We start from the raw sequence: 57,671 nt of genomic DNA, 5'->3' as shown, positions 1-57,671 counted from the left end.
CCGACGACGAGGAGTGGGGCTTCATCCCGCGCGTGGTCGACGCCGACAGCGCCGGTGTCGCCGGCGCGCTGGTCTCCGTCTCCGACGAGTCGGGCGAGGTCATCGCCGAGACCACCACAGACGAGAACGGAACCGGCGAGACCCTCTCGGTCCCCGATGCCGGTGTCTATGTCATCACCGTCGACACCTCCGCCATCGATGTGCACTTCGAAGGCGGTGACGTGTACGCGGTCAGCAGGGAGCTGGGAGCGGCGAACACCCTTCCCATCCAGCGGCTCGTCGTCTCGCTGACCGAGACGGCCAACGCAGGAGTGATCTCGGATGCCGGTGGCGAGAGCAGCGGCGCTGCCGCGAGCGTCAGCGCAGCCCAGATCGCCCAGCAGCTCGCATCCGGTCTGAGCCTCGGACTCATCCTCGCCGTGGCCACCCTCGGGATGGCGCTGATCAGCGGCACCACGCGGCTGATGAACTTCGCCTACGGCGAGTCGCTGACGATCGGGGCACTGGCGGCATTCTTCGCCTCTGCCGTGCTCGGACTGCCGGTGATCGTCGCCGCCCTGTTCGCGATCGCGGCCGGTGTGCTGCTGCACTTCCTGCAGGATCTCCTGCTGTGGCGCCCGGCCAGGCGCAAGGGCGTCGCGATCGTCCCGCTGATGATCGCCAGCATGGGCGTGGCGATGATCCTGCGCTATCTCGGCTACGCCCTGTTCGGAGGCAGCGCGAAGCGCGTCAGCCCCGCGACCATCCCCAGCCTCCGGCTCGGCCCCATCGTGTTCCCGATCAGCGCCTACATCGGCGCCGGCGTCGCGATTGTCGCCGTGTGCCTGGTGATGTGGTGGCTGCGCTCATCGCACGCAGGCAGAGCCATCCGTGCCGTCGCGGCCAACCGGCCGCTGGCGGCGGCGACCGGCGTCGACGTCGATCACACCATCAGGCTGGTGTGGCTCGTCTCCGGCGCCCTGGCGGGGCTGGCGGGCATTCTGCTCGCTCTGCTCAGCGACGTCACCTGGGACATGGGCTTCAAAGCGCTGCTGCTCATCTTCGCCGCGATGATCCTCGGCGGGGTCGGCACGCCTGCCGGCGCCGTCTTCGGGGCGATCGCGGTCGGCGTGCTCACCGAGCTGCTGGTGCTCTGGCTGCCCTCGGACATGAAGTACGTCGGCGCGCTCGGCGTGCTCATCATCGTGCTGCTCGTCAGACCGCAGGGCCTGTTCGGCACCAGGGAAAGGATCGGCTGACATGGACTTCCTCGACGCACTGCTCGGATCCGCGCAGCAGATCCTGTCTCCGGTCACCGCGGCCTTCGCTCTGGCCGCGCTCGGGCTGAACCTGCACTTCGGGTACACCGGGCTGCTGAACTTCGGTCAGGCGGGCTTCGTCGCCGTCGGAGCATACGGTTTCGCGATCTCCGTCGTGCAGTTCGGCCTGCCCTGGCCGCTGGCCACGGTCGTCGCTCTGCTGCTGGCTGTGCTGTTCGCGCTCCTGCTGGGCATTCTCACCCTGCGCCTGCGCGGCGATTACCTGTCGATCGTCACGATCGCCTCGGCAGAGATCGTCCGCTACGCGGTCAACTCCTCGCTGTTCAACGACGTCACCGGCGGTGCGCAGGGCATCACGAACAATGCCTCGCAGGGCAGCGACTACTCCACGGACCTCGACGCTTTCAACCCGCTGCCCTCCGGCCGCATCCACCTGGGGCCATGGACCTTCACCTCCAGCTCGCTGTGGTGGGCGATCGTGACCTGGCTGATCGTCGCTCTGGTGGCGCTGCTGGTGTGGGCGCTGATGCGCAGCCCCTGGGGGCTGACGCTCAAGGGCATCCGTGAGGACGAGGACGCCATGCGCAGTCTCGGCAAGAACGTCACGGCCATCAAGATGCAGTCGCTGATCATCGGAGGCGCCATCGGCGCGCTGGCCGGCATCCTCTACGTGCTGCCCAGTGCCGTCTCCCCGGCGGACTTCGGCACCCGGATGACCTTCAACCTCTACACCATCGTGCTGCTCGGCGGCGCGGCTACCGTGCTGGGGCCCATCGTCGGATCGGTCGTGTTCTGGGTGCTGCTGCAGCTGACCGACCGACTCATCTCCTTCGCGAAGGACGCCGGTGTCCTGTCGGCCTTCGCGGATGCCGCTCAGCTGCGCTTCTGCCTCATCGGCCTGGCGCTCGTGCTGCTGATCTTCTTCCGTCCCCAGGGCATCCTGGGCTCCCGCAAGGAGCTGTCCTTTGAACGCACCTGATCGCACGCCCGCCATCGCGACGCCCCTGGTCGAGGGCGAGGGCATCGTCCGTCGCTTCGCCGGTCTCGCCGCCGTCGACGTGGATCGTCTGTCGATACCGCGGGATCGGATCACCGCGCTGATCGGCCCGAACGGCGCGGGCAAGACGACCCTCTTCAACCTGCTGACCGGGTTCGACCGCCCGGATGAAGGATCCTGGAGCTTCGACGGCACCCCGCTCAGCCGGGTGCCCGCGTACCGGATCGCCAGGCTCGGAATGGTGCGCACCTTTCAGCTCACCAAGGTGCTCGGCAAGCTGACCGTGATGCAGAACATGCTGCTCGGTGCGGCGCAGCCCGGCGAACGGCTGTCGAGGGCGTTGTTCCCCGTCACCTGGCAGCCGGCCCGCCGTGCCGAGGAGGAGCGCGCTCGTGAGCTGCTGGGCCGCTTCGGGCTCGCCGCGAAAGCCGATGACTATGCGGCAGGGCTCTCCGGAGGTCAGCGCAAGCTGCTCGAGATGGCCAGGGCGCTGATGGCGTCTCCGCGGCTGCTGATGCTCGACGAACCGATGGCAGGGGTGAACCCGGCGCTGACCCAGTCGATCCTCGAGCACATCGTCGCGCTGAAGGACGACGGGGTCACCGTGCTGTTCGTCGAGCACGACATGCACGTCGTCAAGCACATCGCCGATCACGTGATCGTCATGGCCGACGGCAGGATCGTGGCCGAGGGCGAGCCGCGAAGGGTGCTGGCAGAGCAGGTCGTCATCGACGCGTACCTCGGCTCCCACCACGACGTCGACCTGCGCGATGTGATCGCCGGACGCATCTCGGAACGCGAGGTCATGTCCACCTCGACCATACGCCTCATCGAGGAGAACACCCCATGAGCACACTCAGCGGCACCGAACCCCGGGTGATCGTCGAGAACGTTGTCGCCGGCTACCTGCCTGGCGTCGATATCCTCCGAGGATGCTCGTTGAGCGCCTCCGACGGAGAGCTCGTCGGCATCATCGGCCCGAACGGCGCGGGAAAGTCCACCCTGCTGAAGTCGATCTTCGGCCTGGTCCCTGTGCGCAGCGGCTCCGTGCGGATCTCCGGAGAGGACGTCACCGGCGCACGCCCCGACAAGCTGGTGCAGGCAGGGCTCGCCTTCGTCCCGCAGAACGACAACGTCTTCACGCCGATGACGGTGAAGGAGAACCTCGCCCTGGGCACTCACCTCGAGCCCAAGCGCTTCGCCGAGAGGTACGACAGGGTGGTCGCGACGCTCCCCGAGCTCGCGCGTCTCGCCCGGCGCAGCGCAGGCGCGCTCTCCGGCGGCGAGCGGCAGCTCGTCGCGATGGGCAGGGCGCTGATGAGCGAGCCGCGGGTGCTGCTTCTGGATGAGCCATCGGCCGGGCTCTCCCCGGTCAAGCAGGATGAGACCTTCCTACGGGTGCATGACATCCGATCCTCCGGGGTGTGCGTGGTCATGGTGGAGCAGAACGCCCGGCGCTGTCTGCAGGTCTGCGATCGCGGTTACGTGCTCGAGCAGGGCAGAGACGCCTATGAGGGCAGCGGCGATGCGCTGCTCACCGACCCCAAGGTGATCGAGCTGTATCTCGGCGATCTCGCCGATCAGGTGGAGGCGGAGGACGCAGCGGCGGCGACCCGAGGAGAGTGATCCGTCTCGGGTATCTTGGTATCGAGATAAAAGATCCCCCGAACGGAGCACCGGTGACCGACGACGCCATCATCTACACCCACACGGACGAGGCCCCTGCCCTTGCGACAGCGTCCCTCCTGCCGATCGTCCAGGCGTATACGGCCCAGGCCGGTATCGACGTCGAGACCCGGGACATCTCGCTCGCCGGCCGCATCCTCGCCGCGTTCCCGCAGAAGCTCACCCCCGAGCAGCAGGTGGGCGACGCCCTCGCCGAGCTCGGCGGGCTCGCGACCCTGCCAGAGGCCAACATCATCAAGCTGCCGAACATCTCGGCATCCATCCCGCAGCTCAAGGGCGCCATCGCCGAGCTGCAGGCGGCCGGTTACGACGTGCCGAACTTCCCCGACGAGCCGTCGACGCTCGAGGAGAAGGACATCCGCGCCCGCTACGACCGCATCAAGGGCTCGGCCGTCAACCCGGTGCTGCGCGAGGGCAACAGCGACCGCCGCGCCCCGCTCGCGGTGAAGAACTACGCCAAGAAGCACCCGCACCGCAACAAGGCGTTCGCCGAGGGGTCGAAGACCCGCGTCGCCACCCTCGGGCACGACGACTTCAAGCACAACGAGCGCTCCTGGGTCGCGGCCCACGACGACGTGCTGAGCTTCCGTCATGTCGCCGCCGACGGCACGGTCACCGTGCTCAAGGAGGGGCTCAAGGTTCTTCCGCGCGAGATCATCGACGCGACGTTCCTCTCGGCATCCGCTCTCGACGCCTTCCTCGCCGAGACGCTCGAGACGGCCAAGAACGACGACGTCCTCTACTCGGTGCACCTCAAGGCCACGATGATGAAGGTCAGCGACCCGATCATCTTCGGACACGTCGTGAAGGCGTTCTTCAAGGACGTCTTCGACCAGTACGGCGCGCAGCTCGCCGAGGCGGGCCTCAGCGCGAACGACGGACTGGGCTCGATCCTCGCGGGGCTGGCGGACGTCGCCGGCGGCGCCGAGATCGCCGCGGCCTTCGACAGGGCCATCGCCTCGGGTCCCCGGCTCTCCTACGTGAACTCCGACAAGGGCATCACGAACCTGCACGTGCCCAGCGACGTGATCGTCGACGCCTCGATGCCTGCACTCGTGCGCAACGGCGGCAAGCTCTGGGGCAAGGACGGCGAGGAGGCCGACACGCTGGCCGTCATCCCCGACTCGTCGTACGCCGGCGTCTACCAGGCCGTGATCGACGACGTCATCGCGAACGGCCCGCTGGATCCGGCCACGATCGGCACCGTGCCGAACGTGGGCCTCATGGCGCAGGCGGCTGAGGAGTACGGCAGCCACGACAAGACCTTCGAGATCGCGGCGGACGGCATCGTGCAGGTCCTCGACAGCGAAGGCACCGTGCTCATCGAGCACGAGGTCGGCAAGGGCGACATCTGGCGCGCGACGCAGACCAAGCACATCCCGGTCATGGACTGGGTCAAGCTCGCCGTGACGCGTGCCCGTGCCACCGGCGTCCCCGCCGTGTTCTGGCTCGACGCGAACCGCTCGCACGACGCGCAGATCATCGCCAAGGTGCATCAGGGCCTCGCAACCCTCGACACCAAGGGCCTCACGATCACTATCCTCGCGCCGGAGGAGGCCACCCGCTACACGCTCGCGCGCATGCGCCACGGCCTCGACACCATCTCGGTCACCGGCAACGTGCTGCGCGACTACCTCACCGACCTGTTCCCGATCCTCGAGGTCGGCACGTCGGCGAAGATGCTCTCGATCGTTCCGCTGCTCGCCGGCGGCGGCCTCTTCGAGACCGGCGCTGGTGGCTCCGCGCCCAAGCACGTGCAGCAGCTCGTCGAGGAGAACTACCTGCGCTGGGACTCGCTGGGCGAGTTCTTCGCTCTCGCGGCCTCGCTCGAGCACTTCGCCGACCGCACGGGCAACGAACGCGCCCGTGTGCTCGCCGAGACGCTCGACGCGGCCACCGGGACCTTCCTCGAGGAGGACCGCTCGCCCGGCCGCGCCCTCGGCACGATCGACAACCGCGGCAGCCACTTCTACCTGAGCCTGTACTGGGCGCAGGAGCTGGCGACGCAGACGAAGGACGCCGAGCTCGCCGCAGCCTTCGCCCCGGTCGCCGCGTCTCTCGCCGAGAACGAGGACAAGATCGTCGCCGAGCTGAACGCCGTGCAGGGCCAGAAGGTGGAGATCGGCGGCTATTACCGCCCCGACGAGGCGCTCGTGGCCGCGGTCATGCGTCCCTCGGCGACGCTGAACGCCATCATCGACGCGCTCTGATCGCAGCGGACGAGGGGCCGGATGCTGAGAGCATCCGGCCCCTCGTCTGTCTGCTCTGGGACTTCTGTCTCTCCTGTCTCTCCTGCCGCTCCGGTCGCGATCTGTGTCGCTCTGGGGCCCGTGAAGCGGCACGAATCGCGACCGGAGCGGTGGGGCTCGGGCGGATGCCGACACGAATCGCGACCGGAACGGTGCGGGCTGGGCTCTCGCGGTTGCGTTGTGCTTCCGGTCGCGCTCTGTGTCGCTCTGGGGCCCGTGAAGCGGCACGAAGTGCGACCGGAGCGGTGCGGGCCGGGCGGATGCCGACACGAAGTGCGACCGAAGCGACGGGCGAGACGGACGAGGCGGGTGAACACGAACGTGCGCCGCCGCGAAACGCGCATCGGCGCGGGCGCGCCTGAGACGACGGCGACCGCCCCGGGATCAGTAGTGGACCGATACCTCGACGCCGTCAGGCGCCCAGTCGTAGACCCACTTCGCCGCCGAGATCGGCATGTTCACGCATCCGTGGCTCATCCGGTTGCCGAAGTTGTTGTGCCAGTACGTGCCGTGGAAGGCCTGGTCCCCGTTGAAGTAGGTGACCCATGGCACGTCCTCGGTGACGTAGTCGGCGCCCACCATGTCCTGGATGGGCACGTGCGCGCGGATCGTGAAGTTGCCGGTCTGCGTCTCGTGCCCCGCAGCTCCCGAGGAGATCTTCCAGGAGTTGACCAGCTGACCGTTCTCGTAGAAGCTCGCCGTCTGCGTGCTGAGGTTCACATCCGCGGTGCGGACCAGGGTCACGGACTCGAAAGGCGTCTCGGTCACGGTGAGGGCGTACATGCCATCGCCGTTCTCGAGCTGGGCGGCGAAATCCGCGGCGATGTCGGAGGTGTCGCCGATCGTGCGCCCGTTGACGCCCTCGGACTCGACGCGCAACACCTTTCCGGCGGAGTTGGTGACGTTCGCGGCGTTGACCGGGGCGCGGTCGACGAGACCGGGAAGCGCATCGACGGTCTCCTGGATCGCCGACTCGTCGGCGACGATGCTCAGTTCGCCGTCGGTGTCGACGACCTCGAACCAGGTCGCGGCGGTGGCGGCGTCGACCGGAACGGTGCGCTCGTCGCCGACGTAGAAACCGATGGTGCCGAGCATGTCGTTCAGCGAGGTCATGACCGTATTGGCGTCTTCGTCGGAGACGGCCGGGATCGCGGGCGTCGGATCGCCGGAGAACTGCAGGGTCCTGCCGCCGCCGGCGATCGTCTCGGAGATCGCCTCAGTCAGTTCGGGCACGCTGATCGCGGTGCCCGCCTCGGAGGGCGTCATCGTGTAGGCGCCGGTGGCCGCGTCGAACGTGACGGCCGCGTCGACCGGGTCCTCGAAGCTCGACGGGACGGCTTCGCGCAGCGCGGCGTCCGCCTCCTCGGGGTCGAGGGCGATCGTGCCAGGCACCGTCGCGTTCCAGGTTGTGACGTTCCACATCGGGTGCGACGAGAAGGCCTCGTCGGCCAGAGCGCGGGCATCGATCGAGGCGCCGAGGTCGGCGCCGGTCAGGACGGCGCCCTCGCCGTCGCCGGTGAGGGTCACCGTGGTGTTCTCGAGGTGGCTGCTGATCGCGTCGGCCGCGGCGCCCGGGGTCATCCATCCGACCGGGATGCCGGCCACGGTCGTGCCGGGAGCGATGAGGATCGTGGATGCCGCACCGGCTCCGAGCGCGATCACGCCAACGCCGATGCCGATCCACAGACCTAGGCGCTTCTTCTTTGGCGCCGGTTCGATCGGGGCCCAGGCCAGCGGCTGATCGCCGTCGGCCGGGGGCAGCGCGAGCGTGTCCTGACCGTCTGCGAACTCCGCAACGGCGGGTGCGTCGCCGGAAGGTGCGGCCTCAGCGGTCTTCTCGGTCGCAGCATCCGCCGCAGAAATCAGGTCAGTCACGAACTTCACCCCCCGGCGATCAGCGTATTCGGTATATCAATCGTACGCGATCGCAGGTAACGGGGAGGCAACGACCTGGTCAGCCGACGATGGCGATGCCGTCGATCTCGACGAGCATCTCCTCGCGGGGGAGCCCGGTGAAGACGGTGGTGCGGGCGGGCAGCACGCCGCTGGTGGTGTGCGCGGTCACGAACTCGCCGTAAGCGTCGTTCATGACCGCGAAGTCCTCGCGCGTGGTGAGGTACACGCGCAGCATCACGACGTCGTCGAAGGTCGCCCCCGAGGCCTCGACGATGGCCTTCACGTTCTCGAGCGTGCGCGTGGTCTGCGCCGCGACGTCGCCGGGGAACAGGTACTCGTTGGTGGCCGGGTCGACGGGGCCCTGACCGGAGACCTGCACGAACGGGCCCTTGCGGACGCCCTGCGAGAAGGTGTGCGCGGGAGCGGGGGCGGCGGTGGTCGACACGCGAGTCTTCTCAGTCACGCATCAAGCCTAGTAGCGTTGTTAGGTGTCTGTACTAATTGCGGATGCCGTGCCCGCCCGTTCATCGAGAGAAGAGGCGTCGTCGTGCTGCTGAGCGACCAGAGGGGCGTTCGCGTCTATCGCGGTGCGACCGTCGTCGACGGCACCGGCGCCGACCGGTTCGTCGCCGACGTCGCCGTCGAGGGCGCGCGGGTCGTGGCGGTCGCCGACGCGGCGGATCCGGCTGCGCTCGAGCTCCCCGAGGGCGCCGTCGAGATCGACGCCGCGGGTCTCGTCGTCGCCCCGGGCTTCATCGACATGCATGCGCACAGCGAACTGGCCGTGCTCACGGGCGCGGCGCATAGCGCCAAGATCCTCCAGGGCGTGACCACCGAGGTGCTCGGCCAGGACGGGCTCGGCTATGCGCCGCTGGACGATGCCGCGGCATCCGTCATCCCCGCTCAGATCGCCGGCTGGAACGGCAGGCCCTCCACCGTGCCGTGGCGCACGATGGACGATCTGCTCGCCGCGATCGACGAGGCGGCGGCCGCGAACGCCGCCGTCCTCGTCCCGCAGGGCAATCTGCGCATGATGGTCGTCGGGCACGAGAACCGCCGGGCGAGCGCCGCCGAGGTCGCCGCGATGGGCGACCTCCTCGCCGCGGCCCTCGACGCGGGCGCGTTCGGGATGTCGAGCGGGCTGACCTACACTCCGGGCATGTACGCCGACGCCGCCGAGCTCGAGGCGCTCTGCCGGGTGGTGGCCGAGCGCGGCGGCTACTGGGCGCCGCACACCCGCAGCTACGGCGGGGCGGCGCTGGCGGCCTACCGCGAGGCCATCGAGATCGGGCGCCGCGCCGGATGCCCCGTGCACCTCACGCACGCGACCATGAACTTCGCCCCCAACCGCGGCCGGGCGGGCGAGCTGCTCGCGCTCATCGACGCGGCGGTCGCCGATGGCGTCGATGTGACGCTCGACACCTATCCGTACCTGCCAGGTGCGACCACCCTCGCGGCGCTCCTGCCCAGCCGGCTCGCCGAGGCAGGCGACCTCCTCGCGACGATCGCGTCCCTCGACGCCGCAGCACGCGAGCAGGTGCGCGTCGAGCTCGAGGACCTCGGCTGCGACGGCTTCCACGGCGAGCGGGCGGACTGGACGGCGATCCAGATCTCCGGCGTCTCGAATCCCGCTCTCGACCCGCTCGTGGGGCGCACGGTCGCCGAGATCGCCGCCGACGAAGGACGCGCCGCCGTCGATGTCGTGCTCGACACCGTGCTCGCCGATGCCGGGGCGACCGGCATCCTCATGCACATCGGCGACGAGGACAACGTGCGCACGATCATGCGCCACCCCCGGCACAGCGGCGGCAGCGACGGCATCCTCATCGGCGCGCGGCCGCATCCGCGCGGTTTCGGCGCCTTCGCCCGCTACCTCGGCCACTACTCGCGGGAGCTCGGCATCCTCTCGCTCGAAGAGGCCGTGCGCCACCTCTCCGCCAACCCCGCCGCGCGCCTCGGTCTCGACCGAGGCGACGCTCCGCGCGGCGTGATCCGCGCCGGCGCCACGGCGGACCTCGTGTTCTTCGACCCGGACGCCGTCGCCGCGGGCGCGAGCTTCGCGTCGCCGCGCGCGCGGCCGGTCGGCATCGTCGAGGTGCTGGTCTCCGGGGTGCCGGTGGTCAGCGGCGGCGAGGTCACCGGGGCGACGCCGGGCCGGGCGCTGCGGATGAGCCCGCCAGCGCACCGGGCGACCATGCCGCGCATCGCCGCCGAGATCGATCCGGCCGCCGAGGCATTCCGCTGGTCGGCGGCGACGCCGGTGATCGGCGACGTCGACATCGACGCGCGGCTGGCGGGGGAGGAGACGGATGCTGCGCTCCCGCCTATCTCCCTGGTGGTGGACGAGTCGCTGGCGGCTGCGGCCGAGGCCGAGGGACGCATCGGCGCCGAGGCCTTCCGGGTGACGGTGGCCGCCACTGGGGTCGAGATCCGCGGCGCGAGCGCGGCGGGGGTCTTTCGCGGGGCGACCGTGCTTCGCCAACTGCGCGAGCCCGGTGCCGTGCCGTCGCGTATCCCGGCCGGGGTCTGGCAGGGCGCGCCGGCGTATGCGTGGCGGGGTGCGATGCTCGATGTGGCGCGGCACTTCCGCCCTGTCGACGATCTGCTCCGTCTGGTCGACCTGCTTGCCGACCATCACCTCGACGTGCTGCATCTGCACCTCACCGACGACCAGGGCTGGCGCTTCGAGGTGCCGGGCTACCCGCGTCTCACCGAGGTGGGTGCCCGCCGCGAGGCGACGCAGAGCGGCCACGGCGCGTCCGCGACGCTCGAGCCCGGTGTGCACGAGGGCCACTACACGCGCGACGAGCTGCGCGCGCTCGTCGCCCACGCGCGCTCGCGGTTCGTCACGGTCGTGCCCGAGGTAGAGCTGCCAGGTCACATCCAGGCGGCGCTCGCCGCGTACCCCGATATCGGCAACACCGATCTCGGCGCGGCGCCGACGGGCCCGTGGGAGCACTTCGGCGTGAACACCCGCACGCTTGCCCCGACCGAGGCCGCGCTCGCCTTCGGGTGCGCGGCGATCGATGCCCTTGTGGAGGTGTTCGACTCGCCGTGGATCGGCATCGGCGGCGACGAGGTGCCGGTGACGGAGTGGGCCGAGAGCCCGGCTGCGGCCGAGCGCATGCGCGAACTGGGGCTCTCGACGCCGCACGACGTGCAGCCCTGGTTCACGAGGCGCTTCGTCGAACGGGTGTGCGCGCACGGACGCACGGCGCTGGCCTGGGACGAGGTGCTCGAAGGCGATGTGCCAGCGGGTGTTGCGATCCTCGCCTGGCGCGGCGGCGTCGCCATGCGCGAGGCGCTGCGCCGTGGCGTTCCCGTGATCGCCTGCCCCGACCTCGAGGCGTATCTGGACTACCCGCAGTCGGAGTCGACGGACGAGCCCGTGCGCGTGGGGCCGCCGCTCACCCTGGAGCGGGCGTCTTCGCTGCGCATCGAACCAGGTGCGCTCGGCGGGCAGGCGAATCTGTGGACCGAGCACCTCGCCACGCGTGACCGGGTCGACTTCGCCCTGTTCCCGCGATTGTCGGCGATCGCCGAGAGGTTGTGGGAAGGTGGGGAGCCGGGGGACACCGGTGACCTGCTTCACCGGATGCCCGTGCACCTGCGCCGCCTGGCGGCGCAGGGCGTGAAGTACCGTCCGCTCGACGGCCCGACGCCGTCGCAGCGGCGCCCGGGCGTGCCGGGCAAGCCCCTCACGATCGCCGAGAGGGAGAAGATCGTGGCGGGTCTCGTCGAGCGGCTCGCGGAACGAACGGATGCCGCCGCCGCGGCATCCGAGGAATTGAAGTAACGTTTTGGTAACCCTGGTTCGCCCCGAGCGATCAAGGGTTGCATAAATTTTGTTCGTAAGGTCTACTAACAAACATGTCCGTATCGGATGAGACGCGTCCCACGATGTCGAGCGACCACGCCGGCGCGAGCGCGCACGCCTTCGGCCCCGGGCGCAACCTGCGCTCCCGCTCCAAGGTGCTGCCGGAGCACGCGCGCGGGCACAACCGCGCCCTGGTGCTGCAGACGCTGTACCACGCCGGCGCCATGAGCCGTGCCGACCTGTCGCGCGAGACCGGCCTCACCCGCGTCACGATCTCCGATCTCGTCGCCGAGTTCATCGCCGACGGCATCGTCGTCGAGATCGGGGTGCGCGAGAGCGTCGGCCCCGGCAAGCCGCCGATCCTCATCGACATCGACCGCGTGGGCCACCAGATCGTCGGCCTCGACCTCTCCGGGACGAGCGCGTTCGTCGGCGCCGTGCTGAGCCTCGACGGCGAAGTGCTCGAGCGCCGCGAGGTGGCGCGCCCCGATGCCGCTGACGGCGAGGCGGCGTACGCGGCGACGCTTGAGCTCGTCCGCACGCTCGTCGCCGCGGCGACCCAGCCGGTGCTCGGCATCGGCATCGGCACCCCCGGCGTCGTGCGTCCCGATGGGGTCGTGCTCAGCTCGCCGAACCTCGGCTGGGCGCAGGTGCCGGTCGAGGCGAAGCTCAGCGCCGACGTCGACCTGCCGGTGCTCGTGCGCAACGACGCGAACGCCGCGGTGCTCGCCGAATACACGTTCGGCGACGCCAGGACCGATTTCATGCTCATCAAGATCGGCCGCGGCGTCGGCGCCGGTCTCATCACGGGGAGCCAGCCGCTGCTGGGCAGCCGTTTCGCCGCCGGTGAGATCGGCCACGTCGTCGTCGGCACCGACGGCGGCCCTCGCTGCGCCTGCGGCAAGGACGGATGCCTCGAGGCCTGGCTCAGCGTCAGCCGCCTGCGCGCGGCCATCGGGGCCGACCCGGCCGCCCGCGATGAGATCCTTCGCGACGCCGGCACCCGCATGGCCGTCGGCATCGCGCCGATCGTCGCCGCTCTCGACCTCGCCGAGGTGGTGCTGTCCGGGCCAGCCGATCTCCTCGACGGCATCCTCATCGACGCCGCTCTCGATACCCTGCGTGCGCGCACGCTCGAGGGCGTGTTCGAGGACGTCCAGATCCGCCGCACCGCGCAGGACGATATCGTGCTGCGGGGGGCTGCGGTCATGGTGCTCTCCAGCCAACTGGGCGTTTCGTGAGCGCGGGCGCCATCCGTGTCGGCCTCGATGTGGGCGGCACGAAGATCGACGCTGTCGCCGTGGACGAGCGCGACGAGATCATCGGCCGCCTGCGCCGCGAGAGCGGCTGGGGCGAAGTCGAGGTCGTCGCGAACATCGTCGCCGCTGTGCGCGATCTCGCCGCGGAGTCCGGCTTCACCCTCGACGAGGTCGTCTCGGTCGGGGTGGGCATCCCCGGGGTCGTCGACGCCGATGCGGGGCGGGTGCTGCACGCCGTCAACCTCGGCGTGGAGTCGCTCGATCTCGCAGGCTTCGCGGGCGCCCTCCTCGGCGTGCCCTTCCGCGTCGAGAACGATGTCAAGGCCGCCGCCCTCGGCGCCGCCGTGATGAGGGGCGCCGCTGGGTCGATGGCCTACCTGAACCTCGGAACCGGCGTCGCCGCCGGCATCGTCGTCGATGGCCGTATCTGGCGCGGTGCGCGCGGCACCGCCGGCGAGGTCGGCCACCTCTCGGTCGACCCGAACGGACGTCGCTGTGGATGCGGGCAGATCGGCTGCATCGAGACGTTCTGCGGCGGGGGAGCGCTGGCGAGGGCCTGGGGACGTCCAGGTGCACTGCCCGTGCGCGACATCCTCGACGCGGCCGAGTCCGGCGACGCGCAGGCTCTCGCGCTGCGCGCCGACCTGTTCCACGGCGCCGCCGCCGCCGTCCGCGTGCTCGTGCTCTCGGCCGACGTGGAGCGCGTCGTCATCGGCGGAGGCCTCACCGCCCTCGGCGACCGGCTCGAAGCCGGCATCCGCGCCGCGCTGCGTCAGGACTCGGACTCCTCGGCGTTCATGCGCTCCCTGCAACTCGACGACAGGGTCGAGATCCTGTCGTCTGGTTCTCCGGCCGCGGCCTTCGGTGCTGCGCTCGTCGGAGCAGCCGACACCTCCAAGGAGACCGTTCCCCATGGCTGAAGTCGTCATCGTCGAGAGCAAGGAAGCCGCCGGCGTGCTCGTCGGTGAGGAGATCGCATCGCTGATCCGCGCACGTGCGGATGCCGTGCTGGGCCTTGCCACCGGGTCGACTCCGCTCCCGGTGTATGCGGCGCTGCGCGCCCAGCTCGCCGACGTCGACGTGTCGCAGGTGCGCGGCTTCGCGCTCGACGAGTACGTGGGGCTCGACCCGGCGCACCCCGAGAGCTACCGCTCGGTCATCACGCGCGAGGTCGTCGAGCCGCTGGGCCTCGACCCCGCGCGCATCCACGTGCCCAACGGCGCCGAGGCGACCATCCAGCACGCGGGAGCGGACTACGACGCGGCGATCGCTGCGGCAGGAGGCGTCGACCTGCAGCTGCTCGGAATCGGCACCGACGGCCACATCGGCTTCAACGAGCCGGGTTCGTCCTTCGCCTCGCGCACCAGGGTGAAGACCCTCACGCAGCAGACCCGCGAGGACAACGCGCGGTTCTTCGACTCCATCGACGACGTGCCGCGGCACTGCATCACCCAGGGGCTCGGCACGATCCTGGAGGCGCGGCACCTCGTGCTGCTCGCCTTCGGCGAGGGCAAGGCGCAGGCCGTGGCGGATGCCGTCGAGGGCCCGCTCTCGGCGATGCTCCCCGGTTCAGCCATCCAGCTGCACCCGCACGCGACGGTCGTCGTCGATGAGGCGGCGGCGTCGCGGCTGAAGCTCGCCGATTACTACCGCTACACCTTCGCGAACAAGCCGGCCTGGCAGGGGCTCTGAGCGGGGCGTGAGCCCCGCCGGCTGCTGGCCGGGCGGACCGTTTGTCGGGTGGATTGCTGTTTGTCGGGTGGATCTGCGCAGACACGCCGGGCGACCGGCATGCGGCTCCGACGGATGGTACGCGGCGTCGCCGTGCCGGGGTCGCCGACCTCGTCGAAGTGGGCGCTCAACGACCGGCGGGAGAGGTGCGCACCCAGGCGATCGGCAGCAGGTGATCCAGACTCAGCGGGGCCAGCGGGAGGTCTGCGACGTCGTCCCGGGTGATCCAGCGAAGCTCCGCGAGCTCGGCCTGCACGGTCACGGCGTCGGGATCGATCGAGGTCGCGAACGCCTCAGCGACGACGCGGTGACCGGGTTCGTTGGCCGCTGCGGACACGAACCTGCCGAGCGGTTCGAGCGCTGACTCCTCGAGCAGCACGCCGAGCTCTTCGTGCAGCTCGCGGATGAGCGTCTGCGCGGCGGTCTCGCCCGCCTCCGGCTTTCCGCCGGGCTGCATGAACCGCACGGTCCCGTGCTTGCGCACCACGAGCACGCGCCCCGCGTCGTCACTGATCACCGCGGCGCTCACGTGGATGTCAGGCATCGGCGAACACCTTGCCGGGGTTGAGGATGCCGAGGGGATCGAACACCCGGGTGATCTGCCGCTGCAGCTCCCACTGGTCCTCGCCCAGCTCCTCGGCGAGCCACCGGCTCTTCAGCACGCCGATGCCGTGCTCGCCCGTCAGGGTGCCGCCGAGCGCGATCGCGGCGCGGAACAGCGCATCGGCCGCCGCCCACACGTGGGCGGGCGTCTCGTCGCCCTCGAAGATGAAATTCGGATGCAGGTTGCCATCGCCCGCGTGCGCGACCGTCGGGATCGCGATGCCGAACTCGCGCTCGATGCGCGCGATCTCGTCGAACATCGCGGGCATCGCGCTGCGCGGCACCGAGACGTCCTCGATCAGCGTGGTGCCGAGTGCGGCCATCGCAGGGTGCATGGATCTGCGGATCGCGAGCAGCCGCTCGCCCTCGGCGGGGTCGTGGGTAACCTGCACCGTGCCGTCGTGCGCGGCGAGCACGGCGGCCACGGCATCCGCTTCCTCGACCGCCGCCGGCCCGTCGGTCTGCACGGTGAGCTGCGCGCTTCCGGCAGGGAAGGCGGGGAGCGCGAGATGGGTCGCGACCGCGGCGAGGCTGGCCGGATCCATGAGTTCCATGATCGCCGACTGGATACCGGCCGCGGTGACGGCGGCGGATGCGGCGGCAGCGGTGCGCACATCGGGGAAGGTCGCGGTGACCGTGCAGGGCGTGCCTTCGGGAAGGCGGCGCAGCTTGAGCGTGGCGCCGACGACGATGCCGAGCGTGCCCTCCGACCCGATGACGAGCGAGGCGAGGTCGAGGCCGGTGACGCCCTTGACACTGCGATGGCCGAGGCGCATCAGACGTCCGTCGGCGAGGACGAGGTCGATGCCGAGTACGGCGTCGCGCACGACGCCGTACTTCGCGCACAGCAGTCCGCCGGCGCCGGTGGCGATGTTGCCGCCGACCGTCGAGATGGCGCGGCTGGCGGGATCCGGCGCCCACCACAGACCGTGCGGTGCCAGCTGCTCGTTCAGATCGGCGTTGATGATGCCTGGCTCGACGACGGCGAGCAGGTCGTCGGCGCGGATCTCGTGCACGGCGGTCATCCGCAGGGTCGAGATCACGATCACGCCCTCGCCGGCGTTCGCGCCGCCCGCGAGGCCGGTGCCGGCGCCGCGCACGACGATCGGGGTGCGCGTGGCGGTGGCGATGCGGCACACGGTCTGGACGTCGGCGGCGCTGCGCGCGTGCACGATCGCGAGCGGAGTACCGGGAGCGGCGTGGCCGGACTGGTCGCGTCGCGCCGCCTCGAGGGCCGTCGGGGCGGTGTCGACGATGTCGCCGAGCGCGGCGCGCAGCTGCTCGAGAGCGTTCACGCGAGTGCGCGCCTCCCGCTGACGACACCAGCGCCGACGGCGACCACGGCGAACGCGAGACCGATGAGGGGCTGCTCCATGAGCCACCACGCGATCGTCACGCCGACGTAGACGAGCAGTTCGACGGCGGCGCGCAGGAACGGATGCAGGCGCAGCACGGGACGCGGCGACAGGAACAGCGCCCAGACGAGGAGCACGACCACCGGTGCGCCGATGCCGATCACGAGGTTCCAGGGCAGCGGCCACGTGGCGAGCCCCCAGAGCGCGAACGTGCCGATCGCGACCACGAGGACGATGGCACGGATGACGTCGATGGCCGCGATGTTCGGGCGCTCGACGCCGGGTACGGAAACGGTCTCCTCGGGCATGCGCCCAGTCTATTCGCCGGGTGAAGGGAGCCGGGCGCGTCGTCAGGGCTCGACAGCGGCGGGCTGCTCTGCGGATGCCGATTGGTCGTCGGATGCCGATTGGTCGTCGGATGCTGCGCTGGCGCCGGTGTCGTCGGCCGCTTCCTCGGGCTTCGCCGGCTCCTCGGCAGCCGCGGTCTCGTCGCTCGACGTCTCGTCGGCCGGGGAATCTTCGCCGGGGGTCACGTCGGCGGGTGTCTCCTCCGCGGCAGGCGCGGTGCTGCCCGTGTCGCAGAGGGGAGCGAGCAGCACTGAGGTGACGGAGACGCCCAGGCCGCTCAGGGTCGTCTCGAAGGGATAGGCGGGTCCGTCGACGGTCACGTAGTGCACCGTGACGTCGGCGTCGAAGGCGATCTGCAGCAGACCAGGAGTCAGTGTCAGCGTGACGTGCCCGTCGTCCGCGACGAGGCCGCTGTCCGCACCGCTCGTGCTGCCGTCGAGCAGCGCCTGGAGCTCGGCTCCCGGGACGCCGAGCATCTCGAGCGCGACGTACGCCACGCCGTCGGCGACGCAGAGCGTCGAGCCGAGGAGCTCGGCAGGAGCGGTGGGGGTGAGGTCGACCGGATCGCCGTCGCCGTCGCCGTCGCCGTCGCCGTCGGTGGCATCAGCGTCGTCTGCATCTGCATCTGCATCTGCATCTGCGTCGGTGGCGTCCGTATCCGCGTCGGTGGCGTCCGTATCCGCGTCGGTGGCGTCCGTATCCGCGTCGGTGGCGTCCGTATCTGCGGTCCCGTCGGAGTCGGTGCTGCCGTCCGTCGCGTCCACATCCGCGTCGGTTGCATCCGCATCCGCGTCGGTCGCGTCCACGTCGTCCGTCGCGTCGGTGCTGTCGGCATCCGCGTCGATCGCGTCGACGTCGGCATCCGCATCTGATCCATCGGTGTCCGAGGCGCCGTCAGGCGGGTCGATCGGCTCGGAGTCCGTTTCTCCGTCTGTCCCGTCCGTCGCGTCGGTATCGGTTGTTGCGTCGGTGTCGGCGGTCCCGTCCGTCGCGTCGGCATCCGTCGTGCCGTCGGAGGTCCCGTCGGTATCCGACGAGGTCCCGTCGGCGTCGGTCGTCCCGTCCGTCTCCGCCGTGTCGTCGTCTCCGGAGCCGTCGTCCTCGGAGCCGTCCGCGTCTGCGGAGCCGTCGGTGTCCTCGGTGGTGTCCGTCGTGCTCGTCGGCGGTGTCGTCACGGGCGCGGCGACGTCGTCCACCTGGGGCTGCGTCGGAGGCGTCGGGATCGTCGGCGGCTCAGGCTCCTCGCTGGCGCGCACGGTGGGGTCGTTCTTCATCGAGTCATCGGGGGCGATGTCGGTGGAGATCGACGAGGATTCGCCGGCTGCGGTGTTCGAGAGCGATGCGGCGGAGTTCGCACCGGCGAGCCCGGGCAGGATCATGGCCGCAGCCACGACTCCGGCCACGACGAGGGCGGCCGAGCCTGCGCCGACGAGGGCGCCGAGTCCGCCCATCGCGCCGGCGCTCCCGGATCCGGAGGAGCCCGCTCCTGCGGCACCCGATCCGCCCGAACCCGTGGCCCCCGAGGCTGCGCCTCCAGCGGCAGCCCCGACGACGACTCCGCCCTCGACGACGCTAGACGGCATGGCGGCCAGGGCGACGATCGGGGCGCCTCCGCCCTGCAGCGTGGCGAGGTATCCGGCGGCGCCGGTGATGCCGAGGACCAGCGGCAGCAGCACGAGCGCGAGACGGTTCGACACGTCCTTGGCCTCGGCGGCGACGATCATGCAGCGCGCGCACTCGTCGAGGTGCAGTTCCAGTCGCTTGTGATCGCGGGTGCTGAGGTTTCCGCGGGAGTAGGCGCCGAGGTGCTCGATGGTCCACTGGCAGTCGGAGCCGGGCTCGGCGCTGCGCAGATGCGCCTGGATCCATGCCTCGCGCAGCCCCTCGCGTGCGCGGAAGGCGAGCTGTGAGACGGCGCCGGACTTCATACCGAGCAGCGGACCCACCTCGGTGGGCTTCATCTGCTCGATCTCGGTGTACCAGAGCACCTCCTGCCAGCGCGAGGGCAGACTGCGGAACGCCTGAGCGGTGAGCGAACGATCGAGTGCCTCATTCGACGCCTGCTCGGTGCTGCCGGGGTCGGCGATGGTCTCCAGCTCGTCGATCGTCGACTCGCGACGCGACCGGCCCCAGGCGGCGGCGGTGTTGCGGATGCTGGTGAACAGGTAGGCGCGGAACGATCCGTTCGGACCGCCGCCCTTGATGATCGCCTGGTAGATGCGGGTGTACGACTCCTGCACGAGGTCGTCGGGGTCGATCGACGAGGTGACGGAGCGGGCGACCGCGAGACCCGATGGGTAGTGGCGTCGCCAGAGTTCACCGAAGGCCTCTGCGTCGCCGGAGCGGGTGCGCAGGATCAGTTCGGCATCGGCGATCGGTTCGCCGTTCAGGAGGTTCTCGTCGTCCACAGTCTTCCATCAGTCGTGAAGGTCCCAGTTGCCTTCAACGAAGAGACGCGCGAGAGTCGCATCCATCACGCGCCTAACCATTCTCTCGCGAATCTCACGGCCCGACCACCCCGGCCAGAAACTCGATCGCACGATCTCCTTACGAGGATAATCCCTGTTCCCAGTCGGTTTCTGCGCCAGCATCCGCTCGCCTGGGGGAAAATCTCGAAAAAGTTCTGAGAACTCGCGTAATGAATCGATGGGGTCTTCGTCTCTTCATGCAGAGACAGCCGATGGAGAGCCCCCGGGGGGCGGTGATCCTCGGGGCTGGTGCAAAAGGGGGTTTCGCACCGGTTGGGCGGTCGGGAGCCTCGGGGGAGGAGTTCCCGACCAGCCCGCTCTCCACCTTGGGGATGCGGGAGGCCGTCGATCTGGGGACCGACGGCCTCCCGCATGAAAAGTCCGGAATGAGAACGCAGAGCTGCGTGTCGATGCGCGAGGCGCAGCCTCAGATGTCTGGCTGCGCACCTACCCGCACGTGCACGACACGCAGCTCGGCGTCGAGCAGTACCGCATCGCCGGCCATGCTGGGGCGCAGGCCGCCGATGCGGTCGGCGAAGCCGACGGCACGGGCAGGCGTCTCGGTCAGTGCGCACACGGCCTCCGGTAGGGGGACGCCAGCCTGCACCGCGCGTACCAGAGCGATGTCCTGGGTGAGCGTTGAGCCGGCGATCGACCCGGTGTCGTCGGCGCGGGCGATGCCGTTCTCGACCGTCACGTGCACCGCGCCGAGATCGTAGTGGCCGTCGGCGCTACCGGCTGCCGCCATCGCGTCGGTGATCAGCGCGATGCGTCCGGGCGCCGCATCGAACAGCAGCTTGATCACGTACGGGTCGAGGTGCACGTTGTCGGCGATGCCCTCGAGAACGACGCGGTGGTCGGCCGCTGCGGCCAGTACGGGACCGGGGGCCCGATGGTGGATGCCGGGCATGGCGTTGAAGGCGTGCGTGAGGATCGACGCCCCCGCCTCGAACGCGGCGATCGCGACGGACGCGTCGGCGTTCGTGTGGCCGACGGCCGCGGCGGCGCCCGCGGCGACGATCTGCTTCACGGCGTCGATGCCGCCGGGGAGCTCTGGTGCGATCGTGACCTGGCGCACGGTGCCACGGCCCGCGTCGAGGAGCCGAGCGACATCGGCGGCGACGGGGTCGCGCAGCAGCGACGGCTCGTGCGCGCCGTGATGGCCGGGGTCGAGGAACGGGCCCTCGAGGTGCGAGCCGAGGATGTCGGCATCCGTCGTCATGAGATCGGCGATGCGCGAGACGCTCTCGGCGAGCTCGTCGAGGGGGGCGGTCACGAGTGAGATGACCGCACGGGTCGTGCCGTGCTCCCGGTGCAGCGCGCGGCCGGTGCGGATGGCCTCGATGCCGTCGTCGTACGCCGCGCCGGCGCCGCCGTGGCCGTGGATGTCGACGAAGCCCGGCGTGAGCACGGCATCCGCTCCGGCGATCTCGACGGCGTCGACGATCTCGTCGGCGGGAGCCCACTCGTCACCAGTGCCGCGGGCGGCGACGAGCCCCCGCTCGAAGCGCACCCAGCCGTTCTCGACGATCGCGCCGCCATCGACGATGCGTGCCGAGTGGATGACGAGCGACCCAGCGGTGTCGGAGTGCACGCTCATCGGTCGGTCCATTCGATCTCGCCGACGGCGTGGAAGGCGATGCCCTCGGCGCGCCACAGCGGGGCCAGGGCGCCGACGCGGCGGCGGAACGACGCCCAGGTGCGCTCGTCGTGCGTCTGCGGCGACCACGCGATCTCGGCCTGGCAGGCGATGCGCGGGAAGACGAGCTGCTCCACGTCGTGCCAGGTGGCCGTGGTCTCGGTCCACAGCGGGCTCTCCACCCCGATGATCGCGGCGGCGGGGACGTCGAGCACCGCTGTGGGCTCCCACTCGTAGGCCGTCTTGACGTCGATGACGCCCGCCCAGGCGAGACCCAACGCGAAGTCGGCGTCGTACTTCATGTCGAGGTAGGCGACGTTCGAGGCCGACATGACGAGGCCGCCGCCGCGTTCGACGAAGCGCGCCGCTTCCTCGGCGTGGGTGCCCTGCGGGGTGGTGCCGCCCCAGTACTGCCCGATCGTGCCCTCGGCGATGCCGGCGGCCGATCCCATCTCGTGCCAGGCCATCGGGGTCTTGCCCGCCGCGACGACGATCTCGGTGGCGTGGGCGGCGAAGAGGTCGAAGTCGGCCTGCGGGGTGCCCAGCGACTCGTCGCCGCCAACGTGGAGGTAGGGGCCGGGGGTGATCTCGGCGAGCTCGCGCACGACGTCGCGGACGAAGTCGTAGGTGCGCTCCTCATGGATGCGCACGCTCGAATGGCCGACGCCCCACCCGGTGTACGGCTCGCCGGCGACGGGGAGCGGCTGGCCGAGCGCCTCCGACTGCGCGACGAGGGCGTCGTTGAGCACGGGCGCCTCGACGAGCTCGGGGTAGGCGACGCCGATCGCGTGGGTGTGGCCGGGCAGGTCGACCTCGGGCACCACGGTCATGTGGTGCGCTGCCGCGTACTCGACGATCTCGCGGTAGTCGGCGCGGGTGTAGAAGCCGCCGGCGTCGCCGTTCGCGGCGCTCGCCGACGCGCGCTCGGTGAGCAGCGGCCACGACTCGATCTCGATGCGCCAGCCCTGATCGTCGGTGAGGTGCAGGTGCAGGTGGTTGTACTTGAGGGCGCTGGCGGCGTCGATGTACTTCTTCACATCGTCGACGCCGAAGAAGTGGCGGGCGACGTCGAGCATGACCCCGCGATACGCGAAGCGGGGGGCGTCGGCGACTCTCGCGCGCAGGAAGCCCCAGGTGCCGCTCTCGTCTTCGCGCAGCAGCTGCAGCAGCGTCTGGACGCCGTAGAAGAGGCCGGCCGCATCGGCTCCTGCGACCTCGGCCGTGTCGTCGACCGAGAGCGTGTAGCCCTCGGGGGCCTCCGCCTGCTGGTCGATCCGCAGGGAGATCCCGGCGGTCCTCTCGGCGGCGTCGGCGAGCGGGGAGGGTTCGCTCGCATCGGCGAGCGGGGCGAGGCGGATGCCGGTGCGGCGCTCGATCGCGGCGATGAGGTGGGCCGCGGCATCCGCCGGCCCGCTGACGCGCAGGGCCGGGGTGAGCGGCATCCGTCCTGCCCGTGCGGTCGCGGACGCGGGCACTGGCACGAGCGGCAACGCAAAGGGAAAGACCATGAACAAAAACCTATCGTGCAGGGGGCGGATCGGGGGAGTCTCTTCCTGTGGATTCGGCGGAGACGGATGCCGCGGGGAGCGCGGTTCGAGCAGGCACGGCGTCGTCATCGCCGCGCGTCGCGCCACCGGCATCCGCTATGCTCGTAACCGTCGCGACTGGCGTCTGGGTGGACTACCACCGGGGAGCGACTGACCACGGAATTCGACCGCGCGCCTGGGCCGATGGAAGCACCCCCTTCGAATCCGTTGTCAGAGGAGCACGTCACATGACCGACCGTTACTTCAACGCCCCGCTCGCCGAGGTCGACCCCGAGATCGCCGAGGTCCTCGACCGCGAGCTCACGCGCCAGCAGACGTTCCTCGAGATGATCGCGTCCGAGAATTTCGTGCCCGTCTCGGTGCTGCAGTCGCAGGGCTCGGTGCTCACCAACAAGTACGCCGAGGGCTACCCGGGTCGGCGCTACTACGGCGGCTGCGAAGAGGTCGACGTCGCCGAGGAGCTGGCGATCCAGCGCGCGAAGGACCTGTTCGGCGCCGAGTTCGCCAACGTCCAGCCGCACTCCGGCGCCTCGGCCAACGCGGCCGTCCTGCACGCGATCGCCCGCCCCGGCGACACGCTGCTCGGCCTCTCGCTCGACCAGGGCGGCCACCTCACGCACGGCATGAAGATCAACTTCTCCGGACGTCTCTACAACATCGTCGCCTACGGCGTGAACCCCGAGACCTCCACCATCGACATGGACGAGGTGCGCCGCCTCGCCATCGAGCACAAGCCGAAGGTCATCATCGCCGGCTGGTCGGCCTACCCGCGCACGCTCGACTTCGCCGCGTTCCGCGACATCGCCGACGAGGTCGGCGCCCTGCTCTGGGTCGACATGGCGCACTTCGCCGGTCTCGTCGCAGCAGGGCTCCACCCGAGCCCCGTGCCGCACGCGCACGTCGTCTCGTCGACCGTGCACAAGACGATCGGCGGCCCGCGCTCCGGCTTCATCCTCACCAACGACGCCGAGATCGCCAAGAAGATCAACTCGGCCGTCTTCCCCGGTCAGCAGGGCGGACCGCTCATGCACGTGATCGCCGCCAAGGCGACCGCGTTCAAGCTCGCCGCGACCCCCGAGTTCAAGGAGCGCCAGGAGCGCGTGCTGCGGGGAGCCGCGATCATCGCGGAGCGCCTGTCGCAGCAGGACGTGAAGGATGCCGGCATCGGCGTGCGCTCCGGCGGCACCGACGTGCACCTCGTGCTCGTCGACCTGCGCGACGCCGAGATCGACGGCAAGCAGGCCGAGGACCTCCTGCACGACATCCACATCACCGTGAACCGCAACGCGGTGCCGAACGACCCGCGTCCGCCGATGGTGACGTCGGGGCTGCGCATCGGAACGCCGGCGCTCGCCACCCGCGGCTTCGGAGACGCGGAGTTCACCGAGGTCGCCGACGTCATCGCGCTGGCCCTGCAGCCCGGTGCCGACGTGGAGGTCCTGCGCGCCCGCGTCGACGCGCTCGCCGCGGCCTTTCCCCTGTACCCCGACCTGCAGCAGTAAGCCCCCACTCCGTCGAGAAACCACTTCCGTCGCGAGACACCCCGGCTCAGGGGGTGTCTCGGCGCGGAAGTGGTTTCTCACCGGCTGGTAGAGAGAGAAGCGACATGACAGCGAAGATCCTCGACGGCAAGGCCGCCGCAGCATCCATCAAGGCCGAGCTCGCCGAGCGGGTCGCCGCGCTGCGCGAGCGGGGCGTCGTTCCCGGCATCGCGACGGTGCTCATCGGCGCCGACCCCGCCTCGCAGCTCTACGTCGGCATGAAGCACCGGCAGTCCGAGGCGATCGGCATGAACTCGATCCAGCGCGAGCTGCCGGCCGACGCCACGCAGCAGGACGTCGAGGCGCTGATCGACGAGCTCAACGCCGACCCCGACTGCCACGGCTACATCGTGCAGCTGCCGCTGCCCAAGCACCTCGACACCGACGCGATCCTCGAGCGCATCGACCCCACCAAGGACGCCGACGGCCTGCATCCGACCAATCTCGGCCGGCTCGTGCTGAACGTGAACAACCCGATCAACACCCCGCTGCCCTGCACGCCCCGCGGTGTGATCGAGCTGCTGCTGCGAGGCGGCTACGACCTCAACGGCAAGCACGTCGTCGTCGTCGGACGCGGCGTCACGATCGGACGCCCCATGGGCCTGCTGCTCACCCGCCGTGACATCAACGCCACGGTCACCCAGGTGCACACGGGCACGCCGGACATGGCGCCGTACCTTCGTCAGGCGGACGTGATCGTCGCGGGTGCGGGCGTCAAGCACCTCATCCGCGCCGAGGACGTGAAGCCCGGCGCTGCGGTGCTCGACGTGGGCGTGACGCGGGAGACGGATGCGGAGACGGGCAAGAGCCTCGTGTTCGGCGACGTGCACCCCGATGTGGCCGAGGTCGCGGGATGGATCTCGCCGAACCCCGGGGGAGTGGGGCCGATGACCGTCGCGCTGCTCATGACGAACGTCGTCGAGGCGGCTGAGCGGTCGCTCGAGCGCGACTGAGCCGCGCGGCGGAGCGACTCAGCCGAGCTCGTCGAACATGCGGCGCTGCTCGGGCGTGAGCCCGTCGTTCAGCTCCGCACGCCCCGTCGCGGCGGCGGGCGACTCGGGAGCGGATGCCGTCGACCCGCCCCGCAGCGATGAGGAGACCGCGTCGTACACGTCGCCGGCCTTGGCCCGAAGGCGGTCGTCGATCCGGTCGTAGATCACCCAGCCGACCAGCAGCACGAACGGCGGAACCACGAAGCCCCACAGCCCCCACGCCCGCACGCCGCTGAACCACACCGTGAACGTCCAGATGATGAGCTCGGTGACGTAGACGAGCCCGTACTGGATCGACTTCTCGGCCCTACCGGAGCGCTGGCCCGACCTGCGCGCGAACGCCGCGCGCAGCACCGGCTTCAGCAGCAGCGCGGCCAGGGTGAGGATCACCGCGGCCCACAGCACGTGCAGCCCGATCCGCACGCTGCCGAACAGCAGGTCGATGAGCAGCAGAACGGCGACGTCGAACACGTAGAGCGCGGCGAAGCGGACGATGGCGTTCTTCATGCGTCCAGACTCGCACATCCTGCCAATGCCCACACCCGCCCGAGCGGGTCGCGCGCTACCGAGCGCCCAGCGAGCCCTCGATGTTCGTGATGCGCGCCTGCTCGTCGAAGCGGAACGTCGCGGTGCCGGTGGCATCGGACACCGTCGCGCCGCTGTACGCCTCGTCGGTCCAGGCCAGGCTCCACCCGGCGAGGCGGGCGAGGTCCCACACCGAAGTGCGCGCGTCGGGCAGCGCGAGTCCGGAGAGGATGCGCGGAAGCACCGGCAGCGCCGCGGCGACCGTCAACGGCGGCAGCGGGGCATCGAGGACGAACACCGCACGGGTGCCGCCGCCGATCGGAGCGGAGTAGTAGGGAGCGCGACCGGTGACCTCGACGGCGACGCCGCCGACGGTGTGCGCGGCCGCGGCGATCCAGGAGTCGTCGCCCTCGGCATCCGCGGGGAAGGCGAGTTCGGGTTCCGAGAGCGCGGCGACGCCGTTCTCGTCGCCGTACGCACGCAGCCGGGCGGCGACGCCCTCCGCGTCGCCCTGCGGATGCGCCCATGCCCACAGCAGCGAACGCGGCCCCGGTGCGATCGTCGCGATGAGCTGCGCCGGCGCGACGAGCTGCCGCGCCGGGTCGGCGGTGGAGGTGAACGTGATCGTCCCGGCTGTCATGTCGGCGTCCCAGCGGTGGTTGCCGAGCTCATCGGTCGCCGTCAGCAGGGCGTCCTGACGCAGGGCGGTGAAGAGGGCGGCGCGGTCGGCGAGGGGCTGGAGAGAGGCGAACGTCATGCTCCCAGTCTCACGCCGGTTGCTATGAATCCGCCAGCGGGGTCAGCTCTTCAGCGCGCCGTCGGCGCGTCCCATGCGCCAGACGCTCGGCACGAGCATGGTGCCCAGCGCCACCACCGCGTAGAGCACCGCCGAGATCACGAGCAGCGAGGAGACGTCGACGTGGCCGACGAGCCATCCGAAGGCGAGGGTGCCCAACGGCATCGCCACGAAGCTCGCGAGCATGTCGTAGCTGGCCACCCGCGAGAGCTTGTCGCCGGGGACCTGCTCCATCTCGGTGACGTTCCAGCCGGTGTTGAACAGCTCGACGCCCAAGCCCGCGACGAACGCGCCCGCCGCGACGAGCAGCGCGTGCGGATGAAGCCCGAGCAGCGCGAGCGGGATCGCGAGAGCGCTGATCGCCAGCATCCCCCATCGCAGGGGGCGGCGCAGCGGCAGCCACATCATCACTAGCGTCATGACGAGGATGCCGGCGCCTTCGGCGCTGAGCACCCAGCCCCATCCGGCGATGCCGAGCCGTGGATCGTTCTTCGCGATGTAGGGCCCGGCGACGCCCCACGCGCCGATGTGGATCGCATTCATCACCATGAACGCGAGGCAGATGCTCCACATCCAGGTGCGCGACCAGAACTCGTGCCAGCCGGTGCGCAGATCGCGGAGGAAGCTCGTCCCCGACGGATCGGGAGCCGGCAGCCGCACCAGGGCGAGGAGGACGATCGCGAGCGCCCAGGCCGCCGCCTGGATCACCATCACCCAGGCGGGGCCGACGGTCGCCACCAGGATCCCGGCGATGACCGGGCCGCCGATGGTGGTCGCCGAGCGTACGAACGAGAGCAACGCGTTCGCCTGCTGCAGGTGTGCGGGGGTCGTCAGCTGCGGGATGATGCCCTGCATGGCCGGCATGACGAAGGCGGATGCCGCGCCGTTCAGCGCCGAGAGGAGGGCGAGCACCGGGATCGTCGCCGTGCCGGTGAACAGCAGTGCGGCGGTCGTGCCGATCGAGAGGATGTCGATCACGTAGCAGCTCTGGATCACGAGCGCGCGGGGGAGACGGTCGGCCACCACGCCGCCGAAGATGAGGAAGACGACGTTCGACAGCGTGAAGACCGTCAGCACGATCGCGAGAGCGGCGGGAGAGTTGTCGATGCCGAGCACCGCGAACGCCAGTGCGATCGAGGACATCGAGCCCGCCGTCATGGTGATCGCGCGCGAGAGGAAGAACCAGCGGAACCCGCTGTCCTGCATCGCGGCCAGGCCGCGCATCATCGATCGGACCCGCGCCTGTGCATCCGCTCATCCTGCCACGATCCGGTTCCGCTGATCGGTCAGGCTCGTCAGCGGCATGGACGCCTGCCTGGCGGCCCTACCGGGCTTTCGTCGCGCTGCGGGCGGGCACGCGCACGTCGAGATCGTCGATGCCGTCGAAGTCGCGAGGATTCAGTGTGAAGAGCGGAACCCGATGCGCCAGAGCGGTCGCTGCGATCAGCGCGTCGAAGCTGCGGGCGGCAGGCTTCTTCCCCCGTGCTCTGAGCGAAGCGGCGACGAGGGCGAACGTCCGTGCGACACGAGCGTCTACGGGGAGCGCATCGAAGCTCAGCTCGACCTCCTGAAGCCGGAGCTGTCGGCGCATCCGCTCGCGGTCGTCGCCGGCGACCAGCGGGCCGAGTGCGAGCTCGGCGAGCGTGACGGCGCTGATGGACGAGTAGTCCGGAAGGGTCCTCGGATCCAACTGCTCCAGTGCGATCACGACGGATGTGTCGAGGATGCCCTCGCTCATCCCAGGTCCTCGTCTGCGGGCAGTTCCGGAGTGATCAGCTGATCGATCTCGGCGCGCATCGTCGCATGATCGACGGGAGGCAGAGCTTCGAAACGACGGAGGATCTCGGCCGTGCTCAGCCGACGGCGGGGAAGGGGCACCACCTGCGCCACGGGGGCGCCGTCTCTCGTGACGATCAGGCTCTCCCCGTGGGTCACGCGAGCGAGGACCTCCGCACTGTTGTTGCGCAGATCACGGACGCTGACCGTCTCACCCATGCGTCAAGCGTATCACCGGTGATACGGCGGGCTCAGTAGCTCGCGCGGGGCCGGTCGTCGGATGCCGGGATGAAGCGCGCGGCCAGGGCCTCCGATGCGCGGGCGAGCAGGGCCACGTCGGCGCCCACGGCGACGAAGTCGGCACCAGCGGCGATGTATCCGTCGGCCGTGACCGGGTCGAAGGCGTTCACCCCCACGGGGGTTCCAGCCGCCCTCGCCGCGGCGAAGACCTTCTCGACGGCCGCGACGACCTCGGGATGCGTCTGCTGCCCCAGCAGGCCCATCGATGCCGACAGGTCGGACGGCCCGACGAACACCGCATCCACCCCGTCGACCGCGACGATCTCGGCAGCGGCATCCACTCCGCCCGCCGTCTCGATCTGCACCGTGAGCGACACGTGCTGCGCGGACTCCTGCAGGTAGCGGTCGACGCGGTTCCAGCGCGCGCTGCGCGCGAGCGCGCTGCCCACGCCCCGCACACCCTCCGGCGGACAGCGGGTCGCGGCGACGGCGGCTCGTGCCTCCGCAGCGGAGGACACCATCGGCACGATGAGGTTCTGCGCGCCGAGGTCGAGTACCTGCTTGATGGCGACCTGGTCGTTCGATGGCACGCGCACGACGGGGACGATCGGATAGGCGGCGGCGACCTGCAGCTGCGTCTGCACGCTCTCGAGCGAGTTCGCCGAGTGCTCCATGTCGATGAGCAGCCAGTCCAGCCCCGAGCCCGCCGCGATCTCGGTCACCAGCGGGCTGCCAGAGCACGCCCACATGCCGATGAGTGAGCGGTCGGCGGCGGCGAGACGCTCGCGGAACGGCGGATCTAGACGAAGCGGCATGTGATGGTTCCCATCGGTCCGTAGTCGCACAGCACCTCGTCGCCGCGCGACACCCACATCGGGCGTGTGAACGATCCGGCCAGGATGATCTCCCCGGCTTCCAGCTGTGCGCCGTGCTGGTGGAACTTGTTCGCCAGCCACGCGACGCCGGTCGCAGGGTGGTTCAGGACTCCCGCGGCGACGCCGGTCTCCTCGATCTCGCCGTTCTTGAACAGCAGACCAGGCACCCAGCGCAGGTCGATCTCGTCGGGGCGCTTGTGCACATCGCCGAGCACCATCGCCCCGTAGGCCGCGTTGTCGCTGATCGTGTCGACGATCGTGCGTCCATCCAGCTCGATGTGCGAATTCAGCACCTCGAGGGCGGGGACCGCGTAGTCGATCGCCGCGAGGGCGTCGTCGAGGGTGCAGTCGGGGCCGGAGAGCGGATGCTTGAGCACGAATGCCAATTCGACCTCGATGCGCACATTCGAGAAGTGGTCGACCGGGATCTCCGCGCCGGACGCGTACACGGTGTCGTCGAACATCACGCCGTAATCGGGCTCGGTGATGCCCGTCGCCTGCTGCATGGCCTTCGAGGTCAGACCGATCTTGCGGCCGACGAGCCGGCGTCCGGCCGCGATCTGCGAGTCGCGCCACACGCCCTGGATCGCGTACGAGTCCTCGACGGTCGCCTCGGGGTAGCGCGCGGTGATGCGCGGGATCACTGTGTGCGCGCGGTCGGCTTCGGCGAGCTCTGCCGCGAGTTGCGCGACGGTGTCTTCGGACAGCATCCGTTCCTCCTCCTGCGGTGCGTGGCGACGGCCTAGAGCTGATTGCCCAGCTTGCCCTCGCGCTCGTCAGCACGGGTATAGCTGAACCCGTCGGCGCCGATCGTGACAGCCATTTCGCTGCTGTCGGTGCGGGCGACGACCGGCTGCGGGTTGCCGTCGAGGTCGAGGACGAGACTCGCATCCGTGTACCAGCTCGGCACCACCGGGTTCCCCCACCAGTCGCGGCGCTGGTTGTCGTGCACGTCCCACGTGACGACGGGGTTGTCGGGGTCGCCGGTGTAGTAGTCCTGCGTGTACACCTCGACACGGTGACCGTCGGGGTCGCGCAGGTAGAGGTAGAACGCGTTGCTCACCCCGTGACGGCCGGGGCCGCGCTCGATCGCGTCGGAGCGGCGAAGGGCGCCCAACTTGTCGCAGATCGCGAGGATGTTGTGCTTCTCGTGCGTCGCGAAGCACACGTGGTGCATGCGGGGGCCGTCGCCGCCGGTCATCGCGGTGTCGTGCACGGTGGGCTTGCGGCGCATCCAGGCGGCGTAGACCGTGCCTTCCTCGTCCTGGATGTCCTCGGTGACCCGGAAGCCGAGGTCCTGCATGAACTTCACGGCGCGCGGAACGTCGGGGGTGACCTGGTTGAAGTGGTCGAGACGCACCAGCTCGCCGGGGACGTGCAGGTCGTAGCGCCACGACATCCGCTCCACGTGCTCGGTCTGGTGGAAGAACTCGTACGGGAACCCGAGCGGATCGACCACGCGCACCGAGTCGCCGATGCCCTGGACGAAGCCGTCGGGGTTGCGGCGCACGTCGCAGCCGAGCTCGGTGTAGAACGCGACGGCGCGGTCGAGGTCCTCTGGCGTGCGCACGCGGTACGAGAAGGCGGCGACGGCCGCGATCGGGCCCTTGCGTAGCACGAGGTTGTGGTGGATGAACTCCTCGGTGGAGCGCAGGTAGATCGCCTCGTCGTCTTCGCTCGTCACGTACAGGCCGAGGATGTCGACGTAGAACTGGCGGGAGGCGGCGAGGTCGGTGACCACGAGCTCCATGTAGGCGCAGCGCAGCACGTCTGGCGGCGTGGCCGTCGGGGTCGGCGTGGGGTTGTCGGGGTGGATCGGCGCCTCCTGGCTCACGTAGAAGCCCGAGGACGTCAGCGTCATGTCGTCGCGGTTGGTCATCTCAGCGTCCTTGCTCAGTTCTTGCCGAACGTCGGGTTGTGGGCGGGGCCCAGCGTGATGTGCACGCTCTGCTGATCGGTGTAGAAGTCGATCGAGCGGTAGCCGCCCTCGTGACCGAGTCCGGACGCCTTCACGCCGCCGAAGGGGGTGCGCAGGTCCCGGACGTTGTTGCTGTTCAGCCACACCATGCCCGCCTCGACCGACTGCGCGAAGTTGTGCGCGCGCTTGAGGTCGTTCGTCCAGATGTAGGCGGCGAGGCCGTACTTCGTGTTGTTCGCGAGCGCGAGCGCCTCTTCATCGGTGTCGAAGGGGGTGATCGCGACGACCGGGCCGAAGATCTCCTCCTGGAAGATCCGTGCGTCGGGGGAGACGTCGGCGAACACGGTCGGGGCGACGAAATTTCCATCGGGGAAGCCTTCGGGGCGACCACCGCCGGCCACGAGCCGCCCCTCGCCCTTGCCGATCTCGACGTAGCTCATCACCTTGTCGTAGTGCTCGGGGTGCACGAGCGCGCCGACCTCGGTGTCGGGATCGTGCGGGTAGCCGACCTTCACGCGCTGCGCCTGGGCTGCGTAGCGCTCGACGAACTCGTCGTAGATCTCCCGCTGCACGAGGATGCGCGAGCCCGCAGTGCAGCGCTCGCCGTTGAGCGAGAAGACGCCGAAGATGGTGGCGTCGACGGCGGCCTCGAGATCGGCGTCGGCGAAGACGACCGCGGGTGACTTGCCGCCCAGCTCCATCGACAGGCCCTTGAGGAACGGCGCGGCGTTTCCGAAGATGATCTGCCCGGTGCGGCTCTCTCCGGTGAAGGAGATGAGGGGGACATCCGGATGCTTGACGAGCGCGTCTCCTGCGTCCTCACCGAGTCCGTTGACGAGGTTGAACACGCCCTGCGGAAGGCCCGCCTCCTCGAAGATGCCGGCCCACAGCGATGCGGACAGCGGCGTGAACTCGGCGGGTTTGAGCACGACCGTGTTGCCGGTCGCGAGCGCGGGGCCGAGCTTCCACGACTCGAGCATGAACGGGGTGTTCCACGGCGTGATGAGGCCGGCCACGCCGATCGGCTTGCGGTTGACGTAGTTGAGCTGGCGGCCCGGCACCTTGAAGGCGTCGTCGGCCTGGGCGACGATGAGGTCGGCGAAGAAGCGGAAGTTCTCGGCCGCGCGCCGCGCCTGGCCGAGGGCCTGCGTGATCGGCAGCCCCGAGTCGAACGACTCGAGCTCGGCGAGCCGCTGGTCGCGCGACTCGACGATGTCGGCGATCCGGTGCAGCACGCGCGAGCGCTCGCGCGGCAGCATCCGCGGCCACGGTCCATCGGCGAACGCGCGCTTCGCTGCGGAGACGGCGAGGTCGACATCGGCCTTCTTGCCGGCGGCGGCGCGCACGTAGGTCTCGTTGGTGACGGGATCGAGCACCTCGAAGGTGTCGCCGTCGGCGGAATCGACGAAGGCGCCGTCGATGTAGTGCTGGATCGTCTGCGGCAGGTCGGCCGGAACGTGTGCGTCGGTCATCATCGTCCTTCGTGTCAGCGTGGCTGTGATTCAGATCGTATACGATCCGGATCGGCGGTGCAATGGGTGGATGTGCGCGGGCGGTCAGTGCCCGCCGCCTCCGTACGGTCCGAGCACGTCGAGGCGCTCGAGGTGGCGGGCGAGGGCGAAGCGCGGATCGACACCGGCCTCGTCGGCAGACGCGCCCGTGGCGAGCGCCGCGGCGTACTGTCCGAGCCGCGGCGAGAACTTGAACCCGTGCCCGGAGAGGCCGGCGACCGTGATGACGCGTCCTGAACCGTTCACGTCGACGACGGGGAGGCGATCGGGCGTGTAGGCGCAGTGATGAACGCTCTCGCGGACCGGCTCGGGGTTGATACCCTCGAACAGCTCGGCGGCGCGCTGGCCGATCGTGATGAGCTCCTCGCGGGTGTGATGCCGCGGCACCTCCGACACGTCGTGCATCACAGGCCAGGTCGGGTTCGTGCACGCCTTGAACGAGTAGCCGTCGTAGCTCGGGGCTCCGAAGAAGTGCACGGGGCCGGAATCGCGCAGGAACGCGGGGAACCGCTCGGCGGCGAAGGCCGACGGATCCTTCGGCATGAACCAGGTGAGCCCCAGCACCTGCAGGCGCAGCAGCCGTGCGAGGTCGGGGGAGAGACGGGTCGACCACGAGCCCGCCGACACGATCACGCGATCCGCCAGCCACACGCCCTGTGAGGTGCGCACCACGACGCCGTCCGCGCGCTCCTCGATGCCCAGCACGGCGGTGTTGAAGAGCAGGCGGATGCCGCGCGATTCGGCCACGTCGAGGGCGCTCATCACGGCGACCTCGGGACGCAGGCCCCCGCCCTGCGCGTCGAGCAGGCCGACGTCGTCGTCGTGAACGCGATGCTGGGGATACTCGCGGCGCAGGTCGGAGGAATCGAGCATCCGATGCGGGAGGTCGAACTCGCGCACGGTGCGCAGCGCCGTCTCGAGATCGGGGAAGCCCGCAGGCGCGATCGAGAGGGCACCCACCTCGGAGTAGATCGAGCGACCCGATTCGCCCTCCAGCTCACGCCACAGGGACCGCGAACGCTGGATCATGTCGACGTAGGTGCCGCCCTCGTGCACCGCGGTGCGGAACACCCGTGACTCGCCCGCGTACGAGGCGAGCGAGTGCACGCGACCGTACTGCTCGATGCCGACGACGTCGATCCCCTCGTGCGTGCTCAGCTGCCACAGCGCCATCGAACCGACCGTTCCGGTACCGATGACGACGACATCCGCCCTCTGCATGTCCACGCTCATCCCTTCCTCCGCAGCTCAGGCGAGCGCCGGAGCATCCCACAGCCGCAGCGTCGTGCCGATGCCCTTCTCGAGGGCGTTGCGGTAGACCACGGTCGCCCAGGCGACATCCTCCGTCGGCATCCCGCCGACGGAGAAGACGAACACCTCGTCGTCATCGCGGCGACCTGGGGTCGTCCCCTGGATGATCTCCCCGAGATCCTCGAACTGCTCGGGCGCCATCCGTCCGTCGTGCACGCGGTCGCACAGGTGCATTCCCCAGATCCCTACGGTCTCGTGCGCGGGAGCCGGCAGCTCCTCGGCCCACGCCTGGTAGATCCTGCGGGCGTCGGCGACGTGCCGGGCGCGCTGCACCAGGGCCTCATCGACGGCGAGGTGCGCCGAACAGCAGATGAAGGCGCCGGGGGAGACCCAGTCGTCCTCGATGCGTGGGTAGTTCGCTGATCCCGACGGACTGGGCACGGCGATGCTGACGATATCCGATCCGCGCACAGCGCTCTCCATATCGGGCACCTGCTCGACCTGCAGCTGCGAGAAGCGCTCGCGCGCCCAGGCGATGAACGCATCGACCCCGGCCTGGCCGCGGCCGGCGACCTTGACGGTGCGGATACCAGGACGCACGGCGACGAAGGCCTCCAGCGAGGTGCGGTTCATAGGCCCCGGCCCGATGATGCCGACGACCGTCGCGTCCTCGCGGGCGAGATGCCGGGCGCCGACGCCGGGGATCGCCCCGGTGCGATAGGCGCTGAGCAGGTTCGCCGACATGATCGCCAGCGGGGCGCCGGTGTCCTTGTCGTTCAGCGTGAACATGAGGATCGAGCGCGGCAAGCCGTGCTGCTTGTTGGCGACGTTCGACCCGTACCACTTGCATCCGGCCGTCTGGAAGTCTCCGCCGAGATATGCCGGCATCGCCATGAACCGCCGATCGGGCCCGTCGGCGGGCATGCCGGGGAACGCGGGTTCCGCGGGGAAGGAGATCTGCGCGCCGTGCGAGTTGTTCTCGGTTCCCGCCATGCGGTAGTCGCCCTTCCCGAAGAGCACGAGCATGTCGGACATCGTGTCGACGCACGCCGACATGTCGGTGACGCCGGCGCGGATCATGTCCGGCTCGTTCAGGTAGAGGAAGTCGATGGTGCTGCTCATTTCTGGTCTCCTACGACGTCGATGAGCGCGGTTCCGTAGGCTCCTGGCTCGGTGCCGTGACCGATCCGCGCATAGACGGCGGGGTCGCGCCGCTTCAGGACCGCGCCCCAGATGATGCCGCCCACGAGGGCGACGATGAGCAGCGCCGGCAGCACGATGGTGGTGGCGTCGGGTTCGGTCTGCCCGAGCATGAGCGGGAAGTTGCCGAGCACCAGCACGAAGATCGCCAGGAGCGCGGCGGCGGATGCGAGAGGAGCGATCGAGGTCGTCCACACGCTCAGGCCGCGCGAGTCCTTGCGGAAGTAGCCGAAGGCGGCGATCGCCGTGATGCCCATCAGCAGCACGAGACCCGCGGCGCCGGTGTTCGTCAGCCAGGTGAACAGGGTGAGCACGGGGAAGAGGATCTCGGGCGCACCGCCGAGCGCCTTCGCCCCGCCCAGTGCGTCGCCGGCGATCGCGAAGCCGGCCACCACGACGACCGCGAGCACCGACTGCGCGAGCGAGCCGGCCCACGGCGCGCCGGCGCGATTCGTGCGCCCGAAGTGGTGCGGAAGCACACCCTCGCGGCCGAGGGAGTAGAGATACCTCGCGACGGCGTTGTGGAACGCCTGCAGCGCGGCGAACAGGCTCGTGATGAACAGCAGCGACATGATGTCGGCCAGCAGCACGCCGACGTGATCGGTCATGAAGACGAACATGAGGTCGGGACCCGACTCCCGCGAGGCGTCGACGATCGCCGAGGGGCCGACGCCGACGGAGAACGCCCAGGCGCTGAACGCGTAGAACAGCCCGATGATCGCGACCGCCGCATAGGTCGCCCGCGCCACGGTGCGCTGAGGATCCTTGGCCTCCTCGCCATAGATCGCACCGCTCTCGAAGCCCATGAACGCGGCGACGCCGAAGACCAGCACGAGGCCGAGCGCCGGCCCGAAGAGCGCCGCGGGGTTGAGGGCGGCTGTCGAGACGCCCTCCGGAGCGACGCCGAGCGCGACGATGTCGAACACGATCACGACGACGAACTCCAGAGCGACGAGCGTGCCGAGGACCTTCGCCGACAGGTCGACGCGGTTGACGCCCAGCACCCCGACGACGACGATGCAGAGGAACACCCAGAGCCACCAGGGCGTCGACGTGCCGTTCTTCGCCTCGAGCATCGCGGAGATCTGGAAGCCGAACAGGCCGTAGATCCCGATCTGCATGGCGTTGTACGACACCAGGGCGAGCAGCGATCCGCCGACGCCGAGCGCCCGGTTCAGGCCCTGCGCGACGTAGGCGTAGAAGGCGCCGGCGTTCGTGACGAAGCGGCTCATCGCCGTGTAACCGACGGCGAAGGCCGTGAGGATCACGGCGATCAGCAGGAATCCGAGCGGTACCCCGAGGGACCCTGTGACCGCGTACGAGGTGGTGACGCCGCCGGCGACCACCGTGAGCGGTGCCGAGGCGGCGATGATCATGAAGGTGATCGATCCGAAGCCGAGTCGGCGACGGCTGAGGCCGGGATCGTGCTCGGCCGGGCTGTGATGCATGCTGGTCATTGGGATCTCCTTCGCAACGTTCTGGTCGGTGTTCAGCCGTTGATGACGTGCGGCTCGGAGACCGCCTTGAGGCCCTCGACGCCGAACTCGCGGCCGTAGCCGGACTTCTTCGCCCCGCCGAACGGCACGGCCGGGTGGAGCCCGCCGTGCGAGTTGATCCATGTCGTGCCCGCGCGCAACCGGGCTGCGACGGCGAGCGCCGCGTCGCGGTCGGCCGACCACACCGATGAACCGAGCGCATAGTCGAGCTCGTTGGCGAGGCGCACGGCCTCGTCGAGGTCGGTGTAGCGGATGATCGGCAGCACCGGTCCGAACTGCTCCTCGAGCACGAGGTCGTTGTGCGGGTCGATGTCGGCGACGAGCGTGGTCGGGTAGAAGTTGCCTGGGGCATCGTAGTCAGGGTCGCCGCCGAGCACGACGCGTGCGCCGGAGGCTTTCGCGGACTCCACCAGCCGGTCGACGACGTCGAATTGATTGCGGTTCTGCACGGGACCCAGCAGGTTGCCCTCGTCGAGGCCGACACCCATCGGCACGGATGAGGCGACGGCCGCGAGCTCTTCGACGACCCGGTCGTACACGTCGTCGTGGACGTACAGCCGCTTCAGGGCGGCGCAGGTCTGGCCGGTGTTGATGAAAGCGCCCCAGAAGAGGTCCTGCGCGATGGCCGCCGGGTCGACGTCGGGAAGGACGATACCGGCGTCGTTGCCGCCGAGCTCGAGCGTCAGCCGGGTCACGTTGGCCGCCGAGGCCTCGATGATCTGCTGCCCCACAGGGGTCGACCCGGTGAACATGATCTTGCCGACCTTCGGGCTCCGCGTCAGCGCGGCGCCGACGGTGCGACCGGGGCCGGTGACCACGTTCAGGACTCCGGCGGGCAGCACCTGGTTCATCACCGCCACGAGGGCGCGCACAGAGAGCGCCGTCGTCTCGGCGGGCTTGATCACGACGGTGTTGCCCATTCGCAGTGACGGGGCGATCTGCCAGATCGAGATCATCATCGGCCAGTTCCACGGCGAGATCGCCCCGACCACCCCGATCGGGCGGTAGTGCAGCTCAGCGTGGTTCTCGCCGTCGTCGATGAGCACCTCCACTGGTAGCTCGGTGTCCGCCGCCGAGCGGGTCCACACCGCGCACGCCCCGACCTCGAACCGGGCGTTCGGTCCGTTGAGGGGCTTGCCCTGCTCACGCGAGAGCAGGCGGGCGAGAGCCTCGGACGACGCCTCGATCGCGTCGGCGGCGCGGTGCAGGTAGGCGCGGCGCACACGGTCGTCGAGCGCCGCCCACTCGGGCTGCACCGCCTCCGCCGTGTCGATGGCCGCCTCGAGGTCGGCGATCGACTGGTTCGGGAAGCGACCGATCTCGGCGCCGGTGGCGGGATCGACGGCGACGCCGGCGTCGGCGGATGCTGCGGCGGAGGCGCTCGCGGCGGTGAGCAGCTCGTCGTCGTCGAAGGTGATGATCGGCAGTGCGCGGACGCTGTCAGATTCGTGCATCATCGGAGAACCCTTTCGGAAGCGGATGGCACACATCGTGCGCGCGAGGGTCAGCCCGCGGAAGGGGCGCGAGCTCGCTGTGCACGCGTGGTCAAGCAGAATTGCGCGCGGTGGAGGGTCGTCTGCTGCTCTCTGCGGGTCGTGGAGCTCGTCGAAGCGTCCGGTCAGGCGGCGCGCAGCTCGCGAGGCGTCACTCCGAACTGCCGCTTGAAGGTGCGGCTGAAGTGCGCAGCATCCGTGAATCCCCAGCGCGCCGCGAGCTCGGCCACGGTGTGGGCGGCGTGCAGCGGGTCGGTGAGATCGGCGCGGCAGCGGGCCAGGCGCTTCTCGCGGATCGTCGCTGCGACAGTGAGCCCGCGGTCTGCGAAGAGGGCATGCAGCTGCCGGAGCGAGATGTAGTGTGCGGCGGCGATGGCGGCGGGGCTCAGAGCGGGATCGCCCAGGTGCGCATCGATGAACGCGTCGATCCGCTCGTGCCATTCGCGCCGCGGGTCGCGCCCACCGTGCTGCCCGAGCAGCTGCGCGAACAGGGTGTCGACGAGCGCGACGCACGTGTCGCCCACGCGTGCTCGCACCGGGGCGTCGATGCCGTGCAGACCCAACGGGAACTGCCGCAGGAACGAGGCCAGCACGGGACTGAGCGGTTCGTCGGCGCGCACGGCGGTAGCCATGAGCTCTGCCGCCGACGAGGGATGCAGGCTCAGCCGCGACTGGGGGAGCATCGTGACGAGGTTGCGCACCGTGTCGTCGAAGTGCAGCGTGTACGGGCGCGACGTGTCGTAGACCGAGATGTCGCCGGGGCGCAGCAGCACTTCGCGTCCGTCCTGGATGAGGAGCCCGGTTCCCTGGAGAATCAGGTTGACCTTGTAGAAGCCGCTGCCCCCCGCGGCGATGGCCCGCTCTGTCCTCGTGACGGTGTGCGCGGTCGCGGCGACCTCGGTGAACAGCACGTCGTTCGCCTGGGCGCCGAGGAGCCGTGCGGCGAAGCCGGCTTCACGATCAGTCGTGATCTCCAGCGGCACGAACGACGAGGCGACGAGCTCGGCGAAAGCTGGTACCGATCGAGCGGTCGCGACCGGGCTCGCCGCGGCGGCGGGCGATGCGCCCACGAGGCCGATCGCCGGGGCGCTCATGACGCCGCCGTCTCGGCGAGTCTCTCGGGATGCCGGGCGGCGAGGAACGCGTCGATCGTGCGCCAGCGGTGGTTCCGCGCGGCCAGTTCGATCTCGAGCGGATCGGCGCCAGCACGGATCAGCCGGAGGATCTCGCCGTGCTCCTCGACGGAGTGGCTCGCTCGTCCTGGCACGAAGGCGAAGGTGGAATCACGGATGCCGGAGAGCCGCGACCATCCGCGATGAACGAGGTCGAGCAGGTGCGGATTGGGGCACGGCTCGTACAGGGCGGAGTGGAAGTCGCGGTTCAGCGCGGTGAACGCATGCGCGTCGAAGTGGTCGAGCAGGCGGCGCATGCGGTCGTTGATCTCGTCGGCGCGTTCGAGATCCTCGTCACGCAGCAGGGGCGCCGACAGCGCGGTGGCTGAGCCTTCGACGAGGCCGAGGGTCTGCATCGTGTGCACGTACTCGCTCTCGTCGACCATCGCGACGCGGGCGCCGACGTTGCGCTCGAAGGTGACGAGGCCCTCGGCCTCGAGGCGCCGGATGGCCTCGCGCACCGGGACGACGCTCATCTGGAGCTCGTCGGCGATCGCACTGAGGACGAGACGGTACCCTGGCCCGAAACGGTGCGCCGCGATGCGCGATCGGATCCACCGGTAGGCCGACTCGGACTTGCTGATCGTCACGTCCGCGGCCCTTCCTCGTCCGCTTCCTGAGCGAGCGCAGCGGGACGAAGGGCGTACGTCGCCCGCCACTCGGCGTTCATCGGGAACAGGCCGTCGACCGGATGCCCAGTGGCGACCTGCTCGGCGATCCAGGCATCCTCCTCTTCTTGGGCGAGGGCGGCGTCGGCGACCTCCTCGGCGAGCGCCGGTGGGATGACGATGACGCCGTCCGCATCGCCCACGATGATGTCTCCGGGCTGGACGGCCGCACCGCCGCACGAGATCGTGACGTCGACGTCCCACGGGACGTGGCGGCGGCCCAGCACCGACGGATGCGCGCCCTTCGAGAAGACGGGCAGGCCGATCTCGGTGACGGCGTCGGCGTCGCGCACGCCGCCGTCGGTGACGACCCCGGCGGCGCCGCGCACCTTCGCGCGCAGGGCGAGGATGTCGCCGAGGGTGCCGCTGCTCGCATCGCCCCGTGCCTCGATCACGATGATCTCGCCCTCGCCCACGGCGTCGAAGGCGCGCTTCTGCGCGTTGTAGCCGCCGCCGTGGGATGCGAAGAGGTCTTCGCGGAACGGCACGAAGCGCAGTGTCTTCGCCGTGCCGACGATCTTGGCACCCGGGATATTGGATGAGACGCCGTCGATGAAGCAGGAGTGGTGGCCGCGCTTGCGCAACTCGGAAGAGAGCCCGGCGGTGGGGGCGGCGAGGAGCTTCGCGCGGAGGTACTCGTTGAGGGCGGAGGGCGTTTCGTCTCGCTGCGCTTGCGGGGCGGCCGGGGGCTCGGGCGGGAGTCCGGCGGCCTCGCGGGAGCCCCAGGCCTCGGTTCGCTGCAGGTGGTCGACGGCGGGGAGCGACCCGATCTCCGGGTCGAACGGCACCTCGCCCTGCACGACCGTCGTCACGAGGCGTCCAGAAGACGGAGCGCCTGGAGCATCCGGTGCGTCCACCTCGATCTCGACGACGTCGCCTGGCACGATGACCGACGAACCAGCCGGTGTCCCGGTGAGGATCACATCCCCCGGCTCGAGCGTGAAGTGCTGCGACAGGTCGGCGACGAGCTGCGGCAGCGTGAAGATGAGGCCGGCGGTGGTGTCGTCCTGCCGGAGTTCGCCGTTCACCCATGCTCGCACCCGCAGCGCACCAGGATCGACGGCGCGGGCGTCGATGTACTCGGGGCCGAGGGGCGTGTACCCGTCACCGCCCTTGGAGCGCACGTTCGAGCCCTTGTCGTTCGCGCGCAGGTCGTAGAGGCCCAGGTCGTTCGAGGCCGTGACCCAGCCGACGTGCGACCAGGCGTCCGACAGCGCGACGCGTCGCGCGGCGGTGCCGATGATCAGGGCGATCTCGCCCTCGAAGGCGAGCAGCTCGGTGCCGGCGGGGCGCTCGACGGTGCCCCTTGTGACGCCGACCGATGAAGCCGGTTTGAAGAAGTACGAGGGCGCGGCCGGGCGCCGGCCGCGTTGGTCGGCTCTCGAGGCATAACTGATGTGGATCGCGATGATCTTGCCGGGGCGGGGGACGGATGCCGTCACGGATGCGCCTCCTTGCGCTGCTCTTGTGCGTCGTATTCGAAATCGTATATCATCCTGGGTATCGGCGGCAAGCATCCGGAATTCGCCTCCGCCGACGCCGTCACCTCAAAGGAGAGAGCATGACCAGTCCCGCGCACGACGGGTTCACCCCCACCGGAACCATCGCCGCCCCCGCCGACCGACGCCGCGTCGTGTTCGCCACCATCGTCGGCACCACGGTCGAGTGGTACGACTTCTTCATCTACTCGTCCGCAGCGGGCCTCGTCTTCGGCTCGCTCTTCTTCTCGCCGTTCGGCAAGGATGCCGAGCAGATCGTGGCGTTCATCTCGATCGGCCTCAGCTTCCTCTTCCGTCCGCTCGGTGCGTTCCTGGCCGGGCACTTCGGCGACAAGATCGGTCGCCGAACCGTGCTCATGATCACGCTGATCCTGATGGGTGCGTCCACGGCGCTCATCGGCCTCCTGCCGACGGCGTCGGTCATCGGTGTGGGTGCGCCGATCCTGCTGTTCCTGCTCCGCATTCTGCAGGGCATCTCGGCCGGTGGCGAGTGGGGCGGCGCGGTGCTGATGGCCGTCGAGCACGCCCCGCGCGCGAAGCGCGGACTGTTCGGCGCATCCCCTCAGATCGGCGTGCCGCTCGGTCTGCTGCTCGCCTCCGGCGTGATGGCGAGCATGACGATGATCGCCCCCGGTGACGCCTTCCTCGCATGGGGCTGGCGTGTGCCCTTCCTGTTGTCGTTCGCGCTCATCCTCATCGGCTACTACGTGCGCCGCCGTGTGGAGGAGAGCCCGGTGTTCACCGAGATCGCTGAGCGCCGGGAGCAGACCAAGCTGCCGATCGTGCAGCTGTTCCGCCGTCATGCGCTGCTCGTGATCATCGCCGCACTGGTCTTCGCGGGCAACAACGCAGTGGGCTACATGACCACCGGCGGGTACATCCAGAACTACACGACGAACCCTGATGGGCCTCTGGCGATGGAGAAGGGCTCCATCCTCTGGGCCGTCGCCGGCTCTGCGATCACCTGGCTGATCTTCGCTGCATTCGGAGGGTTGATCTCCGACCGCATCGGACGACGCACGACGTACATCATCGGCTGGGTGCTGCAGCTCGGCGGCGTCTTCGCGCTGTTCCCGCTCGTGAACACCGGAGAGATCGGCCTCGTCTTCGCAGGCCTCGCCGTCCTCACGATCGGGCTCGGGCTCACTTACGGCCCGCAGGCCGCGCTGTACGCCGAGCTCTTCCCTGCCAGCATCCGCTTCTCCGGGGTGTCCATCTCGTACGCGATCGGAGCGATCGCCGGCGGCGCGTTCGCCCCGACGATCGCGAAGGCGCTGGTCGATGCGACCGGCACTACGGACTCCGTCACCTGGTATCTCGCCGGCATGACTGTGCTCGGACTCGTCGCCACCCTGCTGCTGCGCGATCGCTCCGGCATCCCGCTGGGTCCCGATCACGAGGCCGAGCAGTCGGTGAGCCCGATCTACGGACTGTCGAAGGCCTGAGATGCAGTTCCACCATCACGGCTACGTCTCCGGCGACCCGCGGGTCCTCCCCGCTGGCGCCGAGCGACCCGACGAGCTCCCAGACGAGGTCGACGTGCTCATCGTCGGATCGGGGCCTGCAGGGATGCTGCTCGCCGCGCAGATGTCGCAGTACCCTGGCATCACGACGCGCATCATCGAGAAGCGGGAAGGGCGCCTCGAGCTCGGCCAGGCCGACGGCATCCAGCCGCGCAGCGTCGAGACGTTCCAGGCGTTCGGCTTCGCCGAGCGGATCATGGCCGAGGCGTACAACATCGGCTGGATGAACTTCTGGGGCCCTGACCCCGAGCGACCCGACGAGATTGTGCGCACCACCCGCACGGCCGACTACGCGTACGACATCTGCGAGTTCCCGCACCTCATCGTCAACCAGGCGCGCGTGCTCGACTACTTCGCCGAGGCCGCGGTGAACGGGCCGGCGCGCATCAGGCCCGACTACGGCGTGGAGTTCCTCGGGCTCACGGTGCACGAGGCGGGGGAGTACCCGGTCGAGGTCGCGCTGCGCGACCACGGCGCCGAACGAACCGTCCGCGCGAAGTACGTCGCCGGATGCGACGGAGCGCGCAGCCGGGTGCGCGAGGCGATCGGCCGCACGCACGTGGGCGAGGCCGCGGCCCACGCCTGGGGCGTCATGGACGTGCTCGTGAACACCGACTTCCCCGACTGGCGCACGAAGTGCGCGATCAACTCCGAAGCAGGGAACATCCTGCACATCCCGCGCGAGGGCGGCTACCTCAGCCGCATGTACATCGACCTCGGCGAAGTCGCCGCCGACGACGACCACCGGGTCAGGCAGACGCCGATCGAGGAGATCGTGCGCCGGGCGAACGCGATCCTGCATCCGTATTCCATCGAGGTGAAGGAGGTCGCCTGGCACAGCGTGTACGAGGTCGGGCATCGGGTCACCGACGGCTTCGACGACGCCACCGGAACCGACCGGCATCCGCGGGTCTTCCTCACGGGAGATGCGTGCCACACGCACAGCGCCAAGGCGGGGCAGGGTATGAACGTGTCGATGCAGGACGGCTTCAACCTCGGCTGGAAGCTCGGCTCGGTGCTCACCGGACGTGCCCCCGAGGCGCTGCTTTCGACCTACGGCGCTGAGCGGCGACCCGTCGCGCAGGAGCTCATCGACTTCGACCGCGAGTGGTCGAGCCTGATGGCGCGAAAGCCCGAGGAGATCTCCGACCCCACCGAGCTCGCCACCTTCTACCTCGGCACCGCCGAGTTCCCCTCGGGGTTCATGACGCAGTACTCGGCGTCGATGATCGTCGGCGACGATCGGCACCAGGCGCTCGCCGCAGGCTTCCCGCTCGGCAAGCGCTTCAAATCGGCCGAGGTCGTGCGGGTCGCCGACGGCAACGTCGTGCACCTGGGGCACCACGCCAGGGCCGACGGACGTTGGCGGGTCTACGCGTTCGGAGACCGTGACGGGTCGGTGCTGAGCCAGTGGGCGGATGCTGCCGCACCGGTTTTCGCCCGGTTCACCCCGCCGGATGCCGACGTCGATGCGGTCTTCGATGTGAAGGCCGTCTGCCAGCAGCCGTACGAGGAGCTCGAGGTCACCACCGCGCCGGCGCTGTTCCAGCCGAAGACGGGGCCGCTCTGTCTCACCGACTGGGAGAAGCTCTACGCCGCGGGCCCATCGAAGTGGACCGACGTCGACATCTTCGAGGCGCGGGAGCTCTCCCGCGACGGGGTAGTCGTCGTCGTGCGCCCCGACCAGTACGTCGCCGCCGTGCTGCCGCTTGATGCGGGGGGAGAGCTGGCGGAGTTCCTGGAGGGCGCGTTCCTGCCGGCATGACACCTGTCATGCCGAAGACGTGACAGTGCACGACAGCGCTGGCGGCGCCGCGTCGGGATGCTGGATGCATGGACACAACAGCCGCAGCATCCGTCATCGAGCTGACAGACGTCCGCCGCCACTTCGGCGTCGGCGACCGCCGGGTTCAAGCCGTCGACGGCGTCACGCTCGCCATCGGTCGGGGTGAGGTCGTCGCGCTCCTCGGCCCGAATGGCGCAGGGAAGACAACCACCCTGGACATGCTCCTCGGGCTCACCGACCCGAGCTCCGGAACCGTCTCGGTGCTCGGCGGCCGGCCCGCAGCCGCATCGAAGTCGGGTGCCATCGCGGCCGTGCTGCAGACCGGCGGGCTGCTCGGCGACGTCACCGTCGGTGAGACCGTCGAGCTCATCGCGTCGCTGCACGGACGGGCGGCGCTGGATCGAGTGCCCGATGTCCTGCGCCGCGCCGACCTCGTCCACCTCGCCAAGCGCAAGGTGTCGAAGTGCTCCGGCGGCGAGCAGCAGCGGGTCAAGTTCGCCCTCGCGATGGTGCCCGACCCCGACATCCTTGTCCTTGACGAGCCCACCGCTGGCATGGACGTCACCGGCCGTCGTCACTTCTGGGACGTGATGCGCGCCGACGCGGATGCCGGCCGCACGATCGTCTTCGCGACGCACTACCTCGAAGAGGCCGAGCAGTTCGCCAGGCGCACGGTCGTCATGCACCGCGGAACGATCGTCGCCGATGCGCCCACCGCACAGCTGCGGGCGAGCCTGGGGGAGCGGACGGTCTCAGCGACCCTCCCCGACTTCGAGCGTGACGCCCTGACAACGAGGATCGAAGCGATGGCAGGGGTGTCCGGCATCCGTCTCGATGCCGACCGCCTCACGGTGCGCACCGCCGATTCCGATGCGGCGGCCCTCGCCCTGCTCAGCGCCGGCGCGCGCGATCTCGAGATCGCCGCGCCCACCCTCGAAACCGCCTTCACCGCCCTCACGGAGGACTGACCTATGCTTCTCTCACCCACCATGCTGCGCATCGAGGCGATCCGTCAGCTGCGCAACCCCTACACTCTCGCCTTCACGCTCGCGATGCCGGTTGCGATGTACCTGCTGTTCGGCGCCAGCATGGGCTACGGCAAGCTCTCGGTCGGGCACGGAAACGCATCCTTCTACGTGATGGTCTCGATGGCGGCGTACGGCACCGCCGTGGCGATGAGCTCGCTCACCTCGCTCGCCGCCACCGAGGCTAAGCAGGGCTGGGGCCGCCAGCTCGCGATGTCGCCGCTGACGGCGACCGGGTACGCGCAGACGAAGCTCCTCACCGCCGTCGCCTACGCCGCGCTGTCTCTGGTTGCCGTGTTTGTCGCCGGGATGCTGACCGGAGCCGAGGCCGATGCCGTCTGGCGCTGGTTTGCGGCGGCTGGGATCATCCTCGGCCTCGGACTGATCTACGGGCTCTGGGGCCTCGGTGTCGGGCTCTTCTTCAGCGGAGACTCCGCAACAGCGCTCGCCTCGATCTCGATGACCTTCTTCGCCTTCTTCGGCAACGTCTTCATGCCGCTGGAGGGTGTGATGCTCGACATCGCCCGCTTCACGCCGCTCTACGGCTTCGTCGCGCTGAGCCGGTGGCCGCTCACCGAGGGACGGCTCACGACCGGACAGACCGATGAGGTGTGGATGCTCGTGCTGAACGTCGTGGTCTGGGTCGTGCTGTTCGCGGCGCTGGTCGTGGCCGGCGCCCGCCGCTCCCGCGCACGTCAGTAAGTTGGACGTCATGACCGACACCCGCAGCGACGCAGCGCGGTTCGCGGCGGCCGGGGCGCCCCCGGCCGCGTGGGCCGCAGGAGGCGCGCGGCAGAAGGGCGTGAAGGATCCGTGGGCGCGCTTCGGCTGGCTGATGGCGGTGGTCTGGCTGGTGTTCCTGCTGTATCCGCTGTTCGCCCTGACGCGGTCTGAGGCCCCGCTCGCATGGGTGATCATCGGCTGGATCGCGCTGATCGCCTTCGTCGTGCTGTACGTCGTCGGCTTCATGTACGGGATGCGCCACGAGAGCGGCCTTGGCCGCCCGGTCGCGCAACGGCAGTGGACGACGTTCGCCCTGCTGATCGTGTTCACGCTGCTGACGGTCCCCGCCGTCGGCGGATCGGCGCTGAGCTTTCTGCCGTTCATCATGTCGTTCGCGTCCTACGGGTTGACGCGGTTGTGGCACTGGCTGGCGTTCGCGGCGTGCGTCGCGGTGACAGCGGTGTGCGTCTTCCTGCTCCCCGGCGGGCTCCAGTACGTCTCGGTGCTGGCGATCGTCGTCATGCTCGGGATCGTCAACACGGTCTCGACGTGGTTGATCATGCGCTCGAGCGAGGCCGATCGGCTCGGGTTGGAGCTGGCGACGAGCGAGGCGCGCGAGGCCGTGGCCCGCGATGTGCACGACCTCGTCGGGCATTCGCTCACGGTGGTCGGCCTCAAGGCGCAGCTCGTACGGCGTCTCATCGACACCGATCCGGAGCGGGCCAAGGCCGAACTCGCCGACATCGAGCAATTGACCGCTGAGGCGATCGCCGGGGTGCGCACCACGGTCGCCGGAACACGGGCGACGACGCTCATCGATCAGCTCGCGCAGTCGCGCGACGCGCTGTCGGCCGGCGGCATCGCCCTCGTCGTCGAGGGGGAGGCGGCCGCGTTGTCGGCCGCGCAGGCGATCACCGCGGCGTGGATCCTCCGCGAGGCGACGACGAACACGCTTCGGCACGCGGGGGCTTCGCGGTTGACGGTGACGCTCGCCCCGGGGAGGTTCTCGGTGTCCGACGACGGCGCCGGATCCGGCGGTCGCGAGGGCAACGGCATCCGGGGGATGCGCGAGCGTGCCGCGGCGTCGGGGGCGACGTTCGCGATCGGGCCACGGGAGTCCGGGGGGACCCGGGTGGAGGTGACGTGGTGAGCGACGGCATCCGTCTGGTGATCGCCGACGACCAGGCGCTCGTGCGGGGCGCGCTCGGGGCGCTGCTCGACCTCGAACCCGACCTCGAGGTCGTGGGGTACGCCGCCGACGGCGCCGAGGCGCTGCGCGTCGTCGCGGAGCAGTCGCCCGACGTCTGCCTCATGGACATCCAGATGCCGGGCATCGACGGCATCGAGACGACCAGGACGCTGCGCGCCGCGAGCACCGGCACGCGTGTGCTCATCGTCACGACTTTCGCGAGGCCCGGTTATCTGAGATCCGCTCTCGACGCGGGGGCGAGCGGCTTCGTCGTCAAGGACAGCCCGGCCGAGAAGCTGGCGGATGCCGTGCGGCGCGTGCACGCCGGGATGCGTGTGCTCGACCCGGCGCTCGCCGAGGAGAGTCTGTTCGAGGGGGCGAACCCGCTCAGCGAGCGCGAGCAGCAGGTGCTGCGCCTGGCCGCCGATGGCCGCTCGGCCGCGGCGATCGCCGCCGAGGTGTTCCTCTCCGCGGGGACCGTTCGTAACCACCTCTCCGCAGCCATCGGCAAGACCGGGGCCGGGAACAGGGCCCAGGCCGTGCGGATCGCGCTCGACAAGGGGTGGATCTGAGGTTCGGCCGGCACACCTGCACGACCCGGGAACACCGGCACGACGTATTCCGCCCTTCGGGCGTGCATCCGTCCCAGGGTCGTGCATCTGTACCGTGAGGACGCTCGCTCGGAGACCTGCTCACAGCGGTACCTCGTCGCGGAGGGCGTTGCGCGCGACATCCGGTTTCAGGCCGGCGCGAGCGACGATATCGACGCGCCGACCCAGCACCGCTTCGAGCTCGGCCTGCAGACGGAGGATGTCGAGGAGTCCGGTGCCTTCGGCGAAGTCGGTGAGCAGATCGATGTCGCTCTCTGCAGTCTCGTCGCCGCGGGCGACGCTACCGAAGACACTCGTGTTCGATGCGCCGTGGGCGACCAGGATACGGTACAGCTCGTCCCGCCGGTCACGGATCTCGGCGAGCATCGGGCGCGGTACGAGCTGCACCGTCGCGCCGACGGCGGCGAGGAGTGTATCGACCATGCGGAACGACGGCTCGCGTCGCCCTCTCTCGTACGCGCTGATGACGCTCTGAGGCACGCCCGACCGGCGCGCCAGCTCGGCTTGCGTGATCGTTGCGCGTGTTCGCCCGTCACGGATCAGATCGGCTGCGAGAACCATGGCACACAGACTACGCGGATGAGCGATATAGCGAAAGAGCGATATCGCTCAGGAGTTCACGCGGATGATCTCCTGCTGGTAGGGCGCGATGACATCGCCCGAGATACGCAGGTCGAGCAGCAGGAAGCGGCGGGTCGCCGCATCCTCGTGCGCCCATGCGGCGAGGCGGTCGAGGTCGGCGAGGGTACGCACGACCACGCCCTCCGCGCCCACCGCGGCGGCGAAGGCGGCGAAGTCGACCTCCGGGATGCGCATGGGTTCATCGGCGAGCCCTTTGAGGCCGTAGAGGTTCACCTCGGCACCGTATGCGGCGTCGTTCCAGATCACGGCGATGCCGCGTCCGCCCGCTGCGCGCACGGCGGATTCGAGGTCGGCGATCGCCATGAGACCGCCGCCGTCGCCGCTGGTGAGCACGATCGTCGATTCGCGGCGGGCGAGGGCGGCGCCGACGACGCTCGGCCAGCCCAGCCCGATAGCCTGGAACGCGGTGCCGACCATCATCATGCGATCGGGCGCCGCGACGGGCCAGTACATGTTCGCCCAGCCGATGAAGTGCCCGCCGTCGGAGACGACCACACGGTCGTCTGGTAGCAGTTCGGCGATGCGACGCGCGGCCGAGCGGGGGTCGAGCCGCCCGTCAGGGGCGAACTCGTCTCCGCCCTCGTACGTCCTCGCGGCCGCGACGTCGACGCTCTCGCGCCACGGCCGCGCGCGCCCGGTTTCGGATGCGGCCCCTGGCACGGTTCCGGACGCTGCGGCCACACGGGCGACGAGCGCCTCGGCGGCCACGCGGGCGTCGGCGCGCACGAAGCCGCCGACGTGCGGGTGGGTCGCCGCAGGCGCCGTATCGATCTGGAACACCCGGGTGCCGGGGGCGAACAGGTCGCCGAAGCGCATCGTGAACTGGTTCAGCGACGCGCCGAACACCACGGCGACATCGGCCTCGCGCACGAGACGCATCGCGGCCTCGGCACCGAACCCGCCGGTCACACCCAGGTCGTACCGCCCATCGGGGAAGACTCTCCTCCCCAGCGCCGAGGTCGCCGTCAGAGCGCCGGTGACCGCTGCCAGCTCACCCAGCGCCGCGCCAGCATCCGCCAGCCACGCCCCGCGCCCCGCGAGGAGGAACGGATGCCGCGCCGAGCGCAGCGCCTCAGCGATTTCGTCCAGCATCCCCTCGGCGAACGCGCCGCGGGGCGCGAGCGGCGCCGGTACGACGGGCTGCGGGGCCTCCGGTACGGGGCCTGCCTCGAGGGCGGCGACGTCGTAGGGGATGGCGAGCACGACGGGAACGCGGTAGGTCAGCGCATGCTCGATCGCGATGACGGTGGTGGCCGCGGCATCCGCTCGTCCCACGGTGTACGTGCGTGCGCCGACCGCCGAGGCGAGGGCGATCTGGTCTACGTCCCACGGGCGAGGTCCGGAGGTCGGCTCGTCGCCGACGACGAGCACGAGCGGCACGTGCGCCTGCACCGATTCGGCGAGGGCCGTGATCGTGTTCGTGAAGCCGGCGCCGTAGGTCGAGGTGCCACAGGCGATGCGACCTGAGGCGCGAAAGTGCGCGTCGGCGGCGACCACCGCGCCCTGCTCGTGCCGGACGGCGGTGAAGACGGCATCCGTCTGCTTCTCGATCGCGTCGAGGAAGTAGGCGTTGCCGTTGCCCATGACGCCGAAGACGGCGTCGATGTGCTGGGCGAGGGTGAGGGCGACGTGCGCGGAGACGGTGGGCATGCGAGAGCCTTTCGAGACACGGAGAAGGGGATTCCGTATGTGTCTCGCCGAGTGCCGACTTCGTGCCTCTTTTTCAGGCACCGGCCTTCGACGGCCGGACATATGGAGTCTATCCGTCGCGGGGCTGTAACGTGTGTGAAATGAGAGGCGAGGAGCATTCCCGCATGGAATCGCTGTTCAACGGGTACTCGAACCGCACTCTTTCCGGCAGCGGCGCCTGGGATGAGATGTTCCCCGAAGGCAGCGCCGCCGTGCGCGAGCCGTATCGCGAGATGTTCCCAGCGCTCGATCGCATGGACGACTCCGAGTTGCGCGCCCGCACCGAGGCGCTGGCCAGTTCGTATCTCGCCCAGGGCGTCACGTTCGACTTCGCCGGGGAGGAGCGCCCCTTTCCGCTCGATGTCGTGCCGCGCATCGTCGCCGCCGAGGACTGGTCGTACGTCGAGCGGGGCGTGAGTCAACGCGTGCGGGCGCTCGAAGCGTTCCTCGCCGACGTCTACGGCCCGCAGCGCGCGGTGCGCGACGGCGTGATCCCGGCCTCGCTGATCAGCTCGTCGACGCACTTCCATCGCCAGGCGGCGGGCGTCGTCGGCGCGAACGGCGTGCGCATTCACGTCGCCGGTATCGACGTGATCCGCGACGAGCGTGGCGCCTGGCGAGTGCTCGAGGACAACGTGCGCGTTCCCAGCGGGGTCAGCTACGTGCTCGCCAACCGGCAGGTCATGGCGCAGACGCTCCCCGAACTGTTCACGAGTCTGCGGGTGCGTCCAGTGGTCGACTACCCGAGCCGTCTGCTGCAGGCGCTGCGGGCGGCGGCCCCGCGCGGCGTGGAGAATCCGAATGTCGTCGTGCTCACCCCCGGCGTCTACAACTCGGCGTACTACGAGCACACGCTGCTCGCGCGCACGATGGGCATCGAGCTCGTCGAGGGTCGCGACCTGTTCTGCTCGGGAGGGCGGGTGTGGATGCACACCACGGCGGGGCCGATGCGCGTCGACGTCATCTACCGACGCGTGGACGACGAGTTCCTCGACCCGCAGCAATTCCGGCCGGACTCCGTGCTCGGCGCTCCCGGGCTCGTGCTCGCGGCGCGCCTGGGCAACGTGACGATCGCGAACGGCATCGGCAACGGGGTCGCCGACGACAAGCTCGTCTACACCTACGTCCCCGACCTCATCCGTTACTACCTCGGCGAGGAGCCGGTGATCCCCAACGTCGACACGTGGCGGCTGGAGGAACCGGATGCTCTGGCCGAGGTGCTCGACCGGCTCGACGAGCTCGTCGTCAAACCCGTCGACGGTTCGGGGGGCAAGGGCATCGTGATCGGCCCCGACGCCTCGGCCAAGACGCTCGACACCCTCCGGCGCTCCCTGCGCAAGGATCCGCGCGGCTGGATCGCGCAGCCCGTCGTGCAGCTGTCGACGATCCCGACTCTCGTCGAAGACGGATTCCGACCCCGGCATGCGGATCTGCGTCCGTTCGCGGTGAACGACGGCGAGGACATCTGGGTGCTTCCGGGCGGGCTGACCAGGGTGGCGCTGCCCGAGGGACAGCTCGTCGTCAACTCCAGCCAGGGCGGCGGTTCGAAGGACACCTGGGTGCTCGATGCCGCGACAGCGGCCAACCCGAACAGCAACCAGTCGGGTGCCGCCTCCGACGAGGTCACGCTCGCCACCGCCGCGATCACGACCGTCGCTCCGGTACGGGAGGATCCGCACACGCCGTTCCGCTCCTCTCCCGCCGATGAGGATCTCGTCACCCGCCATCACCAGCAGCAACAGCAACAGCAGCAGGCGCGAGCGGAGGTGCTGCCGTGCTGAGCCGCATCGCCGAAGCCCTCTTCTGGATCGGCCGCTACATCGAGCGCAGCGACGGCACCGCGCGCATCCTCGATGTGCACCTGCAGCTGCTTCTCGAAGACCCCTGGGTCGACGAGGACACCGCGTGCCGGTCGTTGCTGTCGGTGATGGGCACGCAGGCCGAAGGCGATGCGCCCCTCAGCCGCGAAGACGTCGTCAGGATCCTCGTGCTCGACCGCGACCACGCAGCATCCGTCGCGCACTCCGTCGCCGCGGCGCGGGAGAACGCCCGCCGCGCCCGCGAGATCATCTCGACCGACCTCTGGGAGACCCTCAACGAGACCAACGCCCGGATGCCTCGGCGGATGGCGTCGGACAAGACGCACCAGCACTTCCGTTGGGTGCGCGACCGCGCCGCCCTCGCGTTCGGCGTCGTCGACTCCTCGACGAGCCGTGACGAGGCCTGGCACTTCTTCTCGCTGGGGCGCGCCATCGAGCGGGCCGACATGACCGCGCGCCTGCTCGCCACCCGCTCGCTCACCGAGGCGGGCGGCCCCAGCTGGACGACGCTGCTGCGCAGCTGCGGGGCGTACGAGGCGCATCTGCGCAGCCATCGCGCGGTGCCGACGGCGGCGTCGGCTGTCGAGTTCCTGCTCGTGGACCGGCTCTTCCCGCGGTCGGTGCTCTCCAGTGTGCTGCACGCCGAGGAGTGCCTGCGCGGCATCGACCCTGTCGGCTCGTTCCGCACACCCGGACGGGCGCATCTGGTGCTCGGGCGCATCCGCTCCGAGCTGGAGTTCCGGCCGATCGCCGATATCGTGCACAGTCTGTCGGAGAGCATGGAAGAGGTCCAGGTGGGAGTGTCGATGGCGAGCGACGCGATCCGGGAGCAGTACTTCCCGTCGATCGCGATGCCGGTGTGGATCGGAGAGGCGCTGTGAGCCGCCTGCGCATCGTGCACCGCACGGGATTCAGCTACTCGGAGTCGGCGACGGCGTCGTACAACGAAGCGCGGATGCTGCCGCACACCCGTGAGGGGCAGTTCGTGCTGCAGGCGACGCTCGAAACCCTCCCGGCGGCGACCCAGCACTCCTACATCGACTACTGGGGCACCGAGGTCTCCACGTTCGAGGTGCTCACGCCGCACCAGTCCCTCGTGGTGACGGCGACCAGCATCGTCGACGTGCGCCCGGTGCCGGTGCCGACCGGCACGCTGTCCTGGGAGATGCTGGCCGAATCGCTGCCGCGATCGCTCGCGCTCGCCGAGTGCCTGGAACAGACGCCGGCGACGATGCCGGATGCCGAGATGATCGCGATCGCGGAGCGGGCCCGTGCCGAGGGGACGGGCATCGACGAGACGGCCCTGGCAATCTGCCGTGTCGTCGGAGATGCGATGGAGTACCGGCGCGGGGTCACCGGCGTCAACTCCACGGCGCGCGACGCGTGGCCGACGCGGTCGGGCGTGTGCCAGGACATCGTCCACGTCGCCCTCGGCGTGCTGCGCGCCGCCGGCATCCCCTCGCGGTACGTCTCGGGCTACCTGCATCCCGACCGTGATGCGCCCATCGGCGAGCCCGTGGCGGGGGAGTCTCATGCCTGGGTGGAGTGGTACTCCGGGCGCTGGCGCGGGTTCGACCCGACCAACCTCGTCGAGATCGGGCCGGGTCACGTCTACGTCGGTCACGGCCGCGAGTACGCCGATGTCGCGCCGCTGCGCGGCGTGTACGCAGGGCCGATCGGATCGGAGCTGTTCGTGCAGGTCGAGCTGACGAGACTGGAATAGGGTCGTGGGAGAGGATCGTCACGTGACCGATGCGGCGAACGAGCGCGAGACGCTCACCTGGGACGGTTTCGGCGCGGCGACGCGCGACCTCGCGCGGAGCATCCTGACGAGCGGCTTCGAGCCGGACGTGGTCGTCGCGATCGCCCGCGGCGGGTTGCTGCCCGCCGGCGCCATCGCGTACGGCCTCGGCGCGAAGAACTGCGGCGTGATCAACGTCGAGTTCTACACCGGCATCGGCACCGTGCTCGATGCCCCCGAGGTGCTGCCGCCCGAGCTCGACATGGCTTATCTCGACGGACGCCGGGTGCTGCTCGTCGACGACGTCGCCGACTCCGGCAAGACCCTCGTGCTCGCCGCGCAGCTGTTGCGCGACAAGGGTGCCGATGTGCGCTCGGCGACGATCTACACGAAACCGACGACGATCATCCAGCCCGACTACGCCTGGAAGGACACCGATCGCTGGATCGACTTCCCGTGGTCGTTCCAGGGCACGGTCCGCGAGGAGGACCTCGGCCTTCCGCCGACGGCCTGACGCGCTTGTCTTCTTTCTTTCTTCTGGGTGAGAAGGATTGTCCGGCCGAGAAGGTCTGTCTGGGTGAGAAGGTCTGTCTGGTCGAGAAACCACTTCGGCGGCGAGACACCACCCCAGGCGTGGTGTTTCGAGGCGGAAGTGGTTTCTCGGTGGAAAGGGCGTCGGGGACGGGCTGGAGTGTCGGTGGGGTCGGGCAGAGTGGGATGCATGACCTCCGCTCGTCCCTCCGGCATCCGCGATGCGGCGCTCTCCGCGCTGCGCGATCTCACCGGACGGCGCGACGCCGAGTTCCACGACGGGCAGTACGAGGCGATCGACGCCCTCGTCGAGGGCCGGCGGCGCGCGCTCGTCGTCCAGCGCACAGGGTGGGGCAAGTCGGCGGTGTACTTCGTCGCCACGCTCCTGCTGCGCCGGCGCGGTGCGGGACCGACCGTGCTCGTCTCACCGCTGCTGGCCCTGATGCGCGACCAGATCGCGGCCGCCGAACGCGCCGGGGTGCGCGCGGTGGCGATCAACTCGACGAACGCGCACGAGTGGTCTGACGTGCTCGACCGGCTCGATCGCGACGAGGTCGACGTGCTGCTGGTGTCGCCCGAGCGCCTGAACAACCCCGCGTTCCGCGAGGAGCAGCTGCCCGCGCTCGTGCGGCGCATCGGCATGCTCGTCGTCGACGAGGCGCACTGCATCAGCGACTGGGGGCACGACTTCCGCCCCGACTACCGGCGGCTGCACGACCTCATCGCTCAGATGCCGCAGGGCGTTCCGGTGCTCGCGACGACCGCGACGGCGAACAGCCGTGTGGTCGCCGATGTCGCCGAGCAGTTGGGCGGCAGAGGGACGGATGCCGACGTGCTGACCATCCGCGGACCGCTCGCGCGCACCTCGTTGCGCATGGGCGTGCTGCGTCTTCCGAACTCGGCGAGCCGTCTCGCATGGCTGCTCAGCCATCTCGACGACCTGCCCGGATCGGGCATCATCTACACGCTCACGGTCGCGGCTGCGGTCGACACGGCGCGACTGCTGCGCGAGAGCGGACACGACGTGCGCGCCTACACGGGGCAGACCGACACCGATGAGCGCACCGAGAGCGAGGGGATGCTCAAGCGCAACGAGGTGAAGGCGCTGATCGCGACGAGCGCGCTGGGCATGGGGTTCGACAAGCCCGATCTCGGGTTCGTCATCCATCTCGGTGCCCCGTCGTCGCCGGTCGCCTACTACCAGCAGGTCGGACGAGCGGGCCGGGCGAGCGAGAGCGCCGATGTGCTGCTGCTGCCCGGGATGGAGGACCGCGACATCTGGCACTACTTCGCGACGGCCTCGATGCCCGATCGGGAGCGCGCGGAGCGCGTGATCGCCGCCCTCGGCGATCGACCGGTGTCGACGCCGGCGCTCGAGGCGATGGTGGACATCCGTCGTACTCCTCTCGAACTGCTGCTCAAGGTGCTCGACGTCGACGGTGCGGTGCGTCGGGTGCAGGGCGGCTGGGTCGCCACCGGCGAGCCCTGGGTCTACGACGCCGAGCGCTATGCGCGCATCGCCGCCGAACGGGTCGCCGAGCAGCAGAGCATGCTCGAGTACGAGTCGACCGGCGGGTGCCGCATGGAGTTCCTGCAGCGGGTGCTCGACGACGAGAGTGCGGCTCCCTGCGGGCGCTGCGACAACTGCGCGGGCCCCTGGTTCCCGGTGGCGATCGGTGACCGGGAGCGGGAGAGCGCGGTGCAGTCCCTCGACCGCGTCGGCGTGCCGATCGAGCCGCGCAAGCAGTGGCCGACTGGAGCCGACCGGCTCGGCGTGCCGGTCAAGGGGCGCATCGCCCCCGACGAGCAGTCGGACGAAGGGCGCGCTCTGGCCCGTCTCACCGACCTCGGCTGGGGCGGTGCGCTGCGGGAGCTCTTCGGAGCGGGAGCGGCGGATGCTGTCGTGTCATCATCCGTGCTCGGCGGATGCGTGCGCGTGCTGGCCGAGTGGGGCTGGGCCGAGCGCCCGGTCGCGGTCGTCGCGATGCCGTCGCGGTCGCGGCCGCAGCTGGTGGATTCGCTGGCGCGCGGCATCGCCGAGATCGGCCGGCTGTCCTATCTGGGCGCGCTCAGCCTCGTCGACGGCGGCCCCACCGGGCAGCCCGGCGGCAACAGCGCCTTCCGGCTGGCCGGCGTGTGGGGCAGGTTCTCCGCCGAGGGCCTTGCGGTCCCCGCCGGCCCCCTGCTCCTCGTCGACGACCAGGCCGACAGCCGATGGACCCTCACGGTCGCCGCGCGCGAGCTCCGCGTCGCCGGCGCGTCGGCCGTGCTCCCGTTCGTGCTCGCGCTGCGCGGCTGACGACGTCGCGCGCTGTGCGCGCCGGGGGGACGCGCGCCGGGGTCGTGCGTTGGGGTCGCGCGTTGTGGCCGTGGGCTGGGGTCGTGCACTGGGGTCGTGCGTTGGGGTCGTGCACTGGGGTCGTGCACTGGGGTCGTGCGTTGGGGTCGTGCACTGGGGTCGTGCGTTGGGGTCGTGCACTGGGGTCGTGCGTTGGGGTCGTGCGTCAGGGCCGTGCGCTGGGGTCGCGTCGGGGTCGTACGTCGGGGCCGTGCGTCGGGGCCGTGCGTTGGGGCCGTGCGCCGG

The 57,671-nt window shown here is 69.9% G+C and carries 48 protein-coding genes and 1 riboswitch (1 of these 49 running past the window's edge); of the genes, 22 read left to right on the top strand and 26 right to left on the bottom strand.

Features of this window, described 5'->3' with window-relative positions:
• The 5 genes in view from QM568_RS01005 to QM568_RS00985 are tightly spaced (at most 53 nt apart) and all read left to right on the top strand, a layout consistent with a single transcriptional unit that may run on beyond the window.
• On the top strand, nt 1-1,238 hold the 3' portion of the coding sequence (locus QM568_RS01005) for a branched-chain amino acid ABC transporter permease (RefSeq protein ID WP_415134905.1). Its footprint begins 223 nt before the window's first position; only the last 1,238 of its 1,461 coding nucleotides appear in the window; the start codon falls outside the window, past its left edge; it ends in the stop codon at nt 1,236-1,238.
• Nucleotide 1,239: 1 nt separating this feature from the next.
• On the top strand, nt 1,240-2,238 hold the full coding sequence (locus QM568_RS01000; protein ID WP_415134903.1) for a branched-chain amino acid ABC transporter permease: 999 nt from the start codon (nt 1,240-1,242) through the stop codon (nt 2,236-2,238).
• Nucleotides 2,225-3,106 carry an ABC transporter ATP-binding protein gene (locus tag QM568_RS00995; RefSeq protein WP_415134901.1) on the top strand — a complete coding sequence of 294 codons (882 nt, stop codon included), beginning with the start codon at nt 2,225-2,227 and terminating at the stop codon, nt 3,104-3,106. Before QM568_RS01000 ends, QM568_RS00995 begins: the two co-directional genes overlap by 14 nt.
• Nucleotides 3,103-3,882: an ABC transporter ATP-binding protein gene (locus QM568_RS00990; RefSeq protein WP_415134899.1), complete on the top strand. Its 780-nt coding sequence runs from the start codon at nt 3,103-3,105 to the stop codon at nt 3,880-3,882. Before QM568_RS00995 ends, QM568_RS00990 begins: the two co-directional genes overlap by 4 nt.
• A 53-nt stretch (nt 3,883-3,935) precedes the next feature.
• A complete protein-coding gene (locus QM568_RS00985) occupies nt 3,936-6,152 on the top strand; it encodes an NADP-dependent isocitrate dehydrogenase (RefSeq protein ID WP_415134897.1) in 2,217 nt (738 codons plus the stop codon).
• 423 nt (nt 6,153-6,575) lie between these two features.
• Here the strand turns inward: QM568_RS00985 and QM568_RS00980 are convergent, their stop codons facing one another.
• A complete protein-coding gene (locus QM568_RS00980; RefSeq protein ID WP_415134895.1) occupies nt 6,576-8,066 on the bottom strand; it encodes a L,D-transpeptidase family protein in 1,491 nt (496 codons plus the stop codon).
• Nucleotides 8,067-8,145: 79 nt separating this feature from the next.
• Nucleotides 8,146-8,550, bottom strand: coding sequence for a RidA family protein (locus tag QM568_RS00975; protein WP_415134893.1), 405 nt, complete (start codon nt 8,548-8,550; stop codon nt 8,146-8,148).
• Between the two features lie 84 nt (nt 8,551-8,634).
• Here QM568_RS00975 and QM568_RS00970 point away from each other — a divergent pair, with 84 nt between their 5' ends.
• The 4 genes from QM568_RS00970 to nagB all read left to right on the top strand — a co-directional run bounded on the left by QM568_RS00970 (nt 8,635) and on the right by nagB (nt 14,855).
• Nucleotides 8,635-11,883, top strand: a complete 3,249-nt coding sequence (locus QM568_RS00970) for a family 20 glycosylhydrolase (RefSeq protein WP_415134890.1) — start codon at nt 8,635-8,637, stop codon at nt 11,881-11,883.
• 74 nt (nt 11,884-11,957) lie between these two features.
• Entirely contained in the window at nt 11,958-13,145 is a 1,188-nt protein-coding gene (locus tag QM568_RS00965) for an ROK family transcriptional regulator (RefSeq protein WP_415134888.1), read from the top strand.
• Nucleotides 13,142-14,083: an ROK family protein gene (locus QM568_RS00960; RefSeq protein ID WP_415134886.1), complete on the top strand. Its 942-nt coding sequence runs from the start codon at nt 13,142-13,144 to the stop codon at nt 14,081-14,083. The genes QM568_RS00965 and QM568_RS00960 overlap by 4 nt, the downstream gene beginning before the upstream one ends.
• Complete coding sequence (gene nagB, locus QM568_RS00955; RefSeq protein WP_415134884.1) at nt 14,076-14,855, top strand: glucosamine-6-phosphate deaminase; 780 nt, start codon at nt 14,076-14,078, stop codon at nt 14,853-14,855. The genes QM568_RS00960 and nagB overlap by 8 nt, the downstream gene beginning before the upstream one ends.
• 166 nt (nt 14,856-15,021) lie before the next feature.
• On the opposite strand, the gene QM568_RS00950 is transcribed toward nagB, so the two are convergent.
• The 6 genes from QM568_RS00950 to QM568_RS00925 all read right to left on the bottom strand — a co-directional run bounded on the left by QM568_RS00950 (nt 15,022) and on the right by QM568_RS00925 (nt 22,815).
• On the bottom strand, nt 15,022-15,438 hold the full coding sequence (locus QM568_RS00950; RefSeq protein ID WP_415134882.1) for an NUDIX hydrolase: 417 nt from the start codon (nt 15,436-15,438) through the stop codon (nt 15,022-15,024).
• Nucleotides 15,431-16,792 carry an FAD-binding oxidoreductase gene (locus tag QM568_RS00945; RefSeq protein ID WP_415134880.1) on the bottom strand — a complete coding sequence of 454 codons (1,362 nt, stop codon included), beginning with the start codon at nt 16,790-16,792 and terminating at the stop codon, nt 15,431-15,433. The genes QM568_RS00950 and QM568_RS00945 overlap by 8 nt, the downstream gene beginning before the upstream one ends.
• Nucleotides 16,789-17,160, bottom strand: a complete 372-nt coding sequence (locus tag QM568_RS00940) for a YrdB family protein (protein ID WP_415134878.1) — start codon at nt 17,158-17,160, stop codon at nt 16,789-16,791. The genes QM568_RS00945 and QM568_RS00940 overlap by 4 nt, the downstream gene beginning before the upstream one ends.
• A 42-nt stretch (nt 17,161-17,202) precedes the next feature.
• Nucleotides 17,203-19,608, bottom strand: a complete 2,406-nt coding sequence (locus QM568_RS00935; RefSeq protein WP_415134876.1) for a sigma-70 family RNA polymerase sigma factor — start codon at nt 19,606-19,608, stop codon at nt 17,203-17,205.
• 487 nt (nt 19,609-20,095) lie between these two features.
• On the bottom strand, nt 20,096-21,268 hold the full coding sequence (locus tag QM568_RS00930) for an N-acetylglucosamine-6-phosphate deacetylase (protein WP_415134874.1): 1,173 nt from the start codon (nt 21,266-21,268) through the stop codon (nt 20,096-20,098).
• Nucleotides 21,265-22,815, bottom strand: a complete 1,551-nt coding sequence (locus QM568_RS00925; RefSeq protein WP_415134872.1) for a family 20 glycosylhydrolase — start codon at nt 22,813-22,815, stop codon at nt 21,265-21,267. Before QM568_RS00925 ends, QM568_RS00930 begins: the two co-directional genes overlap by 4 nt.
• 142 nt (nt 22,816-22,957) lie before the next feature.
• Nucleotides 22,958-23,042, top strand: a riboswitch (ZMP/ZTP riboswitch).
• Between the two features lie 39 nt (nt 23,043-23,081).
• On the opposite strand from QM568_RS00925, the gene glyA reads away from it, so the two are divergent.
• Together glyA and QM568_RS00915 are read left to right on the top strand one after the other, a co-directional pair.
• Nucleotides 23,082-24,356 carry a serine hydroxymethyltransferase gene (gene glyA, locus QM568_RS00920; protein ID WP_415134870.1) on the top strand — a complete coding sequence of 425 codons (1,275 nt, stop codon included), beginning with the start codon at nt 23,082-23,084 and terminating at the stop codon, nt 24,354-24,356.
• 104 nt (nt 24,357-24,460) lie between these two features.
• Nucleotides 24,461-25,348, top strand: a complete 888-nt coding sequence (locus QM568_RS00915) for a bifunctional methylenetetrahydrofolate dehydrogenase/methenyltetrahydrofolate cyclohydrolase (RefSeq protein WP_415134868.1) — start codon at nt 24,461-24,463, stop codon at nt 25,346-25,348.
• An 18-nt stretch (nt 25,349-25,366) separates the two neighbouring features.
• Here QM568_RS00915 and QM568_RS00910 read toward each other — a convergent pair whose 3' ends face one another.
• The 16 genes from QM568_RS00910 to QM568_RS00835 all read right to left on the bottom strand — a co-directional run bounded on the left by QM568_RS00910 (nt 25,367) and on the right by QM568_RS00835 (nt 41,825).
• Nucleotides 25,367-25,894, bottom strand: coding sequence for a hypothetical protein (locus tag QM568_RS00910; RefSeq protein WP_415134866.1), 528 nt, complete (start codon nt 25,892-25,894; stop codon nt 25,367-25,369).
• Between the two features lie 55 nt (nt 25,895-25,949).
• Nucleotides 25,950-26,669 carry a DUF6882 domain-containing protein gene (locus QM568_RS00905; protein WP_415134864.1) on the bottom strand — a complete coding sequence of 240 codons (720 nt, stop codon included), beginning with the start codon at nt 26,667-26,669 and terminating at the stop codon, nt 25,950-25,952.
• A gap of 42 nt (nt 26,670-26,711) precedes the next feature.
• Entirely contained in the window at nt 26,712-27,935 is a 1,224-nt protein-coding gene (locus QM568_RS00900; RefSeq protein ID WP_415134862.1) for an MFS transporter, read from the bottom strand.
• Nucleotides 27,936-28,032: 97 nt separating this feature from the next.
• Entirely contained in the window at nt 28,033-28,446 is a 414-nt protein-coding gene (locus tag QM568_RS00895; RefSeq protein ID WP_415134860.1) for a type II toxin-antitoxin system VapC family toxin, read from the bottom strand.
• Nucleotides 28,443-28,703, bottom strand: coding sequence for a type II toxin-antitoxin system Phd/YefM family antitoxin (locus QM568_RS00890; RefSeq protein ID WP_415134858.1), 261 nt, complete (start codon nt 28,701-28,703; stop codon nt 28,443-28,445). The genes QM568_RS00895 and QM568_RS00890 overlap by 4 nt, the downstream gene beginning before the upstream one ends.
• Nucleotides 28,704-28,735: 32 nt before the next feature.
• Nucleotides 28,736-29,539 (bottom strand): HpcH/HpaI aldolase family protein, encoded by an 804-nt coding sequence (locus QM568_RS00885; RefSeq protein ID WP_415134856.1) that lies wholly within the window; start codon nt 29,537-29,539, stop codon nt 28,736-28,738.
• Nucleotides 29,524-30,309, bottom strand: a complete 786-nt coding sequence (locus tag QM568_RS00880; protein ID WP_415134854.1) for a fumarylacetoacetate hydrolase family protein — start codon at nt 30,307-30,309, stop codon at nt 29,524-29,526. Before QM568_RS00880 ends, QM568_RS00885 begins: the two co-directional genes overlap by 16 nt.
• A 32-nt stretch (nt 30,310-30,341) precedes the next feature.
• On the bottom strand, nt 30,342-31,478 hold the full coding sequence (hpaD, locus tag QM568_RS00875; protein ID WP_415134852.1) for a 3,4-dihydroxyphenylacetate 2,3-dioxygenase: 1,137 nt from the start codon (nt 31,476-31,478) through the stop codon (nt 30,342-30,344).
• 14 nt (nt 31,479-31,492) lie between these two features.
• Nucleotides 31,493-32,989, bottom strand: coding sequence for a 5-carboxymethyl-2-hydroxymuconate semialdehyde dehydrogenase (gene hpaE, locus QM568_RS00870; RefSeq protein ID WP_415134850.1), 1,497 nt, complete (start codon nt 32,987-32,989; stop codon nt 31,493-31,495).
• An 84-nt stretch (nt 32,990-33,073) separates the two neighbouring features.
• Nucleotides 33,074-34,261 (bottom strand): N-methyl-L-tryptophan oxidase, encoded by a 1,188-nt coding sequence (solA, locus tag QM568_RS00865; RefSeq protein WP_415134848.1) that lies wholly within the window; start codon nt 34,259-34,261, stop codon nt 33,074-33,076.
• 15 nt (nt 34,262-34,276) lie between these two features.
• Nucleotides 34,277-35,401 (bottom strand): tyramine oxidase subunit B, encoded by a 1,125-nt coding sequence (locus tag QM568_RS00860; protein ID WP_415134846.1) that lies wholly within the window; start codon nt 35,399-35,401, stop codon nt 34,277-34,279.
• Nucleotides 35,398-36,936, bottom strand: coding sequence for an APC family permease (locus tag QM568_RS00855; protein ID WP_415134844.1), 1,539 nt, complete (start codon nt 36,934-36,936; stop codon nt 35,398-35,400). The genes QM568_RS00860 and QM568_RS00855 overlap by 4 nt, the downstream gene beginning before the upstream one ends.
• Before the next feature lie 32 nt (nt 36,937-36,968).
• Nucleotides 36,969-38,432, bottom strand: a complete 1,464-nt coding sequence (locus tag QM568_RS00850; RefSeq protein ID WP_415134842.1) for an aldehyde dehydrogenase family protein — start codon at nt 38,430-38,432, stop codon at nt 36,969-36,971.
• A 161-nt stretch (nt 38,433-38,593) separates the two neighbouring features.
• Nucleotides 38,594-39,562 carry a helix-turn-helix domain-containing protein gene (locus QM568_RS00845; RefSeq protein ID WP_415134840.1) on the bottom strand — a complete coding sequence of 323 codons (969 nt, stop codon included), beginning with the start codon at nt 39,560-39,562 and terminating at the stop codon, nt 38,594-38,596.
• Entirely contained in the window at nt 39,559-40,230 is a 672-nt protein-coding gene (locus QM568_RS00840; protein ID WP_415134838.1) for a GntR family transcriptional regulator, read from the bottom strand. Before QM568_RS00840 ends, QM568_RS00845 begins: the two co-directional genes overlap by 4 nt.
• Entirely contained in the window at nt 40,227-41,825 is a 1,599-nt protein-coding gene (locus QM568_RS00835; RefSeq protein WP_415134836.1) for a fumarylacetoacetate hydrolase family protein, read from the bottom strand. Before QM568_RS00835 ends, QM568_RS00840 begins: the two co-directional genes overlap by 4 nt.
• 44 nt (nt 41,826-41,869) lie before the next feature.
• On the opposite strand from QM568_RS00835, the gene QM568_RS00830 reads away from it, so the two are divergent.
• From QM568_RS00830 to QM568_RS00805, 6 genes are all read left to right on the top strand, one after another.
• On the top strand, nt 41,870-43,252 hold the full coding sequence (locus QM568_RS00830) for an MFS transporter (RefSeq protein ID WP_415134834.1): 1,383 nt from the start codon (nt 41,870-41,872) through the stop codon (nt 43,250-43,252).
• A 1-nt stretch (nt 43,253) separates the two neighbouring features.
• Nucleotides 43,254-45,095 (top strand): FAD-dependent monooxygenase, encoded by a 1,842-nt coding sequence (locus QM568_RS00825; protein WP_415134832.1) that lies wholly within the window; start codon nt 43,254-43,256, stop codon nt 45,093-45,095.
• Between the two features lie 68 nt (nt 45,096-45,163).
• Complete coding sequence (locus tag QM568_RS00820) at nt 45,164-46,084, top strand: ABC transporter ATP-binding protein (protein WP_415134830.1); 921 nt, start codon at nt 45,164-45,166, stop codon at nt 46,082-46,084.
• A gap of 3 nt (nt 46,085-46,087) precedes the next feature.
• Nucleotides 46,088-46,843 (top strand): ABC transporter permease, encoded by a 756-nt coding sequence (locus QM568_RS00815; protein ID WP_415134828.1) that lies wholly within the window; start codon nt 46,088-46,090, stop codon nt 46,841-46,843.
• A gap of 10 nt (nt 46,844-46,853) precedes the next feature.
• A complete protein-coding gene (locus QM568_RS00810; protein WP_415134826.1) occupies nt 46,854-48,014 on the top strand; it encodes a sensor histidine kinase in 1,161 nt (386 codons plus the stop codon).
• Nucleotides 48,011-48,625, top strand: a complete 615-nt coding sequence (locus QM568_RS00805) for a response regulator (protein ID WP_415134824.1) — start codon at nt 48,011-48,013, stop codon at nt 48,623-48,625. Before QM568_RS00810 ends, QM568_RS00805 begins: the two co-directional genes overlap by 4 nt.
• A gap of 120 nt (nt 48,626-48,745) precedes the next feature.
• Here QM568_RS00805 and QM568_RS00800 read toward each other — a convergent pair whose 3' ends face one another.
• Both QM568_RS00800 and QM568_RS00795 read right to left on the bottom strand, forming a co-directional pair.
• Entirely contained in the window at nt 48,746-49,225 is a 480-nt protein-coding gene (locus QM568_RS00800) for a helix-turn-helix domain-containing protein (protein WP_415134822.1), read from the bottom strand.
• A gap of 48 nt (nt 49,226-49,273) precedes the next feature.
• Nucleotides 49,274-50,956, bottom strand: coding sequence for a thiamine pyrophosphate-binding protein (locus QM568_RS00795; RefSeq protein ID WP_415134820.1), 1,683 nt, complete (start codon nt 50,954-50,956; stop codon nt 49,274-49,276).
• Nucleotides 50,957-51,120: 164 nt separating this feature from the next.
• Between QM568_RS00795 and QM568_RS00790 the strand changes: the two genes are divergently transcribed.
• From QM568_RS00790 to QM568_RS00770, 5 genes are all read left to right on the top strand, one after another.
• On the top strand, nt 51,121-52,776 hold the full coding sequence (locus QM568_RS00790; protein WP_415134818.1) for a circularly permuted type 2 ATP-grasp protein: 1,656 nt from the start codon (nt 51,121-51,123) through the stop codon (nt 52,774-52,776).
• Nucleotides 52,770-53,696: an alpha-E domain-containing protein gene (locus QM568_RS00785; protein WP_415134816.1), complete on the top strand. Its 927-nt coding sequence runs from the start codon at nt 52,770-52,772 to the stop codon at nt 53,694-53,696. The genes QM568_RS00790 and QM568_RS00785 overlap by 7 nt, the downstream gene beginning before the upstream one ends.
• Nucleotides 53,693-54,538, top strand: coding sequence for a transglutaminase family protein (locus tag QM568_RS00780; protein WP_415134814.1), 846 nt, complete (start codon nt 53,693-53,695; stop codon nt 54,536-54,538). Before QM568_RS00785 ends, QM568_RS00780 begins: the two co-directional genes overlap by 4 nt.
• A 22-nt stretch (nt 54,539-54,560) precedes the next feature.
• Nucleotides 54,561-55,070: a phosphoribosyltransferase gene (locus tag QM568_RS00775; protein ID WP_415134812.1), complete on the top strand. Its 510-nt coding sequence runs from the start codon at nt 54,561-54,563 to the stop codon at nt 55,068-55,070.
• Nucleotides 55,071-55,277: 207 nt separating this feature from the next.
• Nucleotides 55,278-57,386, top strand: a complete 2,109-nt coding sequence (locus tag QM568_RS00770; RefSeq protein WP_415134810.1) for a RecQ family ATP-dependent DNA helicase — start codon at nt 55,278-55,280, stop codon at nt 57,384-57,386.
• Nucleotides 57,387-57,671: the final 285 nt, after the last annotated feature.

The sequence above is a fragment of the Microbacterium sp. genome, assembly GCF_047607465.1.
Taxonomy (GTDB): Bacteria; Actinomycetota; Actinomycetes; order Actinomycetales; family Microbacteriaceae; genus Microbacterium.
Note: the sequence above shows the minus strand (reverse complement) of the source record. Positions and strands in the feature narration are given on the sequence as shown.

Excerpts from the sequence above, each read along its gene's own strand:
- QM568_RS00850 (WP_415134842.1), bottom strand. The coding sequence starts at position 38,432 with ATGATGCACGAATCTGACAGCGTCCGCGCACTGCCGATCATCACCTTC.
- QM568_RS00915 (WP_415134868.1), top strand. The coding sequence starts at position 24,461 with ATGACAGCGAAGATCCTCGACGGCAAGGCCGCCGCAGCATCCATCAAG.
- QM568_RS00810 (WP_415134826.1), top strand. The coding sequence starts at position 46,854 with ATGACCGACACCCGCAGCGACGCAGCGCGGTTCGCGGCGGCCGGGGCG.
- QM568_RS00855 (WP_415134844.1), bottom strand. The coding sequence starts at position 36,936 with ATGACCAGCATGCATCACAGCCCGGCCGAGCACGATCCCGGCCTCAGC.
- QM568_RS00820 (WP_415134830.1), top strand. The coding sequence starts at position 45,164 with ATGGACACAACAGCCGCAGCATCCGTCATCGAGCTGACAGACGTCCGC.
- QM568_RS00895 (WP_415134860.1), bottom strand. The coding sequence starts at position 28,446 with ATGAGCGAGGGCATCCTCGACACATCCGTCGTGATCGCACTGGAGCAG.
- QM568_RS00890 (WP_415134858.1), bottom strand. The coding sequence starts at position 28,703 with ATGGGTGAGACGGTCAGCGTCCGTGATCTGCGCAACAACAGTGCGGAG.
- QM568_RS00830 (WP_415134834.1), top strand. The coding sequence starts at position 41,870 with ATGACCAGTCCCGCGCACGACGGGTTCACCCCCACCGGAACCATCGCC.
- QM568_RS00790 (WP_415134818.1), top strand. The coding sequence starts at position 51,121 with ATGGAATCGCTGTTCAACGGGTACTCGAACCGCACTCTTTCCGGCAGC.
- QM568_RS00905 (WP_415134864.1), bottom strand. The coding sequence starts at position 26,669 with ATGACGTTCGCCTCTCTCCAGCCCCTCGCCGACCGCGCCGCCCTCTTC.
- QM568_RS00860 (WP_415134846.1), bottom strand. The coding sequence starts at position 35,401 with ATGAGCAGCACCATCGACTTCCTCTACCTGAACGAGCCGGACATGATC.
- QM568_RS00770 (WP_415134810.1), top strand. The coding sequence starts at position 55,278 with ATGACCTCCGCTCGTCCCTCCGGCATCCGCGATGCGGCGCTCTCCGCG.
- QM568_RS00950 (WP_415134882.1), bottom strand. The coding sequence starts at position 15,438 with ATGCCTGACATCCACGTGAGCGCCGCGGTGATCAGTGACGACGCGGGG.
- hpaD (WP_415134852.1), bottom strand. The coding sequence starts at position 31,478 with ATGACCAACCGCGACGACATGACGCTGACGTCCTCGGGCTTCTACGTG.
- QM568_RS00990 (WP_415134899.1), top strand. The coding sequence starts at position 3,103 with ATGAGCACACTCAGCGGCACCGAACCCCGGGTGATCGTCGAGAACGTT.
- solA (WP_415134848.1), bottom strand. The coding sequence starts at position 34,261 with ATGAGCGTGGACATGCAGAGGGCGGATGTCGTCGTCATCGGTACCGGA.
- QM568_RS00885 (WP_415134856.1), bottom strand. The coding sequence starts at position 29,539 with ATGCCGCTTCGTCTAGATCCGCCGTTCCGCGAGCGTCTCGCCGCCGCC.
- QM568_RS00965 (WP_415134888.1), top strand. The coding sequence starts at position 11,958 with ATGTCCGTATCGGATGAGACGCGTCCCACGATGTCGAGCGACCACGCC.
- QM568_RS00825 (WP_415134832.1), top strand. The coding sequence starts at position 43,254 with ATGCAGTTCCACCATCACGGCTACGTCTCCGGCGACCCGCGGGTCCTC.
- hpaE (WP_415134850.1), bottom strand. The coding sequence starts at position 32,989 with ATGACCGACGCACACGTTCCGGCCGACCTGCCGCAGACGATCCAGCAC.
- QM568_RS01000 (WP_415134903.1), top strand. The coding sequence starts at position 1,240 with ATGGACTTCCTCGACGCACTGCTCGGATCCGCGCAGCAGATCCTGTCT.
- QM568_RS00925 (WP_415134872.1), bottom strand. The coding sequence starts at position 22,815 with ATGGTCTTTCCCTTTGCGTTGCCGCTCGTGCCAGTGCCCGCGTCCGCG.
- QM568_RS00930 (WP_415134874.1), bottom strand. The coding sequence starts at position 21,268 with ATGAGCGTGCACTCCGACACCGCTGGGTCGCTCGTCATCCACTCGGCA.
- nagB (WP_415134884.1), top strand. The coding sequence starts at position 14,076 with ATGGCTGAAGTCGTCATCGTCGAGAGCAAGGAAGCCGCCGGCGTGCTC.
- QM568_RS00795 (WP_415134820.1), bottom strand. The coding sequence starts at position 50,956 with ATGCCCACCGTCTCCGCGCACGTCGCCCTCACCCTCGCCCAGCACATC.
- QM568_RS00880 (WP_415134854.1), bottom strand. The coding sequence starts at position 30,309 with ATGCTGTCCGAAGACACCGTCGCGCAACTCGCGGCAGAGCTCGCCGAA.
- QM568_RS00900 (WP_415134862.1), bottom strand. The coding sequence starts at position 27,935 with ATGATGCGCGGCCTGGCCGCGATGCAGGACAGCGGGTTCCGCTGGTTC.
- QM568_RS00845 (WP_415134840.1), bottom strand. The coding sequence starts at position 39,562 with ATGAGCGCCCCGGCGATCGGCCTCGTGGGCGCATCGCCCGCCGCCGCG.
- QM568_RS00910 (WP_415134866.1), bottom strand. The coding sequence starts at position 25,894 with ATGAAGAACGCCATCGTCCGCTTCGCCGCGCTCTACGTGTTCGACGTC.
- QM568_RS00815 (WP_415134828.1), top strand. The coding sequence starts at position 46,088 with ATGCTTCTCTCACCCACCATGCTGCGCATCGAGGCGATCCGTCAGCTG.
- QM568_RS00800 (WP_415134822.1), bottom strand. The coding sequence starts at position 49,225 with ATGGTTCTCGCAGCCGATCTGATCCGTGACGGGCGAACACGCGCAACG.
- QM568_RS00835 (WP_415134836.1), bottom strand. The coding sequence starts at position 41,825 with ATGCTTGCCGCCGATACCCAGGATGATATACGATTTCGAATACGACGC.
- QM568_RS00940 (WP_415134878.1), bottom strand. The coding sequence starts at position 17,160 with ATGCCCGAGGAGACCGTTTCCGTACCCGGCGTCGAGCGCCCGAACATC.
- glyA (WP_415134870.1), top strand. The coding sequence starts at position 23,082 with ATGACCGACCGTTACTTCAACGCCCCGCTCGCCGAGGTCGACCCCGAG.